Source organism: Chitinophaga filiformis (genome assembly GCF_021646545.1).
GTDB lineage: Bacteria > Bacteroidota > Bacteroidia > Chitinophagales > Chitinophagaceae > Chitinophaga > Chitinophaga filiformis_A.
Map to the genome: position 1 here is coordinate 346029 of NZ_JAKIRP010000005.1, position 57671 is coordinate 403699.

48 protein-coding genes (2 of these 48 cut by a window edge) are annotated in these 57671 nt (G+C 45.7%); 18 read left to right on the top strand and 30 right to left on the bottom strand.

Annotated features, from left to right (window positions below; all coding sequences use genetic code 11):
* Together L3C95_RS15945 and L3C95_RS15950 are read right to left on the bottom strand one after the other, a co-directional pair.
* Positions 1-765 carry the 5' portion of an NAD(P)/FAD-dependent oxidoreductase gene (locus L3C95_RS15945; RefSeq protein WP_236389030.1) on the bottom strand. Its footprint begins 483 nt before the window's first position, so only the first 765 of its 1248 coding nucleotides appear in the window; its start codon is at positions 763-765; the stop codon falls past the left edge of the window.
* Positions 766-773: 8 nt separating this feature from the next.
* Positions 774-1775 carry a 4-hydroxyproline epimerase gene (locus L3C95_RS15950; protein WP_236389031.1) on the bottom strand — a complete coding sequence of 334 codons (1002 nt, stop codon included), beginning with the start codon at positions 1773-1775 and terminating at the stop codon, positions 774-776.
* A 247-nt stretch (positions 1776-2022) separates the two neighbouring features.
* Here L3C95_RS15950 and L3C95_RS15955 point away from each other — a divergent pair, with 247 nt between their 5' ends.
* Complete coding sequence (locus L3C95_RS15955; RefSeq protein ID WP_236389032.1) at positions 2023-5637, top strand: PAS domain S-box protein; 3615 nt, start codon at positions 2023-2025, stop codon at positions 5635-5637.
* Here L3C95_RS15955 and L3C95_RS15960 read toward each other — a convergent pair.
* The 14 genes from L3C95_RS15960 to L3C95_RS16025 form a co-directional block, all read right to left on the bottom strand.
* A complete protein-coding gene (locus tag L3C95_RS15960) occupies positions 5623-8046 on the bottom strand; it encodes an ABC transporter permease (protein ID WP_236389033.1) in 2424 nt (807 codons plus the stop codon). The genes L3C95_RS15955 and L3C95_RS15960 overlap by 15 nt on opposite strands.
* Before the next feature lie 105 nt (positions 8047-8151).
* Complete coding sequence (locus L3C95_RS15965; RefSeq protein ID WP_236389034.1) at positions 8152-8583, bottom strand: nucleoside deaminase; 432 nt, start codon at positions 8581-8583, stop codon at positions 8152-8154.
* A 36-nt stretch (positions 8584-8619) separates the two neighbouring features.
* Positions 8620-8880, bottom strand: coding sequence for a hypothetical protein (locus L3C95_RS15970; RefSeq protein WP_236389035.1), 261 nt, complete (start codon positions 8878-8880; stop codon positions 8620-8622).
* 54 nt (positions 8881-8934) lie between these two features.
* The gene (locus L3C95_RS15975) at positions 8935-9132 is read right to left on the bottom strand and encodes a hypothetical protein (protein WP_236389036.1); all 198 of its coding nucleotides are present in this window, start codon (positions 9130-9132) and stop codon (positions 8935-8937) included.
* 26 nt (positions 9133-9158) lie between these two features.
* Positions 9159-9893 (bottom strand): hypothetical protein, encoded by a 735-nt coding sequence (locus tag L3C95_RS15980; protein ID WP_236389037.1) that lies wholly within the window; start codon positions 9891-9893, stop codon positions 9159-9161.
* Between the two features lie 484 nt (positions 9894-10377).
* Positions 10378-10758, bottom strand: coding sequence for a hypothetical protein (locus tag L3C95_RS15985; protein WP_236389038.1), 381 nt, complete (start codon positions 10756-10758; stop codon positions 10378-10380).
* Between the two features lie 17 nt (positions 10759-10775).
* Positions 10776-11156, bottom strand: a complete 381-nt coding sequence (locus L3C95_RS15990) for a hypothetical protein (protein WP_236389039.1) — start codon at positions 11154-11156, stop codon at positions 10776-10778.
* A 72-nt stretch (positions 11157-11228) separates the two neighbouring features.
* Entirely contained in the window at positions 11229-11513 is a 285-nt protein-coding gene (locus L3C95_RS15995; protein WP_236389040.1) for a hypothetical protein, read from the bottom strand.
* 449 nt (positions 11514-11962) lie between these two features.
* Entirely contained in the window at positions 11963-12523 is a 561-nt protein-coding gene (locus L3C95_RS16000) for a hypothetical protein (protein WP_236389041.1), read from the bottom strand.
* Between the two features lie 1220 nt (positions 12524-13743).
* On the bottom strand, positions 13744-14955 hold the full coding sequence (locus L3C95_RS16005) for a WG repeat-containing protein (protein ID WP_236389042.1): 1212 nt from the start codon (positions 14953-14955) through the stop codon (positions 13744-13746).
* Between the two features lie 369 nt (positions 14956-15324).
* A complete protein-coding gene (locus tag L3C95_RS16010; RefSeq protein ID WP_236389044.1) occupies positions 15325-15822 on the bottom strand; it encodes a hypothetical protein in 498 nt (165 codons plus the stop codon).
* Positions 15823-17754: 1932 nt separating this feature from the next.
* Positions 17755-17952 carry a hypothetical protein gene (locus L3C95_RS16015; RefSeq protein WP_236389047.1) on the bottom strand — a complete coding sequence of 66 codons (198 nt, stop codon included), beginning with the start codon at positions 17950-17952 and terminating at the stop codon, positions 17755-17757.
* A gap of 168 nt (positions 17953-18120) precedes the next feature.
* Entirely contained in the window at positions 18121-20292 is a 2172-nt protein-coding gene (locus tag L3C95_RS16020) for a DUF6055 domain-containing protein (protein ID WP_236389048.1), read from the bottom strand.
* 249 nt (positions 20293-20541) lie between these two features.
* Positions 20542-22923: a TonB-dependent receptor gene (locus L3C95_RS16025; RefSeq protein ID WP_236389049.1), complete on the bottom strand. Its 2382-nt coding sequence runs from the start codon at positions 22921-22923 to the stop codon at positions 20542-20544.
* A gap of 269 nt (positions 22924-23192) precedes the next feature.
* On the opposite strand from L3C95_RS16025, the gene L3C95_RS16030 reads away from it, so the two are divergent.
* The 4 genes from L3C95_RS16030 (at position 23193) to L3C95_RS16045 (ending at position 27418) form a co-directional block, all read left to right on the top strand.
* Positions 23193-23867 carry a response regulator transcription factor gene (locus L3C95_RS16030; RefSeq protein WP_236389050.1) on the top strand — a complete coding sequence of 225 codons (675 nt, stop codon included), beginning with the start codon at positions 23193-23195 and terminating at the stop codon, positions 23865-23867.
* Between the two features lie 206 nt (positions 23868-24073).
* Positions 24074-25519, top strand: a complete 1446-nt coding sequence (locus L3C95_RS16035) for a circularly permuted type 2 ATP-grasp protein (protein ID WP_236389051.1) — start codon at positions 24074-24076, stop codon at positions 25517-25519.
* A 22-nt stretch (positions 25520-25541) separates the two neighbouring features.
* A complete protein-coding gene (locus L3C95_RS16040; protein WP_236389052.1) occupies positions 25542-26483 on the top strand; it encodes an alpha-E domain-containing protein in 942 nt (313 codons plus the stop codon).
* An 8-nt stretch (positions 26484-26491) separates the two neighbouring features.
* Positions 26492-27418: a transglutaminase family protein gene (locus L3C95_RS16045; RefSeq protein WP_236389053.1), complete on the top strand. Its 927-nt coding sequence runs from the start codon at positions 26492-26494 to the stop codon at positions 27416-27418.
* 1 nt (position 27419) lies between these two features.
* Here L3C95_RS16045 and L3C95_RS16050 read toward each other — a convergent pair whose 3' ends face one another.
* From L3C95_RS16050 to L3C95_RS16060, 3 genes are read right to left on the bottom strand one after another with little or no spacing between them, the layout of a single operon-like run.
* Entirely contained in the window at positions 27420-28826 is a 1407-nt protein-coding gene (locus L3C95_RS16050) for an APC family permease (RefSeq protein ID WP_236389054.1), read from the bottom strand.
* 16 nt (positions 28827-28842) lie between these two features.
* Positions 28843-30291, bottom strand: a complete 1449-nt coding sequence (locus L3C95_RS16055) for an aldehyde dehydrogenase (NADP(+)) (RefSeq protein ID WP_236389055.1) — start codon at positions 30289-30291, stop codon at positions 28843-28845.
* Between the two features lie 20 nt (positions 30292-30311).
* Entirely contained in the window at positions 30312-31226 is a 915-nt protein-coding gene (locus tag L3C95_RS16060; protein ID WP_236389056.1) for a dihydrodipicolinate synthase family protein, read from the bottom strand.
* 337 nt (positions 31227-31563) lie between these two features.
* Between L3C95_RS16060 and L3C95_RS16065 the strand changes: the two genes are divergently transcribed.
* Together L3C95_RS16065 and mgrA are read left to right on the top strand one after the other, a co-directional pair.
* On the top strand, positions 31564-32439 hold the full coding sequence (locus L3C95_RS16065) for an AraC family transcriptional regulator (protein WP_236389058.1): 876 nt from the start codon (positions 31564-31566) through the stop codon (positions 32437-32439).
* A 130-nt stretch (positions 32440-32569) separates the two neighbouring features.
* Positions 32570-33565: an L-glyceraldehyde 3-phosphate reductase gene (gene mgrA, locus L3C95_RS16070; protein WP_236389059.1), complete on the top strand. Its 996-nt coding sequence runs from the start codon at positions 32570-32572 to the stop codon at positions 33563-33565.
* Positions 33566-33910: 345 nt separating this feature from the next.
* Here mgrA and L3C95_RS16075 read toward each other — a convergent pair whose 3' ends face one another.
* Positions 33911-34684 (bottom strand): phosphosulfolactate synthase, encoded by a 774-nt coding sequence (locus L3C95_RS16075; protein ID WP_236389062.1) that lies wholly within the window; start codon positions 34682-34684, stop codon positions 33911-33913.
* 70 nt (positions 34685-34754) lie between these two features.
* Positions 34755-35696, bottom strand: a complete 942-nt coding sequence (locus L3C95_RS16080) for an EamA family transporter (RefSeq protein WP_236389064.1) — start codon at positions 35694-35696, stop codon at positions 34755-34757.
* A 116-nt stretch (positions 35697-35812) separates the two neighbouring features.
* On the opposite strand from L3C95_RS16080, the gene L3C95_RS16085 reads away from it, so the two are divergent.
* On the top strand, positions 35813-36442 hold the full coding sequence (locus tag L3C95_RS16085) for a CGNR zinc finger domain-containing protein (RefSeq protein WP_236389065.1): 630 nt from the start codon (positions 35813-35815) through the stop codon (positions 36440-36442).
* 157 nt (positions 36443-36599) lie between these two features.
* Here L3C95_RS16085 and L3C95_RS16090 read toward each other — a convergent pair whose 3' ends face one another.
* The 5 genes from L3C95_RS16090 to L3C95_RS16110 form a co-directional block, all read right to left on the bottom strand.
* Positions 36600-37466: an aldose 1-epimerase family protein gene (locus tag L3C95_RS16090; RefSeq protein WP_236389066.1), complete on the bottom strand. Its 867-nt coding sequence runs from the start codon at positions 37464-37466 to the stop codon at positions 36600-36602.
* A 45-nt stretch (positions 37467-37511) separates the two neighbouring features.
* The gene (locus L3C95_RS16095) at positions 37512-37721 is read right to left on the bottom strand and encodes a hypothetical protein (RefSeq protein WP_236389067.1); all 210 of its coding nucleotides are present in this window, start codon (positions 37719-37721) and stop codon (positions 37512-37514) included.
* Between the two features lie 48 nt (positions 37722-37769).
* A complete protein-coding gene (locus L3C95_RS16100; RefSeq protein ID WP_236389069.1) occupies positions 37770-39185 on the bottom strand; it encodes an MBL fold metallo-hydrolase in 1416 nt (471 codons plus the stop codon).
* A gap of 150 nt (positions 39186-39335) precedes the next feature.
* Positions 39336-39743, bottom strand: a complete 408-nt coding sequence (locus tag L3C95_RS16105; protein WP_236389071.1) for a response regulator — start codon at positions 39741-39743, stop codon at positions 39336-39338.
* Positions 39736-40467 (bottom strand): sensor histidine kinase, encoded by a 732-nt coding sequence (locus L3C95_RS16110; protein ID WP_236389072.1) that lies wholly within the window; start codon positions 40465-40467, stop codon positions 39736-39738. Before L3C95_RS16110 ends, L3C95_RS16105 begins: the two co-directional genes overlap by 8 nt.
* 219 nt (positions 40468-40686) lie before the next feature.
* Between L3C95_RS16110 and L3C95_RS16115 the strand changes: the two genes are divergently transcribed.
* The 3 genes from L3C95_RS16115 to L3C95_RS16125 all read left to right on the top strand — a co-directional run bounded on the left by L3C95_RS16115 (position 40687) and on the right by L3C95_RS16125 (position 45189).
* Positions 40687-41745: a sensor histidine kinase gene (locus L3C95_RS16115; RefSeq protein WP_236389073.1), complete on the top strand. Its 1059-nt coding sequence runs from the start codon at positions 40687-40689 to the stop codon at positions 41743-41745.
* Between the two features lie 8 nt (positions 41746-41753).
* Positions 41754-42467, top strand: coding sequence for a LytR/AlgR family response regulator transcription factor (locus L3C95_RS16120; RefSeq protein ID WP_236389074.1), 714 nt, complete (start codon positions 41754-41756; stop codon positions 42465-42467).
* A 136-nt stretch (positions 42468-42603) separates the two neighbouring features.
* Positions 42604-45189, top strand: coding sequence for an outer membrane beta-barrel family protein (locus tag L3C95_RS16125; protein ID WP_236389075.1), 2586 nt, complete (start codon positions 42604-42606; stop codon positions 45187-45189).
* Between the two features lie 102 nt (positions 45190-45291).
* On the opposite strand, the gene L3C95_RS16130 is transcribed toward L3C95_RS16125, so the two are convergent.
* Both L3C95_RS16130 and L3C95_RS16135 read right to left on the bottom strand, forming a co-directional pair.
* On the bottom strand, positions 45292-45693 hold the full coding sequence (locus L3C95_RS16130; protein WP_236389076.1) for a hypothetical protein: 402 nt from the start codon (positions 45691-45693) through the stop codon (positions 45292-45294).
* 123 nt (positions 45694-45816) lie between these two features.
* On the bottom strand, positions 45817-46236 hold the full coding sequence (locus L3C95_RS16135) for a Dabb family protein (protein WP_236389077.1): 420 nt from the start codon (positions 46234-46236) through the stop codon (positions 45817-45819).
* A 223-nt stretch (positions 46237-46459) separates the two neighbouring features.
* Here L3C95_RS16135 and L3C95_RS16140 point away from each other — a divergent pair, with 223 nt between their 5' ends.
* Genes L3C95_RS16140 through L3C95_RS16150 form a run of 3 tightly spaced genes read left to right on the top strand, consistent with a single transcriptional unit; the run spans position 46460 to position 49796 of the window.
* Positions 46460-47656, top strand: a complete 1197-nt coding sequence (locus L3C95_RS16140) for a glycosyltransferase (protein ID WP_236389078.1) — start codon at positions 46460-46462, stop codon at positions 47654-47656.
* A gap of 34 nt (positions 47657-47690) precedes the next feature.
* Positions 47691-48785, top strand: a complete 1095-nt coding sequence (locus tag L3C95_RS16145; RefSeq protein ID WP_236389079.1) for a glycosyltransferase — start codon at positions 47691-47693, stop codon at positions 48783-48785.
* Positions 48786-49796, top strand: a complete 1011-nt coding sequence (locus tag L3C95_RS16150) for a glycosyltransferase family 4 protein (RefSeq protein WP_236389080.1) — start codon at positions 48786-48788, stop codon at positions 49794-49796.
* On the opposite strand, the gene L3C95_RS16155 is transcribed toward L3C95_RS16150, so the two are convergent.
* Positions 49797-51239, bottom strand: a complete 1443-nt coding sequence (locus tag L3C95_RS16155) for a glycoside hydrolase family 130 protein (protein ID WP_236389081.1) — start codon at positions 51237-51239, stop codon at positions 49797-49799.
* A gap of 225 nt (positions 51240-51464) precedes the next feature.
* Between L3C95_RS16155 and L3C95_RS16160 the strand changes: the two genes are divergently transcribed.
* From L3C95_RS16160 to L3C95_RS16170, 3 genes are all read left to right on the top strand, one after another.
* Positions 51465-52259 carry a helix-turn-helix domain-containing protein gene (locus tag L3C95_RS16160; protein ID WP_236389082.1) on the top strand — a complete coding sequence of 265 codons (795 nt, stop codon included), beginning with the start codon at positions 51465-51467 and terminating at the stop codon, positions 52257-52259.
* Positions 52260-52336: 77 nt separating this feature from the next.
* Positions 52337-53176 carry an AraC family transcriptional regulator gene (locus L3C95_RS16165; RefSeq protein ID WP_236389084.1) on the top strand — a complete coding sequence of 280 codons (840 nt, stop codon included), beginning with the start codon at positions 52337-52339 and terminating at the stop codon, positions 53174-53176.
* An 82-nt stretch (positions 53177-53258) separates the two neighbouring features.
* Positions 53259-54629 (top strand): glycoside hydrolase family 47 protein, encoded by a 1371-nt coding sequence (locus tag L3C95_RS16170; RefSeq protein WP_236389086.1) that lies wholly within the window; start codon positions 53259-53261, stop codon positions 54627-54629.
* Positions 54630-54747: 118 nt separating this feature from the next.
* On the opposite strand, the gene L3C95_RS16175 is transcribed toward L3C95_RS16170, so the two are convergent.
* The gene (locus tag L3C95_RS16175) at positions 54748-57174 is read right to left on the bottom strand and encodes a CshA/CshB family fibrillar adhesin-related protein (RefSeq protein ID WP_236389088.1); all 2427 of its coding nucleotides are present in this window, start codon (positions 57172-57174) and stop codon (positions 54748-54750) included.
* A 306-nt stretch (positions 57175-57480) separates the two neighbouring features.
* On the opposite strand from L3C95_RS16175, the gene L3C95_RS16180 reads away from it, so the two are divergent.
* Positions 57481-57671, top strand: the beginning of a protein-coding gene (locus tag L3C95_RS16180) for a DUF3592 domain-containing protein (protein WP_236389090.1). 808 nt of this gene lie beyond the right edge of the window; 191 of the gene's 999 nt are visible here — the first part of the coding sequence; the start codon lies at positions 57481-57483; its stop codon lies beyond the right edge, outside the window.

A 57671-nucleotide genomic window follows, 5' to 3' on the forward strand; every position in this document is an offset into this window, starting at 1 on the left:
TTCACGGCTCCATACTCCGGCGGCCAGCACAACATGGTCGGCAGTATGAAAACCGGTCGTTGTTTTAATACCCTGCACTTTATTCCCTTCTGTAATAAATGCCGTCACCTCTTCATTGCCAATAAAGCGTACACCCTGTTGCCGCAGGTATTTTATCAGGTTTTGCATCAGCTGATTAGGATACAGCTGGGCATCTCCGGGGAAGTAGATCGCTCCCAATGCCTTAATGGGGGTATCCGGCTCCATCTGCTGTAGGGTCTGGTGATCTATCAGCCGGGCATCTATTCCCAGGGCAAGGGCGTCTTTTACTGTATGTTCCGCGTGATGTGCGTTTTCTTCTGTGTTGAACAGCTCCAGCATTCCTTTAGGGTCGTAGGAGAAGTCCAGTCCGGGAATACGGCTCCACTCCTCATACAGCTGTTTACTCAGCAGCGCAATATCCCTCAGGGGAACGGCTGAGCGTTCCACGTGCGATTTTGTAGCGCTTTTCATAAACTGCCATCCCCAGCTGATCATACTGCTGCTCAGGCTGGGCTTGATATAGAAGGGGCTTTTCGGGTCCATCATCCATTTCAATCCCTGCCTGACGATGCCAGGCGTAGCCAGCGGTACAAAGTGACTGGGGCAGATATAACCTGCGTTACCATAAGAACAGCCCTGCTGCATATCTGTCCTGTCTATTACTGTTACGGTATACCCTGCCTGCTGCAGATAAAAAGCGCTGCTTAAGCCTATAATACCTCCGCCTATAATGATTACTTCCATATCGTTGTTTAAATCACCTGTAGTCCATATGCATATGGATCGTCTTCAGGGTCTATTGTGATCGTATTGTATCCGTATATCCTTGCCCAGCCTTCAATACCCGGACGTATGGCAGGTACGCCCGCTACGGTGGTCTCCTCTTCTATTGTACCAATAAAACGGGACCCGATGATGCTTTCGTGGATGAAGGAATCGCCTTTTTTGAGCTTTCCTTTGGCATACCATTGGGCCATCCTGGCCGAGGTGCCGGTACCGCAGGGAGAGCGGTCGATGGCTTTATCGCCGTAAAACACCGCATTACGTGCGGTAGAGCTCTTATCCATGACAGCCCCGGTCCACAACACATGAGAGCATCCATTGATATGAGGATTGTCAGGGTGTACGAAGGTGTGTTTCTCATTGATACGTTTACGCAATTCCCTCGCCCAGCCGATCAGCTGAGAGGCGGTGTAGTGTTCGAGGCCCGGGAAGTTGTCCTGGACATCTACAATAGCATAGTAATTTCCGCCGTAAGAAACATCTACTTTCAGCGGCCCCAGATCAGGGCATTCCACTATCAGATCAGTTGCAGCGAGGTAGGATGCTACATTGGTGAGCTTAACGCTCTTTACCTTGCGGCCTTCCTGTTTATATTCGATCAGCACCAGTCCTGCGGGTGCTTCCATCCGTACAATACCGGGTGTTTTAGGTGTGATGAGCCCTTCTTCGATCGCGATAGTGATGGTACCGATCGTACCATGTCCACACATGGGCAGACAGCCGCTGGTTTCGATGAACAGTACGGCCACGTCGTTTGCAGGGTCGTGGGGCGGGTAAAGTATACTTCCACTCATCATATCATGGCCTCTGGGTTCAAACATCAGTCCAGTTCTGATCCAGTCATATTCCTTCAGGAAATGGTTCCGTTTTTCGCTCATATTGTTGCCCTGCAGTACTGGTCCGCCGCCGGCTACCAGCCTGACAGGGTTACCGCAGGTGTGTGCGTCTATGCAAAAGAATGTTTTCTTCACGTTTCCTTATTCAGTTTAAAAAGACATTGGTTGATCAATTCTTTCAAAAATACCGGTTGAGGGCGAACGGGATATTGCAGGTTTTGACCAATGGTATGCAGAAATTAACATAAATAAGCCAGATGTTATAACAAGGGGTAAAAAATGAGTAATCCGGGAACAAAGGTCTCTGCCTGGCTCTGCCTTTTTAACTGAAAATCAATATGTATTGATTATCTAATTAAATTGCAGTATAGTTCCATGTCATATGAATGAAAACGCCGCCCCAAAAAATGAGAAGGCTAGGCTACGAGCGCTCAAGGAATACGGGCTGCTGCAGTTGACTCCGCAACCCGCCCTCGATCAGTTCACCGAACTGGTGACCCTCAGTTGTCATTTCCCTTACGCTGTCATAGCAATTGCCGGGGATGAAAAGCAGCTGATCATTTCGTCTACTACCATACCGGGTGTACAGGAAACCACCACCGACTGGGGCTTCATGCAATTAATAATGGAAGCACAGGACTTCACCGCTGTTGAAGATACCCTATCTGATCCTCTAACGCGCAACAATAAAGCGGTGACGGCCGCACCACATATCCGGGCTTTTGCCGGTTATCCGCTGATCGATGTGCATGGATTTATATTGGGTGCACTCTATGTAATGAGCCACGAGCCCGGCAGGATCAGCGATGCCGAACAAAGGGCACTAAGTATCATTACCCATCATGCCATTGAAGCAATACGGGCGGAGCGACAGAAAGAGGAAACCCGTTATTATGCAAAGCTGTTCAATCTTTCAGAAGGACTGGTATGTGTAGGGTCATTTTCCGGCAGATTGAAAAGGGTCAATAAAGCGTTCACCACTTTACTGGGCTGGGAGGAGCATGAACTAACGCCTGTTTCTGTGCTGGAACTTGTACATCCGGATGATGTCGAAAATACCACCCGGGAACTGGAGAGCCTCCAATCGGGCCTGTCAACCATTAACTTCTCCAACCGTTTCAGGACGAAAAACGGGGATTACAGATACATCCAATGGATAGCTACTCCAGAGCCACATACCGGCAATATCTTTGCCATAGGCAGGGACATTACCAGTGAAAAGATCAAAGAACAGGAACTGATAGACAGTGAGATCAGCGCCCGTACGTTCTTTGAGAATTCGTTGGGGATGATGTGTAAACATGACCTGCAAGGGAAACTGACGTATGTCAACAAAGCCAGTGCAGACAGTGTGGGCTATAGTATTGAGGAACTCATGACGATGAGTTTATACGATATAATTCCCCGGGAGTATCATAGCGATCTTGACCAATATCTGGCCAAGATCCGTATGAAAGGTAAGGTGACCGGCATCATGCATACCCGGCACAAGCTAGGCAATATCCGCATCTGGCTGTTCAATAATATACTGTTCAATGATACGAAAGGCACTCCTTATGTGATAGGCAATGCGGTTGATATCACGGAAAGGCATGAGCTGGAGATAGACCTCAAGCGTACCAAGGAGATGCTGGAGCGCACCAACCAGGTAGCGCGGATAGGCGGGTGGGAATTTGATCTTGTTAAACAGGAGGTTTTCTGGTCGACCGTTACCTGCGAGATCCATGAGGTACCGCCCGACTTCAGGCCTAGCACAGAAAATACCATGGTTTTCTACACGGGCGAATACCGGCAGCAGCTGGATGCGGTGATTGACCATGCTATCCGTACGGGTACCCCCTGGCAGCTGGAGTTACAGATCACGACTGCCAAAGGGCATAAACTCTGGGTACGCTCGATAGGTCATGCTGCTTTTGAGAATGGCGTCTGTACAAGGCTGTTCGGCACTTTCCAGGACATCAACGAGCGAAAGAAAGCCACCGTAGCTATTCAGCAATCACGCAAGTTGCTCGAGGACGTGTTGCAGTCTGCTTCGGAGGTCAGTATTATTGCCACAGATCACGAAGGGATTATTACCCTCTTCAATAAGGGGGCGGAAAAGCTGCTGGGATATAGTGCGGCAGAGCTTACGGGGAAGTATACCTGGGAGCTGCTTCACTCGCCCGATGAAGTAGCGGCCAGGGGGAAAGAGTTGTCGGAGTTGTATAAGACGCCCATTGAAGGCTTCCGTGTTTTCACCCAGATCCCGGAATTAGAAGGGTCTGAAGGGCGCGAGTGGATCTATGTAAAAAAAGACGGCACAGCAACTATCGTCTCTATGGTGGTGACGCCCATACGGGATAATACCGTCATTACCGGTTACCTGGGTATCGCTACAGATATTTCGAAGAGAAAGAAGGCCGAAAAGGAGCTGAAAGAGGCCAAGTTACAAGCGGAGTATGCCAGTAAAGCGAAATCGGAGTTCCTGGCTAATATGAGCCATGAAATACGTACGCCACTGAACGGTGTGATCGGATTCACAGACCTGCTGATGAAGACCGCGCTGAATGAAACGCAGCAACAATATGTATCTATCGTCAACCAGTCGGGCAATTCCCTGCTGAGCATCATCAATGACATCCTGGATTTCTCCAAGATAGAAGCCGGGAAGATAGAGCTGGACATCAGCAAGTGCGATCTACTGGAGTTCAGCAGCCAGGCCAGTGACATCCTGAGTTTCCAGGCGCAACAGAAAGGGATTGAAATGTTGCTGAACGTTTCTACGGACCTCCCCCGTTTTATGTGGGCAGATGTAGTACGGCTGAAACAGATCCTCCTTAATTTGCTAAGCAATGCGGTAAAATTCACTGATCAGGGGGAAATAGAACTGGAGATCAGGCCTGTAGCGCATCCAAAAGAAGGGATGACCACTATCCGCTTCCAGGTAAGGGATACGGGTATTGGTATTCAAAAGAGCAAGCAGCAGAAGATATTTGAGGCATTCTTACAGGAAGATATTTCTACAACAAAGAGATATGGCGGTACTGGTCTGGGTTTGAGTATTTCCAACAAACTGCTGGCACTCATGGGTAGTCAGCTGCAACTGGAAAGCTCTCCCGGGAAAGGTAGTACGTTCTTTTTCGAAATAACGGTAAAAACAGAAGACGGCGCTCCTATTGCATGGGAGAATATCGATCTTGTCAAAAATGTGCTGATCGTTGACGATAATGAGCATAACCGGACCATCCTGAGAAGGATGCTGCAGATGAAGGGCATCAACTCTGACGAGGCATCGAATGGCATCGAAGCTTTTCAGTTCCTGATGACGAAGCAGCAGTATGATGTGATCATGATGGATTATCACATGCCTTTCATGGATGGACTGGAAACGATCAGGAAGATCAGGACAAACTTCGAGGAGCTGGAAAAGGAGCCTGCTATCATCTTACTGCACAGTTCTGCAGATGATGAGAAGATCATGAGGGCATGTGAGGAGCTGCACGTCAATCAGCGTCTGTTAAAACCTATTAAGATACAGGAAATGTACCATGCCCTATCCCATTTGTTTATCAAAGACACAGCTGAGAAAACGCGGGCAGAAAGCCGCGAACACAAGAAGATCAAGGCCAATATCAACATTCTGATTGCGGAAGATAATCCGATCAACATGCTACTGGCGAGTACCATTATCCGGAAGATCGCCCCTGCTGCACATATTATTGAAGCGAAGAACGGTAAGGAGGCGGTGGAAAACTGCAGGCAGCAATTGCCGGATATCATCTTTATGGACATCCAGATGCCTATTGTCAATGGCTATGAGGCCACGCAATTGATCCGGGAGATCAGCCCGCATATTCACATCCCGATCATAGCGCTGACTGCGGGAAATGTAAAGGGAGAAAAAGAAAAATGTATAGCGGCGGGTATGGATGATTTTATTACCAAGCCGTTTGTTGAGAATAACCTTATTGCTGTATTTGAGAAGTGGCTGACGTGGAAGTCGTCAGTCAATGCTTAAGCTTTTCAGCGGATTAGCCAGTGCGGCCCTGACGGACTGCACACTGATGGTGAGCAATGCTATCAGTAAAGCGCCGGCTCCTGCTGCTGCGAAGATCCACCAGCTTAGTTCTACTCTGAAGGCAAAATCCTGCAGCCAGCGGTGCATGATCCATCCTGCCAGGGGCGCCCCTGTAACAAAAGCGATAGCCACCAGTTTCATGAAGTCTTTGGATAACAGCTGTACGATGCCGGAGGTGCTGGCACCAAGTACCTTGCGGATGCCTATTTCTTTCGTGCGTTGCTCTGCGATGAAGGTGGCCAGTCCGAAGATGCCCATGCAAGCGATGATAATTGCCAGTATAGAGAATGCCATAGCGATCTGTCCGACCTGTTGTTCCGAGCGGTACATGGCATCAAAAGACTGGTCCATGAAAGAATAAGTGAAAGGCATATCAGGAGCGGTAGCTCTCCATTTTTCCTTTACCTGTGCAAGGACTGTATTAATATCGGCGGTGTTTACTTTGAAGGAGATGAGTCCGGAGCCCGGTCCGTTGAACAGGCATAAGGGGCCTATATCCTGCCGCAGGCTTTCGTAGTTAAAGTCTTTCACCAGTCCGATGATAGTAAAGGCGGTTGTCTGACCGGGGCCTGTCCACAGGTAACATTGTTTCCCTACGGGATCATCATATCCCAGCATTTTCGCGGTTGCTTCGTTGATGATGACGGATCTGTCGTCGGTAAAGTTCTTCGAAAAATTTCTTCCTTTCAACAGTTGCAAGCCAATGGTCGGTACATAATTTTCATCCACTGCCCATGCCTGCGCGTTAAAGCTACTGTTGGCATCTACTACTTCCTGTTTTGAAATATTGTTACTACTGCGGGCGGTATTGCCTACAGGCAGAAAGGGGCTGATAGTACCGCTTCTGATACCGGTCAACTGGGTCACTTCATTTTTAAAAGCCTGTTCTTTCGTGCCCAGTGCACTTGTATTTTCAATGATCAGTACCTGGTCTTTGTTATATCCCAGGTTCTTTTTCCTGATAAAATCCAGTTGTCGGTACACGACGAGCGTACCGATGATCAGTATGATGGAGGTAGCAAACTGGAAGACCACCAGGATACTTCTCAGGCTGATATCTCCTTTACCTGGCACTAGTCTACCTTTCAGTACCTGTACGGGTTTGAAAGCAGACAGGAAGAAGGCCGGGTAACTGCCAGCCAGTACACCAACAATTAAAGGCAGGATCATTAGCACTAGCACTGCCCGTATAGACAAAAACTGGTCGGGTTGTAAGGTCTTACCGGCGATCTGGTTAAACAGGGGTAATGCGAGGAATACCATCGCGATAGCCAGTAGCAATGACAGGAATACCAGCAGAACGGATTCTGTCAGGAACTGCAGGACCAGTTCTTTTCTGGCGGTGCCCAATGCTTTCCTCACTCCCACTTCTCTAGCCCTGCCGGCGGAACGAGCGGTGGTCAGGTTCATAAAATTGATGCAGGCGATCAGGAGGATGAAGAGGGCAACAGCGGAGAAGACGTATACGTATTGGATGCTGCCGGGCGTGCCCAGTTCTTTAGGCAGATGGGAGTACAGGTGAATCTTTGTGAGCGGCATCAGTGTGTATACGGCATGGTTGCCGGCCTTTTCAAACTCGTCTTTCGTTTTCAGGTGCATCCGTTCCATGATATGCGGCAGGAGATACCTGCTGACATAATCAGGCAGCTGCGCTTCCAGGTGTTTATAATCGGCTCCTTTCTTCAGGAGCAGGTAAGTGTAGAAGTTATGATTGCCGATGTCTCCCCATTTGTAGTTGAGATTTTTCATGGAGAAGAGCATGTCGTAGTGGAAGTGCATATTCTCCGGCATGTCTTTTATGACCGCGTTGACTTTGTACAGGCCATTGTCCTGTACTTCCAGCGTTTTACCCAGTGCCTGAGTAGTGCCGAAGTATTTTAAGGCGGTGCTGGCGGAGATGACTACGGAGTTTGGTTCGTTAAGGGCTGTCTGTACATCGCCCTGAACAGCCGGGAAGCTGAAGACTTTAAAGAATGAGCTGTCGACGTAGGCGGTATGCGCTTCGCGGACGAATTCATTGCCTTTCCTGACCAGGCCTGGCATGGTGCTGTTATCGAAGATGCGGGTGAATTCTTCCACCTGCGGATAGTCTTTTTTCAGCAACTCTCCCATCGGGTCGGGCGTCAGCGGTTTCTCTGACTCCATGCCCCCCATTTTAGCATTGAGATGTATGCGGTAGATGCGATCAGCGTTAACGTTCTGGTGGTCATAACTCAGCTCGTTCAGGACGTACATTACGATGAGCAGGAAACAGCATAGTCCGATGGCTAGTCCGCCGATATTGATAACCGTAAAGACCTTGTTGCGAAACAGGTTTCTGAATGCCAGGGTGAAGTAATGCTTGATCATGGTAGTCAAACGTTAATAAACGTGCCAATCAGATAAGTGGCTGATAATTAATTACATCTTTGTATAAAATGTCCGGTTTTGATACAGTTGGCTGTCCGGAAAGGATCAATGGTGTAGTGCTTTGCATTCTTCTTCCAGGATGCCGGTGATGAGTTGTGGCGGGGCGCCCCATTTTTCGATACCGGTGTCTTTGAGGAGAGGGTATTCTGAGCTGGCGCCGCCGATGTTGCCGGTGGTCAGGCCGATAACGATAGTGGGGATGCGCGTGTGGCGGATGATGTAGGCGCACATGATACAGGGCTCGTGGGTGGTATACATGGTGCAGTCGGACAGGTCCTGGGTGTTGAGTAAAGCGGTTGCTTCGCGGATGGCTTCTATTTCGGCGTGGTAAGTGATGTCTTTGTGGGTTTTACCGCCTTCGATGCCACGGGCGATGATTTCGCCGTTACGGACGAGGATGGAGCCGCAGGGGCTGTCGCCGCGTTGTTTGGCGAGGAGGGCGAGGGACAGGCATTCGCGCATGAAGTATTCGTGCATTGGTGTGTGTTTAGATAGGTGGGCAAAGGTAAGGGTTTACGCATTTTTCTTCACTTCAACATATTGTTTCAATACCTTGACTAAAGCTACTTTTAGTGTTGATTCATCTGCCCGGATGATATCTGATTTTGACTCCGGCGTTGAAATAAAAACGGTGTAGTGGTCAGTTGTTCTCGCACCGTCGAACTTAATGAACCCAATATCGCCATTGTCCTTGACGCTTTCGAAACACTGAATCAGCTCTTCGATAGAGATCTCTTCGAAATATTTACTTATAACACTTTTGATCGTCTGCATGGTTGCAAAGGTATATTTTAAATATACAGGATCCCTGGCATGCAATAGACTAAACTATACTGTAAACATGAAGTAACCATGGAGCAGACGTGGAGATGATCCGGTGTTGATCTCTTCTTGTGTGATTGCGGTAAAATTTAACGGAGGATCGGTAACGGTCGGATTGGGCAACGGCAGGACTGCTGCAGAGCTATACTGCAGTTGTTCAAAGGTATGGGGGTTGGTTGTTACATTCAATGGATGTTTACTCATCAAAACAATCGCTGAGGCAGCGAGGACTATTCCCGCTGGATGATAGTTTGACAGGTGTGTGCGGGTGTGAGGTTTAGAACAGTTTCCTGCCGCAGATAAGTGGGTTTGTTATCCGGTATCCGGGGCGTGGCAACGGCGATAATATCGGCGGCAAGGTAGAGCCGGTTAGAAGACGGGCGGTCTTTGTGCATGCCCCGCACTTGTAAGGTGATTACAAGGGTGCCTTTACCCGGTACGTTCAGCGCGATGTCGGTTCCTTCGAAAGGCTTCCGAGGGTCGATTGTCAGCATGGCCGTGTCTATACCGGTGACTTCACGGGTCTGGAAATCGATACGTGCGGCGATCACTTTTACTTCCAGTGCGGTGATGTCTTTGTGGTAGGCCAGCGTTTGCTTTGGGATATGTAATGTTTCGTTCCTGAAAAGCCTGGGGGCTATAGAAAAGAAACGGTCGATACCTGCATGCTGGTTGAGCCGGAAACCGGTTATGGCGGTGTTATTATCGCCTGCGGCGATGAATGCCTTGTTCAGGCGATTGATATGACCGCTATCGCAGCGAATATCCAGGTCAGGGTAGAAAGTATGCCGGATAAGGGCGCCTTTACTACTGGCTATACCGAAGCGCTGCGCCGCGCGACGGGTGGCAGCATTCTGCCGGACGAATTCAGGCATACTGCGCAGGTAGTATTGGCCATTGCGCTCGTAGCCTATGACATTACCCAGTTTACGGGTAAATGGAAAAAGAGAAGTTTGTTTTGCCATCAGAGATTGTTTTGAGATGCATAAATTTAACGTAATCTGCTGGCAGGTAGTGGGTTAGATGGGTGGAGATTATCCACAGGTATGGGGTGGTGATGTGGATAATTGTGAAATGTTTTAGTCTAATATGTAGGGCAAATAGTCATAATGTATGTCTTTCAATTCGTACCCCTGGAAGGCATACCCGTAGAAGTAAATGAATAAAATAACACCAGTGATCAGTTGCGTCAAGCCTATGGTTAACAAGTACACAAATAGCGTAAATCTCTTTTTTCTAAAAAAGAGGCAGACGGCTAGATAAAGGAGAGAGCAATATATGAGTGCCAGGGCGAAAAAATCGTAGTAGAATGGTATTTCGTCCAACAATGAATAGGCATTCACACATGCTATAAAAACCGGAATGCAAAACAGCGTTGTTATGGTGAAAAGCTTCTTTATTATCTTTTTTTGAGTTTCCGAAAACATTTGGTCATTATTTTATCTGATTTTACGCGGGCCTTTTTAGCTCAGACAATTTAAAAAATCCTGTTTCTTCGGGAACCTGATACACAGTACCTTTTCTGCCATCCTTAGTAATTAAAATCCAGGAATAAGGATTGATGTCATTGTCGCTTATCAATACCGATGTAGCAAAGTGACTGCATATAAAGATTGAAAGTTCGTCAATATCGAATGTATGTCTGGAATAAATGCAAAGGTCAAGGCGAACATCGCCTTTCAGTGGTGATGACTCTAACAGCACGTTCTCGGTTTGGATGGCTGATGTGTCTAAGTTTGCGACTGATAGGTTCATCTTTCCGAAAAAGACAGATAAACCTGATAATAAGTCGTCCTGGCTAATACCATCTTTGATAATTAAGCCTTGCATTGTGTTACTGGCAATCTTCAGATGTTCAACAATTGCTCATCATACCAAACATCCTCATATTGGTTATCATCAAATAAAAAACGCCATCCAGGAGGCAAACCCAAATATAGTAAGGCCTGGGGACAGAACTCCAATAAATGGTAAATATGCATAGGTTTAAAGAAATCATCTGCTTCAGAATAATCTCCTGCCCAAATGTACCAATTAGCTGATGTCTCTGACTCGATAGGATGTCTTAAACCATTTATAGGCATCACATTCTTCTCTTTAAAACTCTCAATGGCTACACCAATCATTTTATCGAAAGGTGCTGGAAAATACAAAGCTCCATATTGTTTACATATTGCCTTTTGTACTATAACAAATTCTTCTTCTGTCTTACTTAATTTGTTCTTCATTGGGTATCGTTTGATGCCGCTTTTTCGAATAGAGCTTATTATTTTAACATTTGGGATACTTTCGTTACTCGATCAAGGAGTGGACCAAACGTCATATTTACCTTCTCTTATCTGAAATTCATATCCAGGAGGTAATGCTAAAAATTGTATTAAATCTTTTCTTTTTGGTAGAAAAGAAAAAAGATCAATTACTTTCAAATTGGCAATGTTTCCATCATAGCTATCTGAGGTGACGTACCACCCACTCATGTGCTCAGGCGCCTCATATCTTATACCGTAAACTTCCTCTCCCGCCAAGGCACCATCGTCCACAGCGATTTTTTGATTTAACGACGGCATCGAAGATTGTACGTCCATTTCTATGCAAACCATTCTTTGAAGTTCCAGATAATATGTCGCGCTCTTCGCCCCTATAACCCAATCAGAAAAACCTCAATTAAATTCAAAAATGCAAAGGAACTCCTCGTGCCGTACAAGCTTTAAACACCATAACCCATATGCGATTGTCTCTTCTTCTTTGATTATAGCTCGTTCATCCAGAATGTAATCTAATAAAAAGTATATCAGATTCAAATCCGCTTCTAAATTATCAGACCGCTTTAAAAACAACTCCTTTTGATTAACTCTTTCAAGGTTTTTGGTAAAAAGCTTACTATCATGTATTTCAATTTCTATTTCCCGATACTCCATAAAATTGTTGATTCCCTTTTAATGAGAAATGCGATTACTGGCTCAAAAACTCTAAAAGTTGTTTTAACATGCTCGATAAAGTATCTGCTTGATTTGCCTCCCCAGTTAAATGCTATTCAACAATCTAACTTCTGCCAGGCATGTTGTACACGCTGATTGTAAAAGCTCACCTTCTCGACAATGTCCTCAGGTAAATCTACATTTAAGGTCTTTAATGCAACTAAATAAAAAGCGTTCCTATCATAATTTTTAACCGTAAAGACAGCTTTTCTTAACTTCTCGATAATGAGTTTCTCGGTATTAACAGCTTTTCTTCGCACTAAAATATTTAGTCCTATGATCTCGTTATCATCTTCGTTATTAGCTACATGATTAAAAATGCTAAGAATAAAATCTTCATTTTGATCAAACATCACTAATAGGGAATTTAACCAAAAACGTAAATCATTATCGCTCCCGTCGCGCTTCTGGTACATATCGTCTATGGCACACTTGGATCTATCGATTAATTTATAAATCCTTTCAGCAATAAATGGTCTCCATTCAACATTCTTTTCTAATGAATATAAAGACCGGCTAACAAAAAAAAGCAACTCGTTAACCATTATGTCCATCATAGAAATTACCTCTTCAATATTATCGCTCTCTAATCGCCTGGCTATCTCATTTCCTTCCATACTAGTAGTTTTTCGAAATTTTTAAATACTCTACTTTTTATGTTGCAGCATCTTAGTAAAATTAATGGCCTCCTAGAACAACAACCAATTTAAAGAAATACCGGCAGTTAGTTTACTAAGTATTCAAGATAATTTTAAATTTATTGATGTCTCAATTCCTTCTCCATTTCTCTAATTATTGCAGAAGACGCTGACTTCTCGCCTGAATAAGAACAATGATAAATATGATAACTTCCCTTCTTTCGAAAACAAAACAATAAGTACTCTTCGTTTTTAGTAAACCTGGGATCGCAGTTACCGTCTCTTTTGAAAGTAAATCGCCGTTTTACTTTAATTTTACCTTTGAAAACTCTTGTCACCTCCAACATAGCATCCTTATTCTCCGGATAAAGCTCACTGCTATCTGAAACCGTTTCGATTACTTTTACAATAATTATATACCTGGATTTTTTCACGTAATAATTCACAGGATACATTACGCAGTCGCATGCCTTTACCTTGGCAGGCATAAGAAAAAATGTCAAAGTAACCAGAACATATCTAATTGATGTTAAGTTCTTAAGGACGGCTTTCATTTTCTTGGATCGTTAATATTCCAGGTAAGGATAAAATTACATCTCCTTTTTATTAGGATTATGTCTAATAAATTTACACATATCTTCAATATTCGCAGTTACAAAATGGTATTTATTACTTACTATAAAAGACTCTACCATTCCAAACATACTCTGGCCCCCTAAGTAGTGTAAACTCCAATGTAACATAACCAATAAACAATGCAATCACACACACAAACATAGATTCCACTACTAAACTTTTTTTTCTTTTCAAAACCTTATACCTTAGTAAGGAAACAAGAATAAAAAAAGTAATTACATAAAACGCATAAAAAACATCTCCGATACCATGACCGAATGTTATAAATCCAGGAACAAATAGTAAGATGAAAATTGAAACCCAACCGACAACTAGCCAATAAGCATATCTTACCATTCTTTATTTTTTTTACGTTTCATGACAAAAAAAATTATAGTCAATCCGTGTATTATATAAGCAATAGAGTTAGCCAGATTTCATCCGAACTAAGTTCCGTTCATCTTCGTGTGAGCGTGGTCTTGTTTTCGTTTTCAGCACAATTCCATGTCCTTGGCAATAGCACGCAAAGTGTCAATTTTCACACGATAGAAGATTGCTGCTGAGGCGTACAGTCCCGCCCACCGTTATCTATCCACTCCTGGAATATATATCTTACCGCTATGCATATCCATGTAGCCTTTTTTACCATCTAGCATTTCTACAAGATAGGCTTCCGCTTCGTAGTTAGCATAATACACATGTTTAAGAACGGGCTTGCTCAGCACCTTCCAGTCTGGTTTAACTAACCCTTCTTTGCCATCTTTCCGGGGAACATAGAAGCCGCCTTCATTTCGGATGCTATCATAGATGCATGGCAGTATAACCTCCCCTTCGGGGGCTATCAAACCAGTTTTACCGTTTCGCACCGCCTTCAGCAGGGCTTTCGGTTGCTTGGTTTCGTCATAGTAAAACTTTTCAACGCTGGTATAACCAGTCAAGTGAAATTCTTTGACAGGGGTTACCGGTGAATTAGCATAAATTCGTTTTTCATAAGTCGCCTTCCAATCGTTGTCTTTGCCTTTATATACATACAAGCTCATATAGCCAAGATAGGAATCGTCAGACCTGGGTGCGTCGAAGGACACAGCAGCGGATGATGCCGATTGGTGTTGCGTTAATGCGCCGGCATTGCCTGGCCTTGACTTGCCATCAGCAGTGTAAGACAGCACTTTATCTCCTTCAATGGCGTCAAAAGCTCCCTGGCTTTTGTACACCAGGTGATCGTATAGGATGGGCGCAATCAGGGTGCCGGTGGTAAGATTTAATACACCGTACTTACCGTCTTTCTGCACCACACCTTCATAATAACCAGTGGTAACAAATCCGACACCATCATAACCTTCCTTATTGATCAGCTGACCGGTGACCATATTCATGAAATACCATTTAGTCCCAATTTCCACTGGCAGTATGGCTGGATTATCATGCTTACGCTCTCCCCATTTGCTAAATACAACTTCAGAAAGCTCTTTACCCGTACTTACATCTACCAGACGGAACTTACCTTTCAACCCGACGGCAGCAGTGAAACCTTTGATAATGGAAATGGAATCATACCGGCAGGGTATTATCGTTGTACCATCAACCCCTATCGAACCATATAAGCCTCGCTGTTGCACGATGGCGATCTTTTCTCTAAAGATCCAGAACTCCGAATCATACTTCGGCTGAATCACTACCTGATTGCTATCGTTAACAAGGCCCCATTTATGGCCATCGTAATAAGGATATTTACGGGATTGCGCAAAGCTTTGAACGGTAAGGAGAATAAGTAGTAAGTGAAAAACTTGCTTCATAGGTTGGATTTATTGGAATGTAATTTATTTATGTACTGGCACTTAGATAACGTTCCATCAATTTGAGAGAGTCAAATTTTCATTAACAATTATTAAATTTATTCAAATTTCCCTGCCACGCTGTACGAATCCAGTATTGACCTGCTGCCTTCTAAGCAGCTGCTCTATGGAGCTTGGCCTCAAATTGCTGATCAAAGATATATCCAATACCTATCCCATAACTACTATTAAACGACAAATACGGATTTTCCGACTTTGTAATAACTATATTCATCCACCCTGTCTGATTTTTTCACAGAGAATTCGAGCTTGGTGCCTGACCATAATTATTAGCCTCTATGTGTTTCTATATCAAAAAGTAAATAGTTCCTAAACGAGCATATGCTCATCACAGAATCTTAAAAATTCAGTGAACACTGATCGAAATATATCATTAGGTATCACATTTAGTTTTGATCCCTTGTTTGGAGGAGTATAGAAAAATAACACATGGTTGGGCTTAGCTAACAAAATGACATTGTACCCGTCAACCTGGATCCCCCAATTCAAACAAAGACTCTGTCTATGCTTAAATTCTTCTAAAGATTCAATTGAATTTGAATTTACAAGTTTAAATAAACCTTCAAAAAAGAAGTCCCTCAATTGTTCTGTATGAAATGGTTCCAATTGAGGCAAATAAAATTCTTCATTATGCTGATCAAATTGTTGAAATGATTTTTTTATGTTTTTTATTTCACCTACCCTGGTAAAATTACCCACTTTATTACCTGAGACCCAATAACACACTTTATTTTTATCTGGTTTAGATCCAGTTTCAATTTGAATGGCGAAAACTTCTTTATTTCCAGACAGAATAATATTTTTCATCTACAACTGCATATAATTGACTTCATCCTACATTAACATTCAATATTGTTTCTAAGCCAATTTACCCAACAATGTAATGCTTTGCCCACACGATTTTATATCATCAGAGCGTGAGTTACATATGTTCCCATTTAAGACAGACAATATTTGGTTAAATATAGATCATTCATACAAATTAAAGAAAATAACCATAATTTAAACCCCATTGTTTGTCAGTATTTTTACAAAATCAATACCTATCAGGCTTTTAACACCATAAATGCATCATCACGAATGAACGGGATAAGATGCAGCCCTCTATTGATATGGCCAGGAAGTTAGCCGAGGCCCTGGATACTACTATGTGATTCTTATTAGGGGAAGCTAATGATATTAATATTCTAAAGGATTTTAAGATGATGAAGCGACTCAATGAGATTAACCAACTTCCTGAGAAGGATAAAGAATGCGTCAATTCGGTACTGGATGCTGTCCTCGCTAAGTCTAAACTACAAGCAATACTTAAATAAAAATACCCGGTAAGCACGGGGCATTTTTATCTAGGTATTGCCTAAGTTATCAAAAACAGGACAAAAATACTCCACCATGTATTCGGTGCCGTGATCAATGATGCAAATCCTAATATTATACAAGTCTTGCTCTTTCTATCCTTTAATTAATTCTCACGTTAACAGTATCCAATTTTTTGGGTCTAGACATAAATACAGTGTCACAAAATATTAGGCTCAAAGTCGTATCGTCTCTAAAACTGTAGCTTAAGATGGTGTCGCAAACTTCAAGATTTTTCAATACCTCTAATTTCCCATCTGATGACAATCTAGTGATTTGCATTACATCTTTAGAAGTTGCTCCTACAGCTACATAATCTACATTAATTACAACTCCTTTTTCTTCGATAGGAATATGCAATACAGTTCTCCGATCAACAGTATTGCAGCTACAATAGAAGACTAGACTCCATGCCAAACAACATGAAGTGAAATTAACTTTCATCATAAGCGCATTAACGAATTAATAATTTTCACTATCTCGATATTTTCTCATATACATTCGCTGCTCGATGCTTTCCTTGCTAAGTCTAAACTGCAAGCTATACTTAAATAACTTACTTGGGGGCAATACTTGAGCTTCTCTTTGATCAGGCTGATGCTTTTAAACGCCTGAACATGTTCCTCCGAGACGCTAAAGCAATACACGCTTATCATAAATAACAAAGTCCAGCTGGGCTGGACTTTGTTATTTATGATAACTATCACCTATATTAAGAGATCAATATTCTTCTTTGTATAAAATTCTATTCCTTCCTTATTCCGCTTAATAACCTTAGATAACTTAGACCCACAGAAAGGGCAATAGATTATTGCTTGTTGACCTACTGATAACTTTCCTTCTCTCACTTCAATATCCTGGTTTCTCGCCTGTAGAAATATTGTATAGGTATCATCTTCATATAATTTAGGAACAACTGAAAACCCTTTACTTCCAGCATTATAAAACCAAGAACTTAATTGGGAACAACAAAAATTAATCATATACTCATTTTATTTAACCAGATATTTATTCAGCTGCTCAGCAACTTTAGGATCAAACCTTACCTCTTCATCTACGACCCCTAAGCATGAAATGTCATGCTGTGACGACAGCAGCACCGGGCAAACAACAAACTCGTACCAATAAGTCCTTTAGGAATACTAATTCATAGATAACCAGGATTACGACTTCTATTAGTTGACTTTTAAACTGACTTAAAAATTGCACTTACGAACATTTGCGCGTCTTAACGTTTACAAGGTCCTCTCGATCCTGGACATTCAGAAGGGCAACAAATGTATTATTACTATAGTCTTGCTGAACGGTATAGGCTCTTCAGCAAGCTCAGTAATAGCAAACATACATCCTTAAAATAATATTTCAAACTTTTTCGTCGATGTTTTACCTCTCAACGAGCAACCAAATACCCAAACCCACCATAACCACTACGCTAATCACAACATTTGCAACCCCATCATCGTTTAATACTTCTTTAAACGGTTTCCTGAAACAATAAAAAGGCCATCTGACCAAGGCGCCGATCCATTTGAAAAACTTCACCAGAAAATGTTCGAAAATTGCCTCCAGGATAGTTTGCATAATTGATTTATTTGTTAACGACGTCCCAAATTAAAAAAAAGGCCCCTTCTCAGGAGCCTTTCTATATTAATTTACAACATCATTAACACAAAGCTCTGCAGGTGCAACCTTTAGTCATTGATTACCATCGTATAACAAGACGTCGCTTACTCTCAAGACTATCCGATCCTACCTCGTAATCACTATCTTCTTCGTAAACACACTCCTACCCACCACCTTCAACACGTATACGCCCGGTTTCAACCGTTCAGCCGCTGCATCGAGCGCAAAGTTCGGTGAAGCCTTTACTCTCTTATTCAGCACCACTTTCCCTTCTGCATCGTATAATGACAACACTACATCCTCATTCGCCGGGAAATTACGCATACTAACGTTGATCACGGTACTCGCAGGATTAGGATATACCAATACCTCAGGAGCCATTTCAGGAGCTTGCGCTACCGCCAGTATACCCGCTGCCGCCGGGCAGGTAATCGTTCCTGTAAAGGCCATCTGGGCATCCGTGAAACGGGTATAAGTAGCGTTGACATCTACATTTGAGGTATGGCTTGCCGGTCTGCCATCACATTCTGTGCGACCATTATTACCGTGCGGCACCTGCAGATATACACCGGCAGTACTACAGCTGCCTATTTCTGCATCACCACCCACCGTAACACCTGAGCCGCCGAAGGTTACCCCCCATTCCATGGCATTCCCTTTCACAACAGCATTGCCGGATACAGTACAGTTATTGAGGATAGCATTTTCACCAATATTAGCCGTTCCGGAATAGGTACCGTTCCATACATTGGCATTCCCCCCTATCACCACACTGTTCTGCACAGTCGCGTTCTCCACCCAGGCCGTGCCTTCTATCCGCACGTTGCCGGAGATATTCGCATTACCCCGCACCATCGCATTAGGGCCAACATAGGCAGTGGATGCTACTGTAGCTGAATTGGATACCCAGCCGCCACCATTGGAATGGGTATGCCCATTGGCTTTATAAGCAGCCCGGAAATTGCTCTGATATCCTTCAGGTACGGCATTGGCCACACGGATCTCATAAGGGTATCTTTTGATCTTAGGCCAGCCGGGCTCCCATATATAAGAAGTATGGGTAGTAGGAGCACCCATTACCACGAGGAATAACTGGGTTTCATTGCTGTTCATCTGGAAACTGATCTGCGCTTCGTTGGCGCTGTTTAAGGGGCCATAGCGCGAAATAGTACCATCTGCATTAGCAGCCACAAAACCATAACGCCAGCCGGCAGTGCTGTTCACTTCTGTATGTCCTTTGAACTTTACCGTCACATTGCGCGAACTACAGGTAGTATAGAGGGGGATAATGTTATAACCATAATCCTGCGGGGCAAAGGCATCCGGCACCACATAACGGCCGGTAGAAGCGCTGACCTGGGTCAGTACAGTATATAAACGCCAGATGTAATGCGGCTCGTTATTCATCAAAGCATTCCTTGCTGCCCGCATGATACTGCCAAAATTATTCACGGGGTAGTCGTATGTTACTTCCCGTTTGGCATAACCATAGAGGAAGTCGTTCAGCTGCCCCTGTGTCCACCCCTTTAACCTGCGATAGGTGATCAACGGATGCTCATTGGCTACAGACTCTTTCCATAACCTGTTCACCATATTGATACCTTCTGTTTCCTGGATGGTATACAACCATTTGAAAGTACCATAATGGTGCCGGGTAGAACTGAGGTGGAACATCTGCGTGCCCATCCAGCGAGGCAGATCATCGCCTGCAAAACGCGGATACATCTGTGTACGCATATAGTTGGCATGCGCCTCCCAGAAGAAACCGGCGGGTTCGTAGTTGATATAACCTCCACCTACTGTGTTCTCCTGTATAGAGATCATTCCCTGCAATGCGTGCGTCAGTTCATGACTGATCACGGCTCCATCGCGGGTAGCATTCGGATGTACCCACATGGCGCCGATGGTATTGCCATAAGTGCCTCCGAAGGCCCAGCCGGAAGGTCCATTGGTTCCCCAGGTGTCATTCATCACAATGATGATCTTGTATTTGCCCAGGTTCTTTGTGGGAGCATCTGAGCAAAACGCCAGCTCAGTGACGAACTTCGTATAGATCTTTTCGAGCGTATCGCAGACCGACTGCGGATTGAAACGCAGGTTAGGATCTGAATGACTGGCGGGGTTCGTACCGACTATATTGCCCCAGAAGACAATAAAGTTGGCGGACTGATAGGACTTGCTGTAAGACCAGGTGTTCAGTGGTGCGTTTGAAAATTCCGGTGGAATGTAAACAGTTTTCTGCGCGGAAAGAGTGCCCGTCAGCAACAGGCATAGCAATAGTAGTACACTTGTTTTCATGGATCGTGTTTTTTAATGTACAGTTAACAAATGAATTGTGGAGATGGGCTACAGGTACTTATTGCCTTTCATGAGAGTTTCAACACTTATAAAATTAACGGAAAAGCCTTCCGGGCCGCCAACAGATATTAACGTATATGGGCAGGATTTTAACTGAAAATGACAATCCGGACACGACGAGGCTGCAACAACAGGAAACGGGTGCTCCAGATATGGAGACACCCGCTTTCATTGTGTATGGTTTTAAGCTTAGAATCGATAAGACACGGTACCCACGAACTGGGTAGGTGGTATTGGGTTAATACTGTAGTTCTCGTGTACGTAATAGTTGTAGGTATTAGTAACGTTAGATACTTTAGCCAGTACAGAGAAGCGTTTGAAAGCGTAACCTGCGCTCAGATCCAGTGTAGAGAAACCCGGTACGGAGATGAGACGGTTATATTTCTGGCTCTGGTTGATGGTATTATTCCAGCCTCCGAACCGCTGACCGAGATAATAATAACCTACTCCAAACTTCAATCCTTTCAATGCTGATTGCTGTAAGGTATAGAACACGTTAGCATTAGCGGTATGGTTCGGATTACCCACCAGGCGTTCACCGGATACGGAACCACCGCTTACATTACTGCTGTTCTCAATGGTGATCTTGTTGTAGCTGTATCCGGCAATTACATCCAGACCTGGTAAAGGATGACCTGCTATATCCACTTCTACACCACGGCTTAAAGTCTCACCGATCAATGCTTTCAGGTTGGTGTTGTTGTTAGGCGTCACTCCATCTTTCTGGAACGGAGCCGTCTGTGAGTAATTATTGTTCTTAATGCGATATGCGGTAACATTCACTGACAATTTTCCTTTCAGGAAATCATTTTTTACACCTACTTCATACTGATCAATCACAGAGGGGTCCAGGGAAGTACTGTCAACACTCAGACCATTGTTAGGAGTAAAAGAGTTGGAGTAACTTGCGAATAACGCCATTGACTCTATTGGCTTGTACACAAGACCTACTCTTGGAGAGAATGCATGATCGTATTTAGCGGCTGCCAGTGTAGTCTGACCGGATTTGTAGTCGTAGGTAGCCGGCGCTTCATTCTGCAGATAAGAGAACCTGATACCTGCCAGTACATTCAACTTAGAAGTGATCCTGATCAGATCCTGTGCATACACACCCATACGGTTGATCGGAGTGGTTACACTTCTGATCCTTTCAGCAGCTGGTATATCGGTACGCTGTTTATACTGATCAGGGTTCAGGATGTTGATGGTATCATATGTGGTAGGCTGGTTGTAGGTATAAGCCTTGGTATAGTAGCGGTCAGCATCTACACCTACCAGCACATTGTGCTCTATGCTACCTGTTCTGAACTTACCATTCAGATCTACCTGCGCCAGGTAATAATCTTCACTGTTGAAAGTCCTGTTCAACGGACGAACCCATTTACCGGTAGAATCGGCCTGGATCCTTTCAATAGAATAATAATCGCGGCTGTATCGCTGATAGGTGAACATACCATTCAAAGTCCAGGTATTATTCAGCTTATGCCTGATAGAAGCACCTGCAGATGCTTGTTGTGTATGTGCATACTGCCATGGTGTGCCGAAGAAGCTGTTGCGTGGTACATTCGCTATCCTGGTATTGTTCAGGGAACCGATACCAAAATCAGGAGTGAAGTCATGTTTCAGATAATCGCCCTGTACCAGCAATTCAGTACGGTCGCTCAACTTAAACAGCATAGAAGGATTTACATAATAGCGCTTTGAATGCACTTTATCGCGGTAGCTGTCTGTTGTTTCAAATGTACCGTTGATTCTGTACGCTACTTTTGAAGAAAACGGACCATAGACGTCAAATGAAGGCTTCAGCAGACCATAGCTGCCTGCCCGTACATTCACTTCACCGCCAAAATTAAATTTAGGCTGTTTGGTCACCATGTTCATCACTGCACCAGGTGCTACGTTACCATACAGGATGGCAGCGCTTCCTTTCAGGATCTCTACTTTTTCCAGAGAGCTCATTTCCGGCATTACACCTGAATTGACACGTGCACCATTCTTAAACATATTAGTGCTGGAAAAAGCATATCCTCTTGCGTTGAAAGCCTCCTGCGTGCTGGCACGGGAAGAGGCCATGTACACACCGTTCACATTCTTCACTACATCGCTCATGCGCTGTACCTGCTGTTCTTCCAGTACTTCATGTCCGATTACAGCAACACCCTGTGGCAGATCTATCGCTGCAACAGGGATCTTGCCTATGTTAACAGGGGTTTTGTTGATCGTTCTTGTTTTGGTACCCGCTACTACTATTTCATTCAGTTGTGCAGCAGTTGCTTCCAGCGCCTGTGTTACATCAGTGGTTTGGTCGGCAGTAACGGTGACTGGCTTATGTATTGTTTTAGTACCGGTGTAAGATATGACCAGTACATAGTCACCTTGTTTGACGTTTTTGAGTATAAACTGTCCTTCTTCATTAGTCACTGCTCCCTTCTTCGTATCCTTCAAACCCACAGTTACAAATGCGGCTGGCTTGCCATCGGCAGAATTGATCGTTCCTTTGATAGTACCGGTTTGCGCGAAAGCGGTAATGCTGATCAGGACGAAACTGAGAATAAAGTATAGATGTTTCAACTACAGTAAATTTTATGCAAAGAAAGACCACTCATCAGTAGTAACCGACTCGGATCAGGAAAAAATAAGCCGCTATGGAAAGGAATAGTAAGGGCCATGGGATGGATGTTACAAGGCATCTGACAGATCCACCAAACTCCCTACAGTATTGATTCTCATTAATCATCCGGGCATTGAATGATATACGATAAAAAGTTATATATCTATCTCCTCGTCACCACACTGTTAGCATTCAGAATTTATTCAGAATTGGGAAATAATATTGTGACATGAAACTATTGATCATCGATAGCGATCTGGCACTATCGCAGGTTTTGATCTCCTATTTATCTGACGGGAATTATATATGTGAATATGCGAATAATTATCAGCGGGCACTGTCGAAAATAGAGATGTATGAGTATGATTGCATCCTGATGGACCTTGCACTGCCGGACGGAGATGGCAGTAAGCTACTGGAAGCAATAAAGGCATATAATAAACTGGTGGGCATCATTGTCATTTCTGCTAATACTGCATATGAGGACAAGATCTCTGCGTTGGAAAAGGGAGCGGATGACTATGTCACCAAACCATTTCATTTACCGGAGCTGGCAGCCCGTATCTTTTCCGTGATCAGAAGGAGGAAATATGAGAACTGCAATATTATCCGGCAGGAAGAACTGACTATCGATCTGCTGGCCAAAACAGTACAGATCAATAATACCCCCATTACACTTACCAGGAAAGAATTTGATCTTCTTTTATACTTCCTGGGCAATAAAAACAAGGTTATCTCAAAACACGAACTGGCAGAGCAGCTTTCTGGTGATATTGCCGGCCTCCGGGAAGATAACAATGTCATTTATGCGCATATCAAAAACCTCAAAAAGAAACTCCACGAAGCGGGTGCAGGCAGCTACCTGAAAACTATCTACGCAACAGGATATAAATGGGAAATCTAAAGACCGCATTCCCGGGAATGAGTATTAAGCACAAAATATATTATAAATAATACAATATATCATTATTCCAACCACAAACCCCGCATTTTTCAGAATTCCCTGCTGAAATTTGAACTATTTTTGAATACACTGCAGTTATTTCTCCTCTTAAAACATTAAATTGTAGCTGGGCGCCCAAAAACTTACTTACCCACTAAACCACTGATATGAGCTTGCCAACATTACTGGAACAATACGACTATGCCACCGGCATCTGGGATGAGATGTGCGACCGGCAGCAGATCAGAGAGCAATACAGCAAAGTCATTGCCACTCTTAAGCAGTTCGATATCACTGATCTGCAACAGAAAGACAGACTGGCCGGCGAGCTTTTTATGAACCAGGGCATCACCTTTACCGTCTATAGCGAGGATGCCGGTATCGAACGCATTTTTCCCTTTGACATTATTCCCCGCATTATTACCGGCCGGGAATGGGACCATATAGAAGCGGGTATCAAACAGCGTCTGAAAGCGCTCAATCTGTTCCTGAAGGACATTTATAACGAACAGCAGATCCTGAAAGATAAGATCGTACCGGCCTCCCTGATTGCTTCCTGCCCCCATTATACCCGCGAGGTATTTGGCATTAAGGTGCCTCATGATGTGTATGTACATATTTCCGGGATAGACCTGATCCGTGGGGAAGATGGTCTCTTTTATGTACTGGAAGACAACCTCCGTACCCCCTCAGGCGTCAGTTATATGCTGGAGAACCGGGAAGTAACCAAAAGGATCTTTCCTGAACTGCTGGCGGCCAGCCATGTGAGACGGGTCAGCAACTATCCCCTCCTGCTGCATGAAATACTCCTGCAGATGGGCCCCGGGCAGCTGTCTAATCCGCTGGTGGTATTATTGACACCCGGTATCTATAATTCAGCCTACTACGAACATACTTTCCTTGCCCGGCAGATGGGCATTCCCCTCGTAGAGGGAAGGGACCTGGTGGTGAACAACCATAAGGTGTATATGAAAACGACCAATGGCCTGGAGCAGGTGCATGTGATCTACCGCCGTATTGATGACGAATTCCTGGATCCGCTGATGTTCCGCCCGGATAGTGCACTGGGCATTCCCGGCCTGATGAGCGCTTACCGTATGGGCAATGTAGCCATTGTGAACGCGGTGGGTAATGGTGTTGCAGATGATAAAGCCGTTTATGCCTATGTTCCGGCAATGATCCGCTATTACCTCAATGAAGAGCCGATCCTTCCCAATGTACCTACCTATGAGATGAGCGATCCGGATGCCCGGCAATATGTTTTTGACAACTACACACAGATGGTCATCAAAAGGACCAACCAGTCAGGAGGATATGGTATGGTGATGGGCAATAAGGTGGCCCCTGAAGAGTGGGCAAAGGCGAAGGCTGCGATTGAGGCCGACCCCCGCAGCTTTATCGCGCAGCCTATCATTAAGCTTTCTACCGTTCCCTGTTTCATAGACGGTACTTTCCAGGCAAGGCACGTGGACCTCCGTCCTTATGCACTTTGCGGTCCACAGGGCGTACAGATCGTACCGGGCGGACTTACCAGAGTTGCGCTCCGCAAAGACTCCCTGATCGTCAATTCCTCACAGGGAGGAGGTAGTAAAGATACCTGGGTTATAGATTGATTCACCAAACGCAATTTTATTCATGCTAAGCAGGATCGCAGATTCACTATTCTGGCTGGCCCGTTATATGGAGCGGGCAGAAGGACTATTACGTGTTACGGCTACCCACAACCTTTTATCGCTCGACAAAGATGTGAATGGCCCCCTTACCTGGCGGCCCGTTCTGCAGACCTTTACCAGCGCAAACGAAGAAGAGATCAATACCATTGAAGGAAATACCGGCGCGGCGCTAAAGAAACTCCTCACAGACACTGCAAACAATAACTCCCTTAAATGCATCATTGGCAAGGCCAGGGAAAATGCCCGCGGTATACAGGACTATATCACGAAGGAAGTATGGGAAGAGGTTAACTCCTTCTACCACCTGATCAATCAGCCGGCACTGGACAATCGTCTGTCCAATTATGAAGCTGCCGATATCCTGGACATTTTCACCAGGCATTCTGTGCTGTATACAGGCATCACTGATATCACCATGGCCCGGGGTATTGGCTGGGGATTTATGAACCTGGGGAAATATATCGAACGCTGCCTGGAAACCATTGTACTGACCGACAAGCAGTATGCTATCAATCAGTACAGAGTGGATGAGATCAAAGACATCATGCAGTGGCGGCATCTGTTGATGTCTCTCTCGGGTTATGAGCTTCATCTTAAAACTTACCGGTCGTATCAATATACCCACGATGTACTGCATCAGGTATTATTCAATGAAGATTTTCCTCATTCCGTTATATATTCGCTGGGCAGAATTGACAGGCACCTGCAGGATGTGACCAAAGGACACATCTCTGAAGAGAATGCAGCGCTGATCAGGAACTTTGGAAGGCTGTACAGTAAAGTGAAACACCTGGAAATAGATCATCTCAACAACCAGACGTTAAAACCTTTCCTGGAAGATCTTCGCCATGATCTGCTATATTTTACCAACCTGTTGAGTCAAAAATTTTTCTCCTACGCATAACTTAGCATATGGCCATTTTCAGAATACATCATGTTACCAGGTACGAGTACGACAGACCGGTTAAAGAAAGCGTAAATGAGATCAAGATCTTCCCGTTCAAATGTCCGGAGCAGGAAATACTCCAGCATGACCTGCTGATCACTGGTCAGCCTGATATACAGACCTTTACTGACTACTGGGGGAATAAATCAGGCAACTTCAATCTGCTGCCTCCGCATAAAGTGCTCACCATAGAAAGTAAGCTGCTGGTACGTACTACAGCCTCTTCACAGTTGCAGATCAACTTCCATTCTACTTTCGAGCAGCTGCAGGAAGAGATGGAAGGCCAGCTGCTGTTACTGGAACTGGCTCAACCCGATGTAATAAAGACGCAGAGCGCGATCAACAATATCATTACGGTAATAAAGCAGCCAGGCAAGAGCGTGGCTGCTGTTACTGAACATTGCAGTGAATATATCTTTAAGAATTTCAAGTACCTGAAAGGGATCACCAATATCGAGACAACGGTAGATGAGATATTGCAACACCGGGCAGGTGTTTGCCAGGACTTTGCGCATATTATGCTACATATACTCCGTTCCTGCCGCATTCCCTGCCGTTATGTAAGCGGGTATATCTGTCCCAATAAGGATGGTATGCGTGGTGAAGGCGCCACCCATGCCTGGGTGGAAGCCTGGATACCCGGATATGGCTGGGCAGGCATTGACCCGACCAACAATATCTGGGTCACCAACAAACATGTGAAACTGTCTGTGGGAAGACACTTCAATGATTGCAGTCCCGTGAAAGGCACCTTCAAAGGGCCCGCGAAACAAAAGCTGTCTGTATTCGTAGCGGTAGGCTATGAAGATGGCAATGTATTCGAAGAAACCAATGATGTATATCTCCACGGGGAGGTAGCAACAATGGACGACAATTCCGAAGGACAGCAATAAGTCACGACTTATTCCGCCATACAAAATAGTAGACCGGTATTCCCAATAATACGATGCCCAATCCGGGCCACGTATACATAGGTTTATAGACCAATAGCGCCAGGCAAATAGTGGCGGCGGATACTATGTACAATAAAGGCAATAGAGGGTATCCAAACGCCTTATATGGCCTTGGCAGATCGGGCCTTGTGCGACGTAACCTGAAGATGCCTGCAATAGTCAGAATATAAAAGATGAGCACTACAAAGATCACATAGTCGAGCAGCTGACCGTATTTGCCGCTGAGACACAGGATAGATGCCCAAATGCATTGTATCCACAGCGCTTTTCCCGGAACAGCGTTTTTGTTCAATGTGGCCAGTTGTTTGAAGAATACGCCATCCTTCGCCATGGTATAACATACGCGGGCGCCGGACAGTATAAGTCCGTTGTTACAGCCGAAAGTGGACACCATCAGCAGGCCAGCAATGATATAAGTACCCCTGGTACCGAATATCTTTACAGCCGCTGCCACTCCTACCCTTTCATTCTCTGCAAAGGCAATTTCCTTCAGTGGTAATACACCCAGGTACACCAGGTTGGTAGCTACATAAATGACAGTTACGATGAGCGTACCGAGGAAGAGGCTTCTGCCGATGTTGCGTTCGGGATTCTTGATCTCGCCCGCGATGAAGGTGACGTTATTCCAGGAATCGCTGCTGAAAAGACTCCCCACCATACTTCCTGCAATAGCGCCAAACGCGGCCAGGCCAAGGTACGGCGCCAATGTATCTGCCTGTTCGGTCATTTTACCGAGATTAAAACCTGTCTGCCAGTTGGCATCCCACACACCTTTATCAGCCGCAAAACAGCCGAATAAGATCAATGCCAGCAGCGCAGCTATCTTGGCTAAGGTAAATCCTGTCTGTATCAGCTTTCCTTCCTTTACGCCCAGAGTATTAATAAAAGTGAGTAATACGATGAGAAGGATGGATGTGATCTGTGCTGCGGATATCTGTATGAATGACAGATCAAGCACAATATTCTTTTCACTCAGCACCGGAAAGAGATAGGCGGAGAACTTAGCGAAAGCTACTCCCACGGCGGCGATGGAGCCAGCCTGTATCACCGTGAAGAAACTCCACCCAAAGAGGAAACCGGTCAGCCGGTTAAAAGCTTCCCTGAGATAAACGTATTGTCCTCCGGCCTGCGGGAACATAGCGCTTAGTTCTCCATAGCTCAATGCGGCGGTCAGTGTTAGAACACCGGTGATGATCCATATCAGTATCAGCCAGCCGGCAGAGCCGACATTACGGGTGATGTCTGCACTTACCAGGAAGATGCCGGAACCTATCATGGAGCCGGCTACAATCATTGTAGCATCCAGGAGTCCGAAGGACCGCTGGAAAGATTTTGGTTGATCTGACATAGTAGGGTATGATGGTTTATCTCATAAACTGATTGTCTATCTGCCGCCATATCCCTAATGGGTTTGCGGCCTTCAGCGCATCGGGTAACATGTCGTCAGGGAAGTTCTGATAGCATACGGGTCTTACCCAACGACGGATAGCGCCTGTGCCCACGGAAGTAAAACGCTGGTCTGTAGTGGCCGGGAATGGTCCGCCGTGTACCATGGCAGCACATACTTCCACACCGGTAGGCGGATTGTTTAGAATAACGCGACCTGCCAGGGTGGATTGTACCGCGATCACATCTTTCCATTGAGCGGTATCTGTAGCAGTACCTACGATGGTGGTAGTCAGCTGTCCGTGGAGGCTTTTCAATACAGCCAGCAGTTCGGCTTTATCTTCGCACACTACCAGCAGTGAAAAGGGACCGAACAACTCTTCCTTCAGGTGTGGATTGCTCAGAAACGTTCTCGCCGTAGTGCGGGCCAGGGATGGCCAGGCTTCCATGTCTGCGGGAGCGGCAGATTGATTAACCACTACTACATCCTGTTGGGCAAGCATATGTGTACGGCCTTTGCCGTATGCCTCACAGATGCCTTTGTGCAACATCTTTTGCGGAGCAACAGCGGCAATTGCATTACCCAGCAGGCTGGTGAAGTTGTCCAGGACAGCGCTTTTCAAACCGATCAGCAGACCGGGATTGGTGCAGAACTGTCCCATGCCCAGCGTAACAGAACCTGCAAAGGTCTGCGCCAGTTGTTCTGCCTGGGTAGCCAGCGCATCCGGATAAAAAACAACCGGATTAATGCTGCTCATTTCTGCGAATACCGGGATAGGTACTTCACGTTCCGCAGCATAGCCAAGTAAAGCTTTTCCACCTTGTAAAGAGCCGGTGAAACCAACGCCCGTAGTAAGCGGATGCACTACCAGCGCTTTACCGACAGCATTGCCTTCGCCGGTAACATGTTGCACGGTAAACTCCGGCATACCACTTTTACTGATGGCCTTTTGCATTGCCTCAAATACCAGCAGGGAAGTACGCGGATGTGCAGGATGCCCTTTCACGACAACCGTAGCCCCGGCAGCCAGTGCGCTGGCCGTATCGCCACCGGCAGTAGAGAAAGCAAAAGGGAAATTGCTGGCGCCGAATACCACTACTGGTCCTGCGGGTACCAACATTCTGCGGAGGTCGGGCTTTGCTGGTGTTGCATCCGGTTTTGCGGTATCAATAACAGCCTCCACCCAGCTGCCTTCTTTTATGAGATTGGCAAAAAGCTGTAACTGGCTGGTAGTACGGGTGATCTCACCATTGAGCCTTGCAGCAGGCAGATTGGTCTCTGCCTGCGCTGCTTCTACCAGCGTATCCCTTACTAATCCTATTTCAGAAGCGATCGTTTCCAGGAATGCAGCGCGTACTGAAGGAGCTACCTCTTTGTACTGCGCAAAAGCCTGTGCTGACCGCTGCATGATATCATCTATCTGCATGGTGCTGTTAAGTCTTGTAGTTATAGTGAATGATAATCAGGTAATGCAGGTCTGCTGGCAATAGCCGAGTCTATCACCTTTAAGATTCTTTCCCTCTCTTCACCTACCAGTTTAAGACGGGGTGCTCTTACTGTTTCACTACCCAGTCCTGCCTGTTGTTCTGCCAGTTTGATGTACTGTACCAGCTTCGGATGCAGGTCCAGTTCCAGCAGTGGCAGGAACCAGCGGTAAATTGCCAGTGCTTCTGCAATGCGTCCTGCTTTTGTCAGTTTATAGATAGCCACTGTTTCTTCCGGGAAAGCACATACCAGTCCGCCAACCCAACCATTTGCACCCAGGATCATCTCTTCCATAGCCAGTGTATCTACACCGCACAGAATGCTGAAGCGATCGCCAAAGCGGCTGATCATACGGGTCACGTTAGATACGTCCCGGGTAGATTCTTTTACCGCCTGTACATTGCTGTATTGCTGTAACTGATCGAAGATATCCAGTGTAACTTCCACCTTATAGTCCACCGGATTGTTATAGATCATGATGGGTAATTCTGTGGATGCGGCTATTGTTTTGAAGTATTCCGCTGTTTCGCGTTCATCGCTTTTATAACGCATAGGAGGCAATAACATCAGTCCTTTTGCGCCCCATGATGCTGCCAGCTTTGCCTGTCTGATAGCTTCACCGGTAGAGCCTTCTGCGATGTTCATGACAACCGGGATCTTTCCCGCAACCTGTTCCACTGCATATTTTGTGAGTGTTTCTTTTTCAGCAGTAGTAATGACACTGGCTTCGCCGAGAGAGCCGCCTAAGATAACCCCATCAATACCAGCCTTTATCTGGGCTTGCAGGTTCTTCCCGAACAACGGCAGGTCCAGTTCATCAGCGGCTGTAAATTTCGTAGTAAATGCAGGAAATATTCCTTTCCATTCAATAGCCATAGAAGAACAATTTTTTTTCAAAAGTATCAGAAACAGGGAAAGGGACCCTACCTGATAGTAATCAATTATTAGCCGATATTAACCTGTTTTATATCCTTAGCAGCATCATACAGATACAGTTAACCTTTTTTTCACCGGCAATTTTATTTTTTTGCTGAATCCGGGTTAAAATTTGTAATATTGAGTCATCAGTGAAATAATTGTACGATTCACACTCATTAGTGTCAGGACAATCAACCAATATAAATTGTAATTGCCGCATAGAAGAATTTAATCACCTGTAATCACATTCCTGCAAGCGCCAACAACTTGCTATACTTTAAAAAAATGCTAACAGATGAAAGTGCTACAGTTTACCATACCTGTTCCGCTGGACAAGTCCATCATTGTGCAGAAAGACGTACTGCCCTATTTCTATCCTCATCTGCACAGGCACCAGGAAATTCAGTTGACCTGGATACAGCAGGGAGAAGGCACACTCGTTGCTGACAACAACATGCATGCTTTCCGAGCGAACGAGATCTTCTGGCTGGGCGCCAATCAACCACATATCTTCAAAAGTGAAGCATCTTATTTTCAGCCCAAGAGCCGCAAGAAGATCGTGGCCCTGGTTATTTTCTTTAATCCGGATGGCGAGCTGGCAGGCTTCTTCAACCTGCCGGAGATCAAAGTGCTGAAGAACTTTATTCAGCAGCACCAGTCGGGGTTTAAGGTACCGCAGGAACATGCTACGGAAATATCCAGCCGTATGCTGAAAGTGACGAACAGTTCAGGTACTGAACAACTGCTGCAGTTCGTTGAGCTATTAAAGCAATTGTCTACCTACCAGGACTTGGCGCCGCTGGCCTCCGGTCAGAAGACGCAGCATGTCAGTGAGCATGAAGGTATCCGTATCGGCCACATTTACAACTACATCATGCACAACTATGATCAGCCCATCACGCTGGAAGACGCTGCCAAACAGGCCCATATGACACCGCAGGCATTCTGCAGGTTCTTTAAGAAACATACGCTGCATACTTTTGTGTCTTTCCTGAATGAGGTACGTATCAATGAGGCATGTAAAAAACTCACGGACGGCACCTATGATAATATTGCCACTGTGGCATATACCTGTGGGTTTAACAGTATTACCAATTTTAACAGGGTATTTAAAACGGTGACTAATAAATCGCCCAGTGAATATATGAACAGTTATTTCCAGAGCGTTTAGCAGGCAGCACTCCCCTGCTGATCGTTTTTGCTTGCTCTCTAATTAAATAGTATTGGCCCGGCAGCCGGCTGGATTTATAATTTATTAGTAATAACTGCTATCTTGGCTATCCAAAAAAAATAAATTCCATATGAGTGCTTATGTACCTGCCGGCGATCGATATGATTCAATGCTCTATAACCGCTGTGGTAAAAGCGGGATCCGTCTCCCTGCTGTTTCACTCGGTCTATGGCATAATTTCGGTTCCATAGATAATTTTGAGAATGGCCGTCAGATAGTACGTCGTGCCTTTGACAAGGGGATCACCCATTTCGACCTTGCCAACAATTATGGCCCGCTGCCTGGTTCTGCTGAAGAGAACTTTGGCGCGATCCTTCAGAAAGATTTTACAGGTTACCTGCGCGATGAGCTGATCATCTCTACCAAAGCCGGCTACCTTATGTGGCCTGGCCCATACGGCGAATGGGGTTCCCGCAAATACGTGCTGTCCAGCCTCGATCAGAGCCTGCGCCGTATGAAGCTGGATTATGTTGATATCTTCTACTCCCACCGTCCTGACCCGGACACGCCTATTGAAGAAACAATGGGCGCACTGGATACTGCTGTTCGTCAGGGTAAAGCATTATATGTAGGATTGTCTAACTATTCTGCAGAGCAAACTAAAGCAGCACTGGCTGTTTTAAAGTCCCTCGGTACTCCCTGCCTGATCCATCAGCCTAAATACTCCATGTTCGAAAGATGGGTGGAAGGCGGACTGCTGGACGTACTGGGCGACAATGGTGTAGGATGTATCCCATTCTCGCCGCTGGCACAGGGCCTGCTGACAGACCGTTACCTGAAAGGCATTCCGGAAGGCTCCAGGGCCAGCAAACCAAGTGGATTCCTGAAAGCTGACCAGATCACCCCTGAGAAGCTGGATAAGATCCAGCGCCTGCACGCTATTGCGCAGAGAAGAGGTCAGTCGCTCGCCCAGATGGCACTTGCCTGGTTGCTGAAAGACAAACGTATCACTTCCGTTCTGATAGGCGCCAGCTCTGTAGGGCAGCTGGATAATAACCTGGGGGCATTGGACAAGGTACAGTTTGACGCAGCTGAACTGCAGGAGATAGAGGGAATTTTAAAATAATAATGGTTATAAAAAAGGAAGCCGTCCGCCACAGCAGGACGGCTTCCTTTTTTTATGGTCCCCGGGGTTGACAACCCCACGCTACAAACACACGGCATCTACGGAGCCGATTGACGGTTTGTTGCCCGGTTTGTTGCCGGGTTTTACCATGCATATAAGGTGGATATGACAAGGAACAAACAATGCTTCTCCTATGCTCATCTTGCGTTCATCTTACGTTCAAAGACGTAAGATGAACGCAAGATGAGCATAGGAGAAGCATTGTTAATTCCTGATCTGATGCACAACAAAAGCGGGGCTGACCCAGGAAAAGGTCAGCCCCGCTTATATGATATTGTAAAAACCTTATTTGCCTCCGTCAAGGTAGAAATGGAAGCTGTCGCCACGCAGGCCTACGCGCATTGCTTCCAGGGAAATCACCTCGTGGGATGCTATGTTACCCAGGTTGGCGTTGCAGCCGATCAGGTCCAGGAAATACAATTGCTGGTCCTTCCGGGGTGCTTCCCAGATGATCTTTTCACCCGGTATCTGTGTCAGGATCTCCTGTACCAGGCCTTCACGTACTTCTCCCGAGTCACGGTACAAACCTACGGTACCATTTTCCCTTGCTTCCGCGATAATGTATTGGGAACCAGCAGAAAGTTCTGCCTTCATCAGTTCTATCCATTTATAGGGAGGGGTGATATGCTCACGGTCTTTATCCTTGGAACCAATTTCGCTCAATACCGTACCCAGTTTGGCCAGTTTCTCGATATAACCGCATTTTTCAGCATGCGGGATGGAAAGAGAACCATCGGAAACCTCGAAGTAATTGATACCGTATTTTTTACTGACTTCTATATAATCATCAAACTGATTGCGGATGATAAAAGCTTCCAGTAAGAGTCCGCCGAAATACACGGGAATGTTAAATGACTGGTATACTTTGATCTTCTCGTCCAGGTTAGGCGTCACATAGGCGGTACCGAAAGCCAGCTTCACCATATCGACATGCGGGGCGGATACAGACAGGAAGTCTTTCGTATCCTGCAGGCTCAGACCTTTATCGGTCACCATTGTAATACCGAATGAACGTGGCTGCTGTGTACGATCGGGAATTTTGTCCAGATTAAAATTCATTTTACCTAAAGTTTTGTACTGCGATTTACTTCCTTGAATTAAACTTCCGGACAAAGGTATTCAAAAAAAATCAGGCGCGTTGCTGATTAAAAGATAGTTTATAAGAAGGGAAATTTGTTAACAGTACTCCCAGCAAAATCACCACCATCGCCACCAATTGCATCCAGCTTAGTTGCTCATTTACGAAAACCCAGCCCACCAGCACCGCCACTACGGGATTAACGTAGGTGTGGGTGCTGACCAATGCCGGCGGACGCACTGTTATGAGCCAGGTAAATGCCATATAGGCTATCAGGGAGCCGAAAATAACCAGGTAAAACAATCCTGCCCAGGCTTCAGCAGGAACTTCATTAAAACGGAACCTGCCCCATTCACCGAAAATACCGCTTAAAAGACTGCTGCATATTCCTGCGGCAAACAGCTGGATACAGGAACTGACAATGTTAGAAATGCCTTTCTCCATACGTCCTTCTGCGTGCAGCGCGCCGCCTACCCAGAAAACGGTGCCGATCAATACGGCCACATATCCCATCCATTCTGTTGTAACATTTCCTGCGGATGCCGATGTAGCATCACTGCCACCAAAGAACAACAGGATACCCGTAAAACCGATCAATAAGCCTATAATAATGAACCAGCTGGAAAAGTACTCCTTCCACCGTTTCCGGTCTGCCAGCAGGAAGAAAAAGGGCTCGGCAGCGATAACAATGGCTGCCTGTCCGGAGGTAATATATTGTTCGGCCCAGGCTACCATGCCACTACCACCTACCAGCATGAACAATCCGCTGATGGAACAGGTACGTATCGCCTGCCAGCCGGGCCACTTCTCTTTCTTAATAAAACACCATCCCAGCAACAGCAGAGCTGCCATCAGGTAGCGTAGCGCAGAGAGCATAAAAGGAGGAAATCCCCTCAATCCATAGATCACGGCCAGGTAGGTAGTGCCCCATACGATATAAACAGCCATAAATGCCAGTACTATCAACCATTGTGGAGCTTTCTGCTGAGCCATTGCCATCCTTTTTTACTTGTTAAAGTATATTCGCTGGTATAAAATTAGCAAACTTTTACCACCAGCAAAATATTTTTTGATAGTGATAATCGAATTACTTTACCTTTGGTATACGGATGAGCAAAGAGAGATCTATAGCAACTTTATCGCTGGATGGCGGTGCACTCTGTTTTCATTTTATCAATACGGTAAATGCATGGAGAGGTCCCAATCTGCATGAGTACCTGGGCAGCTATGAAGAGCTGATAGACTGGTGCAGGAAAGTCAACATCCTCGATGAAGCGCAGCGAATGGCTTTACTGCGATACGCCACATCGGATGAACCGGCGGCAGCAACCGCACTGCAGAAGTTAAAGCGCACCCGGGAAACCCTGTATCATTTCTTCTCCGCCATTGCAGAAAACGATGGTATTACACTCGCACCCGCCGTACTGGAAAAATTCAATAAAGCGCTTGCCAGTGCCCTGTCCCGCCTGCAGTTTGAAAAGACCGCAACAGGTGTTCAAGCCACCCTGCAAAGGGATGATACCGATCTGATGGCGCCACTGTGGATGGTGATGAAGTCGGCCTATGACGTACTTACCAATGAAGAGCATGTGCGGATCAAAGAATGTGAAACCTGCGGATGGATCTTCCTGGATCATACCAAGAACAATAAGAAGCGCTGGTGCAGCCCGCTGACGTGCGGAACAACCGATAAGTCGAAACGGTATTATCAGAAGAAAAAAGAAAAAGCAGGCGAATAAAAAATAAAGGACTCCGTTAGACGCTGTTTGTAGCCGAGGGAACGTGGTATTACAACAAATAATCATTAACAAAACATAATAGGACTCCGCTAGGAGTCCTGTGTTTGTAGCCCGGGGTGCAACCCCGGGAACATGTGATTTTTCAAACCCCTGGGAATTAATACAGCGTCACCGTCCAGCTTCTCTCAAAATGTTTACCCGCATCCAGGATGTGGATCCCTTCTTTACCGGTAATTTCTCCGGAAGCATTTACACTGTCAGCAATACCATTCCATGGCTCTATACATACAAAGTCAGCATCTTTCGCCGCCCATATGCCCATATACGGGAAACCATCATATTGCAGTTTCAGTCCACGGGGCGACTTATCACTTTTCAGCTCAATGATGTTGGAGGCAAGTGTCTTGAAAACCAGGGCATCGTTATAGAACAGTGAATGTTTCAATGCCAGCTTATGTGTCTTTACGAGAAATGGCTCCGGTGTGAGTTCGATCAATCCATCTGCTGACAATGGCCATACGCCGTCGTTCTCTTCTTCGTTAAAAGACAGGTAATAATCTTCATACGCGGTTCCTTCAGTCAGCGGCACCTTAAAAGCAGGATGAGCTCCTACTGAAAAGTACATGGTATTTTTCCCTGTGTTCTCTACGAGATAAGTCACTTTCAGTGACGTATCGTGCAGCGTGTATACGACCTGGAAAGTAAAATGGAAAGGATATACCTGACGGGTATCTTCAGTATCCTTTAATGTAAAAGTAAGCTGATGATCGGTCTGTGCCGTCAGGGTAAATACCTTGTCACGGGCAAAGCCATGCCTGCCCAGTGTGTAGCTTTTACCTTTATATGTGTAACTGTTATTTTTAAGGGTACCCACTATCGGGAACAAAACGGGACTTTTCTTAGCCCATTCCGGTCCCGCATGCCACAGATATTCCTGATCTAAGTCCGTGCGGACGATGTTTTGTAACTCGGCTCCTTTTTCGGCAACAACTACCCGTAGTTTATCATTCTTTAATTCAGGCATACGAAACTTTTTGCCTCAAAAATAACCATTCGGGTCTTATATGCCTTATTTTTTCCTGTCGCTTAATACCAGCACCAATCCTATTACGGCTACAATACCGCCAGCATAAGTAGGCCAGCCTACCCAGCGGTTTTCCGTTTTATTGACTTCCAGGGGCCCAAGGTCCGCTACTTTCTTTTCTGTCTTTACAGAGAAGCCGCGTATCACGATCATGGCGATACCGGCAATAATCAGGATGATGCCAAGTGTTTTCATGTGTTGCAGGTTTAATATGCCAATCAACACAATACACATGCCAGCTGATCATAAAAGCGGGAAAGGGCTCAGATAATCTGTCAATTGAAAACGCCCGCTTTCTTTCAAAGCTTTCAGACCTCCCCGGATATCCACCAGGTTATGATACCCCCGCATACGCATAATGGAGATAAAGATCACGGAACGGTATCCACCGGCGCAATGTACATAGTATAGCTGCTTCTTGTCCAGCGTTTGTACGCTGTCATTGATATAATCCAGGGGAATATTGATGGCATTCTCTACATGCTCACTACCATATTCACTTCTTCTGCGTATATCCAGGATGTTTACCGGTACCCACAACATTCGGTCAGCCAGTTCATCGGGCGTAATCGCGGTGATATTGTCTGTTGGCCGGCCATCTGCTTTCCAGGCATCAAAGCCTCCTTCCAGGTAGCCGATGGTATTATCATACCCTATCCGGGCCAGTCGGGTGACCACTTCTTTCTCCCGTCCCGGGTCTGCAACAAAAAGGATGGGTTGTTCCACGCCGGGAATGAGCGTACCTGCCCAGGGGGCGAAATTACCATCTACACCGATATTGAAAGAACCGGGAATAAATCCATTTACGAATGTTTCCGGACCACGGGTATCCAGTATCACGGCATCGGTTTCATTGGCGGCAGCTTCAAAAGCGGCCGGTGAAAGCGGACGCATACCTTGTTTGATGATATCTTCCATATGCCCGTAACCCTGTTTATTCATGCTTACATTCATAGGAAAATAAGCAGGCGGGGGTGTTAGTCCTTCGGTTACCTCCTGTATGAATTCATCTCTTGTCATATCCTTCCGCAAGGCATAGTTGACCGCCAGCTGATGAGCAAGTGTATCTGTGGTCTGATCGCTCATGTTCTTACCACAGGCGCTACCGGCGCCATGCGCAGGATATATCGTGATATGTCCGGGCAAAGGCATTACCTTATTATGCAGGGAGTCGAACAGGGTACCGGCCAGTTCTTCTTTCGTTTTTCCGGAAGCCTGTTGTGCCAGATCGGGACGGCCTACATCGCCGATAAAAAGAGTATCGCCCGAGAAGAGTGCAGTCTCCTCTCCTGCTTCGTTGAGCAGTAAAAAACAGGCGCTTTCCATGGTATGTCCGGGTGTATGTAAAACTTTGAGCTTTACTGCACCCAGGGTCAGGATCTCACCATCTGTAGCAATATGAGCAGGGAACGCCGGTTGTGCTCCCGGGCCATAAACGATTGTAGCGCCGGTGGCTGCTGCCAGCTCGAGGTGTCCCGAAACGAAATCAGCATGGAAATGGGTCTCTAATACGTACTTTATAACAGCGTTATCCTGCTGTGCTTTTCTGATATAGGATGCGACATCGCGCAAGGGATCAATAATCGCTGCTGCTCCGTTACTTTCAATGTAATAGGCGCCATGAGCCAGGCAACCGGTGTAAAGTTGTTCGATTTTCATGTTTAACCGTACTTATATTGCAAAGGTCCGGTAAACGGTTAAATGGGGAGATGACGGTCATCACGGGGAGAGATGATACTGATGCAGTGATACAGGCAATGCTGCACGGGCATTGTTTCCTTAGAATAATAACCAGGTATGATGTAAATACTAATGTTGCTCTGCTCCTGTCAGCAGTTCGCGGATAATGTTCTTGCCGATGGGTTTAACAAGGTATCCGGCCAGGGTGGGAAATTCTCTCGCCCGCTGCAGATCGCTTTCATGTGTGGAACTGGTAAGAATGTATACTCTGATCTGTTTATTTTCCGGGAGGGACAATTGCACAAATTCGCGCATAAACTGCCAGCCGTCCATAAATGGCATGTTAACGTCCAGGAGGATCAGATCCGGTAATTCATCCGGTGTATCGAGATGAGATTTAATATAATTCAGGGCCTGTTCTCCATCGGTGAATTTATGGATACGTTCTACAAGCTCCAGCCGCTCAAAGTGCTGCCGCATTACAAACTGGAATAATTCATCATCATCGACAATGCAAACATGCTTTACTTTATTCATCTTGCTGTAAGGTGTGTACGCGGTTATTAAAATAAACATAGAAACTGCTGCCCATGCCCGATTCATTTGTGACTTCAATATTGCACCCGAATGTCCTGATCTGGTCCCTGATCATAAAAAGGCCAATACCATTGCTACCGTAACCGCGATGAAACCTCCTCCTGTAACGAAACAGTTGTTCCTCGTGCTTTTCAAGGTCAATCGTTGTGCCATTGTCATGTACCATTAACACTATGTTATCTTCTTCTTTGCATGTTTCTATACTGATCTCAGGAATCACACCGGGGCGGGTATATGTTATTGCGTTATTAATCAGGTTAAATAAAATATTTTCCAAATATACTTTCAGGTCGTTTATAACGGGTACGATCAAATTGAGCGACAAATGTGCATCTTTTTCCGCAATCTGCGGACTCAATAATTTCCACAGCCGTCTGATCATTGGTTTCAGCTTGCAACTGGTAAAGAAATGCTGCACATACACCGGTAAGCCGGCAGATTCGATCTGGGTTGCCGCCCTTTTCTGAGCTATCTGTGCCAAGGGGAGCATCCGGGCTGTCTCAGGACAGTCAGGGGCTGCTGTTTGTGTTTGAGATATCCGGGGAGCGGCTAACGTGGATTTATTGTAACCTATGGTCGTATCCTGCTCATTAATGGCAAAATATCCTTCCTCAATAGCCGCGGCTATTGCTGGTAACCAACTGTTCGCATAATCGATCTTCATCAATTTATCAGTTATTTTGACAACGAGCCCAATACTATTGGATTAATTTAAGCTCTTACCGGGGCTTAGGATATGATTATAAACGAATTATCTGCTAACAGACAGCAATATAAAAGAAAACTGCAAGTTTGCCGCCAAAAAAGCGGCATTCATCTCATTTTTTTTACATAATATAGATTTTTGGGGTTCTTTTGGGTTATTTAACTGTTACACGCGGTAATGACTACAATTACTACTGATAAGAAGCAGGCCTGGTATTCGGGAAGATGGGCGCAGATATTCCTGCATGTGATTGCCTGGGTGACACTATTTTCCCTTCCTTACCTGTTACGTCCTTCGCCCGATCAGCGGCATGCGCCTGATCCGGATGAACATTTATGGCAGATACATTATATCGCTAACGCTTTTGTACTGACCCTCTTTTTTTATCTGAATGCCGGTGTTCTTATCCCTAAACTTATTTACCGGAAAAAATATCTCCAGTTCAGCGGCATACTATTGTTCTTCTTTGCTGCGCTGGTATATTCCCGCCGCTTGTTCATCCATGGGTTCATTGCACATAAGCAGTTTGAATTAAGGCCTACCATCCTTTTCACTTTCTTCACCCTGTTGTTTATCCTGGCCTGTAGTACGGCCTGGAAAATGATCCGGGATAAGATGAATGCAGACAAGCTGGCCAGTGAAAAGGAAAATGAAAATCTTAAAACGGAGCTTTCCCTGTTACGTTCTCAGGTCAGTCCCCACTTTATGTTCAATGTACTGAACAACATGGTGGCGCTGGCCAGAAAGCAGTCAGACCAGCTGGAACCATCGCTGATCAAGCTTTCGTCCCTTATGCGTTATATGTTGTATGAGGCGGATGAAGACAAGGTACCGCTGGACAAGGAAACCGATTATCTCCAGAGTTATATTGACCTGCAGCAGCAACGCTTTGGCGCCAAAGTACAGGTGAATGTTGTGATGGATCTGCCGGAGCAGGGATATGAAATAGAGCCCATGCTGCTGATCCCTTTTGTGGAGAATGCCTTCAAACATGGGACGGGTCTTATACCTGATGCGCGTATTGACATAGAACTGCGTGCCCGGCAGGGATTACTGCAGTTTACCGTGATGAATAAGTACAATGCTGAGTACACGGAAATAAAGGACAAGACCTCCGGTATCGGGCTTACAAATGTGAAAAGAAGACTTAACCTCCTTTACAAGGACAATCATCAGCTGCTGATCAGTAAAAAAGAAGGATGGTTTGTTGTGTCTTTGCAGTTACATTTACATTAAATTGAGTTATGACCTTACGTTGTATAGCTGTTGACGATGAACCATTAGCTTTGGATTTGCTGGAAGATAACATCCGCCAGGTGCCCTACCTTGAGCTGGTAGCCAAATGTGCAGACGCATTTGAGGCTATTAAGGTATTGCAGGAAAAAGAAGTGGACCTGATCTTCCTTGATATACAGATGCCCGGATTGACAGGACTACAGTTTATACAGAGCCTGGCTCATAAACCGATGATCATCCTTATTACCGCTTATGAAAAATATGCGCTGGAAGGATTTGAACTCGACGTGACAGATTACCTGGTAAAACCCGTAGCACTACCCCGTTTCATCAAAGCCTGTAATAAAGCGAGAGAGCTTTACCAGCTGAAACATCAGCCTGCAACATCTTCCAGTGCCAGCACACCGGAATTCTTTTTTGTCAATTCCGACTACAGCCTGTTGAAAATCAATGTTGCTGACATCATCTGGATTGAGGCGTTAAAGGATTATATCAGAATTCACCTTACCGGAACAACCAAACCCGTTGTGACACGTATGCCATTAAAGCAAGTAGAAGAACAACTGGCACCCGCCAGATTCATCCGTATTCACAAATCATATATTATTGCCGTGGCGCATATCACCGCCATCAGAAAAAACAGTGTGTTTATCGGCGCCATGGAACTACCCGTGGGCGACAATTACCGGGAAGCAGTAGCCGCTCTTACAGGCATCAAATAAGCCTTTACCAGCTTATCATGTGAAGCCTGCCAACGCTATTTTCCGGCTATTTCGTCGCATTATTTCCAGACGTTGTCTCATTTGCTATGTATAATGGAAATACGCTATTAGTTTTGTCTCTATAAGAATGTTACTTATGCAAAGAATTCTCTGGCTTTTCGCCATGCTAACTTTCTCCCTCCAATTATCCGCCCAGCAGAAGCCGGGAGGTTTTGCCGGCGGCAAACCACCCAGCATAGGACGCCTTTACGGTAAAATACTGGATAACGAAGGGAAACCCATGCCCTATACCTCGGTAATCGTATTTCAGAATCGTTTCGACTCCGCCACAAAAACAAAAAAGGACGTACTGATAAAGGGTGTTATTACCCAGAATAATGGTGAATTCAACCTGGAAGAACTGCCTATTATGGGGCCGTTAATCCTGAAGATTTCCGCCACCGGCTTCAAGCCTTATTCCCAGGTAGTATCTCTCATGACAAAGAAACCGGCTCCGGGCACAATGCCATCTTTCGACAAAGACCTGGGCAATATCAAACTGACCAGCGATATCAGTCAGCTGCAGGGTGTAACCGTGACCGCCTCCAAACCACTCATGAAAGTGGATATGGATAAAAAGGTGTTCAATGTAGAAAAGAACATTTCCAGCGCCGGCGGTACCGCTATGGATGTTATGAAGAATGTGCCTTCTGTCAATGTGGACATCGACGGTAACATGACCATGCGTAACGCAGCTCCGCAGTTGTACATTGACGGCCGCCCTACTACCCTTACCCTCGACCAGATCCCTGCTGACGCTATCGAAAGCGTGGAAGTAATGACCGCCCCCAGCGCCAAATATGACGCTTCCGGCGGTGGTGCAGGTATTGTGAACATCGTGCTGAAGAAGAACCGTAAAACGGGTTATAACGGCAACCTCCGTGCGGGTGTGGATAAACGTGGCGGTTTCAATGGCGGTGCCGATTTCAACCTGCGCCAGGGCAAGCTGAACCTGACAGCCAGCGGTATGATCAACCAGATGCGTGACCGTACTACGGGTAAAACAGACCGTTACGACATTTCCAGCGAACCGAATATCCATACGCTGCAGGAAAACACTTCCAAAAGCAATGGTGGTTTTATGTTCGGTCGTCTGGGCGCTGATTATTTCGCTACTAACCGTACCACTTTATCTATTTCCGGTATCAGGGTACATGGTAGTTTCAAACCTTCCAGCATCCTCGACATCAACACAGACACGCTGTTCAGTGGCGGTCCTATGACGGCTTTCAGCCGCAGGGTAACATCTGGTAAACGTGTATTCAATGGTACCGGTTTAGTGTTGGGTATGAAACATCTCTTCCCGCATGAAGGAGAAGAATTGACGGTAGATGCGAACTATTTTGGTGGTAACGCTACCAATAGTTCCAACTATAACACAGACTTCTATAATGTCAAAGGTGGTGCTGTTACCAGCAACCAACTGGAAAAGATCTCCGGCAACGGTAAAATGCGGAACATTACCGCGCAAACAGACTATGTAAAGCCATTGGGTAAAAGCAAACTGGAGGCTGGTCTGAGAGCGAATTTCCGTCATATCGAAAACGCCAACTATAACTACCTGTTCAATGAGGCTACCCAGGAATACGATCTCACATCAGGTAATACCAGCAATTACAAGAACAATGAGAGCGTATATGCTGCTTATGTAACCTTCAGCAGCAGCATTCATAATTTCAGCTACAAACTGGGATTACGTGGGGAAAGTTCAAAATACACCGGGGAACTCGTCCAGACAGGACAGCAATTCAGCAACAGCTATCCTACCAGTCTGTTCCCTACTATCTTCCTGAGCCAGAAGTTCAAACACGACCAGGAAGTACAGCTGAGCGCTACGCGTCGTATCAATCGTCCGAACTTCTTCCAGCTGATACCTTTTGCTGACTCGACGGACAAGCTGAACATCACAAAAGGTAATCCGGGTCTGGTACCGGAGTTCACACAATCGCTGGAGTTGTCTTACCTGAAAACATTTAAAGGTAATCACACATTCCTGGGTTCTGTATACTATAAATACACTGATAATACCATTACCAGTTATATAGATCGTCAGACAGACCCGACTACCGGTAGTACAGCCCTGATCAACACCTTCATCAACGCCAAAGGCAGTTATACTACCGGTGCGGAGATTACGGTACAGAACTATTTCACAAAGTGGTGGGATATGTCTACCAACATCAATATGTACAATTCCAAGGTAGACGCCGGCCAGACAGCAGTAGCCAATCAGAAAGCGTTATGGAGCGTGTTCGGTAAGCTGAACAGTAATTTCAAATTACCTGCCACCATGGAACTGCAACTGACAGCTACCTATCAGTCGAAGACCAATCTGCCGATCAATACGAACAACGGTTTTGGTGGTGGTCCTCCCGGTATGGAAGCACAAAGCTCTTCACAGGGTTATATCCGTTCTTTCTACGGTATAGACCTGGCACTGAAGAAAAGCTTCCTGAAGAGCAAAGCCCTGAGTGCGACGATAGGTATAAGTGATATCTTCCGTACCAGGAAGACAGACCAGTACTCATACAGTGCTTATTTTACCCAGAATTATACCCGTTTAAGGAACCCGCAGATGATCAGGCTGAACCTGGCCTACCGCTTCGGGAAAATAGACGCGTCCCTGTTCAAACGTAAGAGTTCAGGAGCAGGCAACCAGGGCATGATGGATGGTATGCAATAATATCATATACAGGAACAACAAATAACAAAAAACGAATGGTCAGACAGCCATTCGTTTTTTGTTTTTATGCGCATAGCGTTCTTCAGGGAACACCCCTTCTGATTATGCATTCATGAAGTCCAGGTCGAAGTAATATTCCCGGTAGTCAGCGGGATTCAGGTAAATGGAGATCTGCTTGTGTTTCTCCAGCAGAAAATTGACTGTTACCCGGTCTTTGTAAATGTAGGGACTAAGTAATTGAATATACATGTTATTCTCTGCCTGGTAGGCGCAGGAGAGATAACATATTTCCTGCTCGCGTACATGGTCTGTCTGATGGCCGATCAGGCCATCCAGCATGCGAACTTCCAGGTTGTCGGTACTAACCGCCTCCTCATAGTAATTGGATGTGAAAACGGTAAAATCTTCTGCGTTCACTGTAATTCTGTTCCCGGTCATTTTCAGACCGGCATTAGGATCTTGTCGCGTTGGGGGAAAGAGCAGTCCAATGAGTCGTTTCAGCATAATTAATCACTTTAATGATGACGATCAGGCTGGCATTGGTTGTTGTAATGGTAAAATCCTGGCTGATAGGATGTCAGTCCGCCGCTGGCGGACTGACTATTGATTCAAATATACAAAGTATCATTAAATATCTTCGGAATCGTATACGATCACCTTTTTCCACACGGAAGAACATTCTTCAATAAACTTCAGGTGAGCGGGATCTGTCTGATAAATGTCCTGGTCTGCTTTATTTTTAAAGAAGAGCAACCAGGAAACCTGGTAAGAGCGGTCTATCACATCGCGGTTGGTTGTAGAGGGCATGCCGATATGGTGCTGTTTGATAGTTTTAGCCCCTTTGGCCAGCTTTTGCAATCCGGCAACAAGTTTGGCCTTGTCTTCCTGGCTGTCCGGATTATGCAGCCAGAAATAAACATGGTGTACAAATACCTTCTCTGCCGGTGGCACCGCCATGGCCACTCCGCCGGTCATTGTAGCTACGCCCGCCACAGCAGCCGTTTTACCTGCTGCTGAAAGGAACTGTCGTCTGGTTTGTTTCGACATAGGGTTATTTTTTTTGTCAAGAAAAATAGGAAATTATCCCGATATCCCTGCATTGGCATCCAATCTTTCTCGCGGGCGTGCCAGTTCAACTGGTTCACTTTTTGTAATTCTATCCATAGGATACTAACTAAGACACATAACAGCTTTGAACCCCCGGCCGGTTTATTCCACACTGGCCGATTTTGGTGAACCTATTTGCTACTACTTCGTTAAAAACTTTGATATGGATACATTTGACATGAAGCCTGAGATTCTCTTTGTGAGTACTTACTCGCCCCGCAAATGCGGTATTGCCACCTTTACCGCCGACCTCACCAAAGAACTAACCCATCTGTTGAAGCATGAGTTTGAGATCAGTATATGTGCCCTAGACAAAAGGGCCAATACGGAGCTGTATGCAGCACCTGTCACAATGGTCATGGACGGTTGCCGGCTGAATTCCTGTATTGCAGGTGCGGAAGCCATCAACCAGAATCCTGCGGTGAAAATGGTTTGTGTAGAGCATGAATTCGGGCTTTTCGGCGGTAATATGGGGGAATATGTACTGGCCTTCCTTTCCCTGCTGAGCAAGCCTTTTATTATCCGTTTCCATACAGTGTTACCTCACCCTGACAGTGAAAGGCTGAAGCTGGTACGAAGCATCTGCCTGCTGGCCGACAAGGTGATCATCATGACCCAGCATTCACACAAACTACTGGTGGAAGATTATGACATTGAGCCGGAAAAACTGTTGATCATTCCTCATGGTACCCATCCTATTCCGCCGGCCAACAGAGTGGAACTGCGGAACAGGTTCAACCTGCAGAACAGGAAGATACTGACCACTTTCGGACTGCTTAGTCCCAACAAGGGGATTGAGCTGGGTATTAAAGCGATGGTAAAGATTGCTGCGGAATTTCCGGAAGCTGTTTACGTCATACTGGGGAATACTCACCCCAATTTAGTGGAGACTGAGGGCGAAACTTACCGCGAAAGTCTCCAGCGACTGATCGAAGAAAATAATCTTACACAAAATGTAAAACTTGTCAATGAATTTATTCCAACAGATCAACTGCTGAAATATCTGGCGCTTACAGATATTTATCTCTTTACTTCCAAAGACCCCAACCAGGCAATGAGCGGTACATTCATGTATGCGATGAGCGCCGGTTGTGCGATCATATCCAATGCCTTTGTGCTGGCAAATGAAATGCTGGATGAAGACACAGGTGTTATTATTCAATCAGGCGATGAAAACGCATTGGCTGATAACGCTATTAACCTGCTACGTAATGAAGCGCAACGACAGGAGATGGGTAAGAAGGCATTCATGAGGACCAGGAATACCCTTTGGGGCACCGTGGCCCGTAAACATGCGATGTTGTTCTATGAACTCATGAGAAAACAATCACCTACCTACAATAATATTGTAGCGCTATAACCGACGTGGCCCATTGTTCACCAAAAAAAATAACATGCATCCGCATTTACAGACAACGAAAACCACTAAGAGAAAAGAAACCGTATCCGGCAAAATAACTTTGCCAGCCTTTAATCCGGATCACGTACTGAATATGACAGATGGCACGGGCATCATACAGCATGCCCTGCGTAATATACCCAACAGGAAAGAAGGCTATTGTACAGACGATAATTCCCGGGCGCTGTTGTTAACCGTGCTGGCGTGGAAACAGAACAGGCACCCTGAGATGCTGAAGTTGATGTCTGTTTATCTGAGCTTTATTCATTATATGCAGATGGAGGATGGTTATTTCCACAACTTCATGCTATACAATAAGCACATCGTCATAGATGGCAGTTCGGAAGATGCTTATGGCCGGACGATCATGGCGCTGGGATATCTGATAGCCGACGGGCCATCGCCGCTTACCATCAAAACAGCGGAAGATATTTTCCTGAAAGCCGCGCCTCATATGGACAATCTGATCTCGCTCAGGGGTATCGCCAATAGCCTGATCGGGTTATGTATGTTTATCGGATCACAACATCCGCTGGATGGGCACATGAACAGGGCCGTACAGCTGGCGGATAAACTCGTACATGAATATCGCAGATATTCAGATAAACATTGGTGTTGGTTTGAGGAAGTATTGACGTATGATAACGCTATGATACCACTGGCCCTCCTGCATGCCTATGGACTGGCCAGGCAGGAAGAATACCTGCAGATTGCATTGGAGTCTATCAGTTTCCTGGAATCGAAGGTGTTTGTTGACGGAGTATTACATCCTGTAGGCAATAATGGCTGGTGCAGCAAAGGCGGTACTACCGCTTTATTTGATCAGCAGCCGCTGGATGCCATGGCCATGGTATTGTTTTACCAGCAGGCATTCTATATTACGGGAGATAAAAAATTCCTTACAAGGGGAATACGTTCCTGGCAGTGGTTCATGGGTGACAATGCATTGAAGCTGCCACTATATGACAAAGATACCGGTGGCTGTTCTGATGGTTTGCAGCCTGACAGGGTAAATGAAAACCAGGGCGCTGAAAGCACTATCGCGTTCTGGATCGCCTATTTTGCCGTTTCTGAAATGTTAGACAGATAAATGAAAATAGCAGTTCTCTCTCCTATCGTCTGGCGTACCCCTCCACGCCAATACGGCCCATGGGAACAGGTGACCTCTGTACTTACCGAGGGTCTTGTAAAAAAAGGAATCGATGTAACACTTTTTGCCACGGGCGATTCTGTCACCCGTGCAAAACTTGCATCCGTATGCGATCATCCGCTGGGAGAAAAACCAGCAGACTTCAAGGTATGGGAGTGCCTTCATATATCGGCGCTGATGGAAAGGGCCGGTGAATTTGACCTGATACACAATCATTATGATTTCCTGCCCCTCACCTATTCCCGGCTGATTCCCACACCGATGCTGACGACCATTCACGGCTTCTCATCACCGGACATTATACCGGTATACAAGAAGTACAATGATACGGGGCATTATGTATCTATCAGCAACAGTGACCGCAGCAGGGAATTAAGGTATATCGCTACTGTATATAATGGCATCGATGAATCACTATTCTCTTTCCGGGAAACACCGGAAGAGTACCTGTTGAGTTTTGGGAGAATACATCCTGAAAAAGGTACACATCTGGCGATAGAGATTGCCCGGAAGCTGAACATGCAACTGATCATCTGTGGCCTGATACAGGATGCACGTTACTTTAAGGAGCAAGTGGAACCTTTTATCAATGGCGACACTGTTGTTTATAAAGGGAATGTTGGTCCGGCGGAACGCTGCCTGCTGCTGGGCAACGCAGCAGCATTACTACATCCAGTGATGTTTGAAGAACCGTTTGGGTTAAGCATAGCAGAAGCGATGATGTGTGGTACGCCTGTGATTGCATTTAACAGGGGCGCTATGAAGGAATTGATAAAAGACGGAACCACGGGGTTCCTCGTCAATACGGTAGAAGAAGCAGTAGCTGCTGTCGGCGATATACCGCATATTCACCGGTATAATTGCCACCTGCATGCGATGGCCAACTTCAGCCAGGAGCAGATGGTAAACCGTTATATTGAAGTATACAAAAGGATAGTCAGTACAGCCTGACTATCCACCTTTTAATAAAGCTTTCAGTAATTTATCCAGCGGTACGCTGGCAAATGAAGACGCATAATCTGACACTGCATAGGGAATGAAGACCAGTCCTTCATGGATCATGGCGCCACAGGAATAAACCACATTAGGTACATAACCATCCCGTTCATCTTCTTTAGGCATCAGCAGAGGATATCTCAGGCGGCCCAGTTCTTTTGTAGGATCTTCCAGATCGAAGAGCGCCGCTCCCAGGCAATATTTCCGCATAGGTCCCACACCATGGGAGATGATCAGCCAACCTTTGTCGGTGAGCAATGGCGAACCGGCATTACCTATCTGCACAAACTCCCAGGGATATTTAGGCTGCTGTAACAGGATGGGGTCCTCCCATTCATACAGATCGTCAGAGAACATAATATAGTTGTTCACACCATCTACTCTGGACAGCATGGCATATTTTCCATTGATCTTTCTGGGAAAAAGCGCCAGGTTCTTATTCACCGCTCCCTTTCCATATAAAGGCGACACCTCGAAATGCTGGAAGTCGCAGGTTTTGATCAGTTTTGGCAGGATGAAAGAACCATCATATGCGGTATATGTAGCATAATAGGTGCAGGAACCTTCTTCCTCTACAAATCTCACAAAACGGGCATCTTCAATGCCATTCTTTTCCGTGTAGGTTACCGGAAAGATGACACGTTCAGACAGACCTGTATAGTCGGGGAAATGCAGCTCGTAGCTAGCATCTACTAATTCGAGTACATGCTGCTTCATATTCTGCTGGTCCGAGGGATCTTTGATCCCTCTCAGCAGGGTGCGCAGCACGACGTCTATTTCCGAGTAAGTGAAATCTCCTGTGAGCTGGTGTAATATCCCCACGTGAATATCTTCCGGGAGGCGTAGCTGTGACAGCTGCTGGGCAAAATGCTCTTTATCGTTCAGCTTTTCACCGGTCAGTTTGCCCTCTGTCAGGAATCTGGCCGGGGGATCAAGGTGGATATTACAATCCTTGTCCAGCACTCCCTCCCGGAACTCAATAGAAGAAATATGACTTTCTCCTGTAGCCCGGAAACTGACTATTACCCGCTTTTCTCCCGGTTTCAGCCCTGACTGGTCGGGCGCTTCCACTACTGAAGGATTAAAAAGGGCAGCCGCTTCCAGGGAGTACTCCATGGTAAAATATGCTCCCAGTAAATGTTGCCGTTCTTTGGTCACCATCAATCCGGCTGGCACCAGGTGACTGATCCTCGCATAATGCATCTCAAAGATCACATTAATATCTTTGTATCTGCAGGAAAATTCTCTCAATACATTATCCAATACTTCACATACGGTATCTTCCGGCATTTCCACGACCTTGCTAATGATCTGAAGAGCGCGTTCGTTTCCTGAATTAAAAAAGCGTGGAATCACTCTCTTAAAATCGGGGGTAATCCTGATGTTTTTTCTCGTCATGCTTAACATATGCAACAATCTACTGGGTTAAGAAAAGATATATACCTATAAAGTTAACTCTTTTAGCGTTAAGGTTTTGTGATGCCACGTAGCGGCGTCACCGTTCGATTCGTATAGCTGAATGAGTTGACCACACTCTTTGAGCTTTTCAGCAAACAATATTTGAGCCAACGAACAAAGTATGGAATAGCCTGAAGACGTACCTTTGCTAAAAAGCTGATAATCATGGCTAATCCGGAGTCGCTCATACCATATTTCTTGTATTCCTGTTATACGGACAGACACTATGAGGCAGAACAATTTGTACCGGAGCATGTGCTGACACAGGTAATAGCTGGCAGCCTGGTATTCTATTCTTCTGAGGGACGGCATGAACTAAAGTCCGGAGAGGTGATCTTTGCAAAAAAGAACCAGCTCACCAGAGCCCTGAAATATCCCGGTCCCGAAGGAGAAATGAAGTCTGTCAGCGTCTTCTTTGACCAGGCATTTCTGCGCGATTATAGTGCCGAAAATAGCCCGGTTGATATCATTCCCTACTCTGGGCCCTCTTTTATACAATTCCCGTCGGAAACACTGTTAAAAAACTATTTTGAGTCGCTTAGCCCCTACCATCATTTGCAAACCAATAAACCACTGGCTGTTCTAAAGCAGCGGGAGGCATTACTGCTATTACTGCACCTGGCGCCGGATCTGAAAAATGTGCTCTTTGACTTCAGCGAACCGGGGAAAATTGATCTTGAGGAATTTATGAACAAACACTTCAGGTTTAATGTGGACCTCAGGCGTTTCGCCTATCTAACCGGCAGAAGCCTGGCAACCTTCAAAAGAGATTTTGAAAAGGCGTTCCATGAGTCCCCGAGTCGCTGGTTACAGCAGAAAAGACTGCAGGAAGCCTATTTCCAGATCAAGGAAAAAAGGAGAAAGCCGTCAGATGTCTACCTGGAAGTAGGATTCGAAGATCTTTCCCATTTTTCATTTGCCTTCAAAAAGACCTATGGAGTAGCCCCCTCCCTGGTATAAATATTATTTTAGACCGGCATTTCCAGCAGGCACATCTGCATGAAAAATCATTATCTTTAAGCAGCTGGGAACAGGGTATGAAAGTCACTAAGTTTCAACTACGCCATTTTATTACCAAAGGTGAAATATTCCATCTTGCCCGGGTGAAGATCCTTTCACGCGATGATATATCCCTGCATAACCATGACTATGCCGAGATATTCTGGATAGAGCATGGTGGGGGTACACACCTTATTAATGGAAAAAAAGTCCCCCTGAATGCGGGCGATCTTGTCATGATACGCGCGGAAGATCAGCACACATTTGCCTCCAGCCGGCAGGGCATTACGATGATGAACCTGGCCTTTCCCCTGAAAACGGTACAATATTTCCGCAAAAGGTACTTTACTGGGGTGGATGATTTCTTCTGGAAAAAGGGTTCCCTTCCCTACCAGACCAACCTGGACGTGAATATGCTCCGTAATGTGAGTCACCAGGCGGAAAAGATCTGGAAACATCAGAGCTCTTCGATCCATCTGGACAGTTTCCTCTTATTACTTTTCAGGCTACTACTTCCGAATGAAAATCAGGCTGATAATCAGGGCGTTCCTGCCTGGCTGAATAATGCCGTTCAGCAGTTCCCCGTCCAGCCGGACTTGTTCCGCCTGGGTGCCCGTGGCTTCGCCTCCATCTGCGGTCGCAACATGGATCATGTGAACAGGACAGTCCGTAAATGTTATAATAAAACCCTTTCTGCCCTGGTGGCAGAGTTACGTATGCAGTTCGCCGCCAGGCAATTAGCCATTACCAATGCCCCTATCAAGAGTATCTGCCACGACTGTGGATTCAACAACCTGGGCCACTTCTACAAACAGTTTCAGGGCATGTATAAACAAACACCCTCACAGTACCGCGATCAGCATCAACGCCTCTCATAGATCGTTATAACGTAAAAAATATATTTGTTAGCGCAATAGTATGAGCGCTTTATTAGTTTTGCAGACTATAATTTAGCATCTGATGAAAAAATGCATCCTGGCTGCCGCAGCCATGATCAGCTACCTACCTATGAAAGCCCAGACAGCGGAGTTATCGGCCAGTGTAAAACAGGAATTTATTAAAGCCTGGGATACCTACAAACGATACGCATGGGGCCATGACGTGCTGTTGCCGTTAACGAAACAGTATACAGACTGGTATGAAGAGCCGTTACGGGTCTCTCCTGTTGACGCATACAGTACCATGAAAGTGATGGGCCTTCAGAAGCAGGCCAGAGAGATCGAGAAATACGTTACAGACAGCTGCAGGTTTGATACGGACGTATATGTGAAGACCTTCGATATGAATAAACGTGTGCTGGGAGGATTGCTTGCCATGTACTCGTATACACACAATCCGAAGGTACTGGAGCAGACAAAAGACCTGGGTGACCGTTTGTTGCAGGCCTTCAAATCACCTACAGGTATACCCTATTACTGGGTGAATCTGAAGACCGGTAAGGCCAGGGGAGAAAAAGTCAATACCGCTGAAGCAGCAGCGTATACTTTGGAGATGGGCATCCTGAGTTACTATACAAAAGATCCGAAATATTACCAGGCGGCCAGGAAGGCAACACTGGCAGTTTATGGAAGAAGATCTGCGATCAACCTTGTAGGCAATGTGATCAACAATGAGACAGGCGAATGGCTGGAAACGGTCAGTTTTATCGGCGCCGGCGGAGACGTCTTCTATGAATACCTGCTGAAGACCTGGCTGCTGTTTAAGGATCCGGAGATCAAAAATATCTGGGAACAGACTATTACAGCTGTTCACAGGTACGATGCAGAAGAAAATGATACGACACTCTGGTACAGGAAAACAGATATGTATTCGGGTGAAATGAAGAACAGCGCAGTGACGCTTTATGATGCATTCTTCCCTGCATTATTATGCATTGATGATGATGCAGAAAGGGCTGCTAAACTTCAATCCACCTGGAATGGCGTGTGGAGGAAATATGGATTGGAACCGATGATCTATGATTATCGCAAACAGCTGCCTGCTTCTCCCTCCTACGAACTGAATGCTGAGATCATAGAGTCTGCCTGGTATCTGTATGATTATACAAAAGATACCACCTATTTACAGATGGGAAAGCAGTACTACAACGATATCATGAAATACTGTAAAACGCCAAATGCTTTTTCATCAGTAGCGGATGTACGGACGAAGAAGCAACAGAACGGATTGCCGACATATTTCTTTGCAGAAACGATGAAGTATTTATATCTGTTGTTTACGCCGGAGGCAGGATTGAATACAGCGGAATATGTATTTAATACGGAAGCCCATCCTTTCAGAATAGCAGATTTTAAAGCGGCTGAAATAGGAAGACGGCTAGGCATCAATTAGTAAGTTAACCAGCGCTATATACAGGATGAGAGGGTGTCTCTATGGAGGCACCCTTCTTTGTATCATATCGATTTTCAGGACAAGGTGCCTCATTTTGCTGAGACACCTCCCCTACTTTTTAGCGGGCCAATACTACGGTACCTCTCCTTAGTACATCGCCGCAGATCGTTTTTGCTTTAATCATGTATATGTAGGAACCTGCTGGCTGCATCATACCTTTAAACGTACCATCCCAGCAATCGCCGGGATAATGTGTGTTAAACACCAGGTTCCCTACCCGGTTGTATACGCAGAATTCGAATGTATTCGTCTCGCCCCAGAACTTTAATCCGAAGCAATCATTTTTTCCATCGCCGTTGGGCGTAAAAGCTGTGGGAATGGGAGCCCGCGTAAATGCCAGTGCAATGTCGACATTCACTGTGACTGTTTCCACCTGCGTACAGCCATGCTCATCCATCACTGTCACTTCGTAGGTGGCTGTTTTCAGCGGAGACACTACAGGATTTGCGACCGTGTTATTGGCCATACCATTGGCAGGCTGCCAGTTGTAATAAATACCACCGGTGGCCTCCAGCACCACTTCCGGATGCGCACAGTCAATATCGCCTGATTTCGTAACAGCAGTAACCGGCAGGTCGTACACCTTTACCGGCACGAGGAACGTGTCTGCTACTGCGCAGGTACGCTGTTCCATATAGATCTTGAATGTAGAATCATAGGTAGGCGCCACAGCGATCAGCGAGTTGGTGGTGAGCAGTGAATCTGTATCCGTATACCACTCATACACATCTGCACCTCTTGCCTGGATCTCCACTGACTGTCCGAGGCAGACTACCGGTGTATCGGGCATTACTCTCATATCCGGAGCGGGATTTACCGTGATATTGATGGAAGATTTACTGGTACAACCATATATCGTAGTGGCTGTAACGGTATAGCTGGTGGTGGTCAGCGGCGTAGCAACGGGATTAGGAATAACGCTGTTGCTCAGGGAAGAATCTGGCCACCAGCTGTATGTAGCAGGGATATCGGAAACTGCGGAAAGCTGCAGGCTATTCCCTGCGCAGATAGCAGTATCGCTCCTTTTGGTGAATACAGGAGAAGGATTGACATAGATGGTAAGCGTAGCTGAACCCGGGCAACCGGAAGCATCCACGCCGCTTACCTTGTAGGTGGTTGTAACCATTGGTGTTGCCACCGGATCCGGAATGGAATCGGCGGACAATCCCGTGGCGGGCGTCCATTTATAACTGATACAGCCGGTAGCGTTTAACTGCGCAGGTTTACCGGCACAGAGCACCATGTTGGACAGTGTATTGATATTCGCAGAGCAGGGCGCTTTGATGCTGACAAGGTAATCTTCTGCCTCTCCATCCGGAGCAAAACCAGCAGGCGTTCTAAGCGCCTGCTGATCGGTTGACAGACGAAATCTGAACCCATACAGCGGCACTCTTCCGGCAATAAATCCACCAGGTAGCGCACTCCAGGTCAATGTGGCCACTGTTGCATTGGGCGCTACTGTTGCAGTAGCAGATTCATTGGTTTCGAAGGTACCGTTACGATTATAGTCAAACCAACCGGTGAGATAGGCTGTTTTTCCTGTGGTGTTACTCAGCGGAACAGTGACATCATACACGCCATTACCATTGTAGTCGCGGAAGGCTGTCACAGCTTCCTCATCCAGCCCCTGCTGATTATCGTCGGTCATACCAACAGCATCTGCATCACCGGCAATACTACCCAGTTTCAGGTTAGCGTCCCTTGTAGTCACAGGCAATGGCGCCTGATCATTACATGGCTGTTGCGTGGCGTATATCAGTTGATGCGTGGCATAACCATAACTGACAGGCAGATCACCTTCATCGACGGCAGCGATAATACCGAAAGCAACAGCGCTGCTACCATGCGTGGATCTTAAAAGGCGGACGTCCACCGTTACGTTTCCCGCTACCGGCACATCGGTAGCAACGATGGGTAATTGTCCGACGTTCGGTGTACCCGCATATGTCTCGGAAATACTGATCGATTGTGTACCGCATCCGGATGCGGGGTTATTTACCTGCGATGAGTTCCTGAAGAATTCCAGGGTACGCCAGTTACCTGCGGACGTAGTCATTGTCAGCGTCTCCAGTGAATTACTTGCTTCCGCATCGCTGGCTACCAATGTAAAAGCAACCGGTTTTCCCCGGCGGGAAGCGTTTAAGGTAATAGTGAACCGGCTGTTATTGAAATTGTTTGGAACAAAAATGGCCGGTTTGATAGCCGGGTCGGAGAAGTTATAGAGGTTTTTCAGCATAGCGCCATTCCAGGTATCCATAGTACTGGGCGCCAGCGGCGTTCCTGCAACTCCGGAGAAGGTGGCTGTAATGGTAAGACCATCAGCAGTAATAAATGTTTTGGTGGTTCCGTCTTCAATCTTCGCATCTGCCCAATCCAACCACCACACAAGGTTCTTCAAAGATCCGGCCCCTTTGTCGGCCAGTTGCGCAAATGACTGAGTATGAAACCATAACAGGAATGTGGATAGTAGTAAAAGTTTCGGCATCGAATTATATAATTATAGGGATCGTTTTTCAGGTATAGATATGCGTCTACGGCTAACTATTTCATTTTCATCACCTACAGCCAAAACAAGCTACTACAGAGGCTTTCAAGCGTACTCCTCCGTAAAATACATCAAAATAGTAAATAAAATAATAATTTAAAACGGGTAACCGCTCACTATCATATAACAAAAAATGTATATTTGCAGTTAGTTTAACATCAGCCTGGGACAAATCATTGACTGCGAATAGTTTATTACGACCGTTATAAATCTCTTACCTATTTTATACACTACAACCCTATACACATGAAAAGAAGAATTATCTGGGGCGCGCTGTTCCTACTTACATTCCTGACCTGGTATGCATGGATGCCGGCGGGTTTATATCTGAACATGCCGGTATTTCTGGCCATCATCGGGGGCATTTTAAGCTTCATCTTCCTGGCGCAGACATTTGCCGATTTTACAGACATGGATGAAATCACACAGTGGGACAG

What these genes read in the sequence shown, in the direction of transcription:
- L3C95_RS16065 (WP_236389058.1), top strand. Translation starts at nt 31,564, where the DNA reads ATGAAAGTGCTACAGTTTACCATACCTGTTCCGCTGGACAAGTCCATC.
- L3C95_RS16165 (WP_236389084.1), top strand. Translation starts at nt 52,337, where the DNA reads ATGAAAGTCACTAAGTTTCAACTACGCCATTTTATTACCAAAGGTGAA.
- L3C95_RS16120 (WP_236389074.1), top strand. Translation starts at nt 41,754, where the DNA reads ATGACCTTACGTTGTATAGCTGTTGACGATGAACCATTAGCTTTGGAT.
- L3C95_RS16085 (WP_236389065.1), top strand. Translation starts at nt 35,813, where the DNA reads ATGAGCAAAGAGAGATCTATAGCAACTTTATCGCTGGATGGCGGTGCA.
- L3C95_RS16140 (WP_236389078.1), top strand. Translation starts at nt 46,460, where the DNA reads ATGGATACATTTGACATGAAGCCTGAGATTCTCTTTGTGAGTACTTAC.
- L3C95_RS16060 (WP_236389056.1), bottom strand. Translation starts at nt 31,226, where the DNA reads ATGGCTATTGAATGGAAAGGAATATTTCCTGCATTTACTACGAAATTT.
- L3C95_RS16040 (WP_236389052.1), top strand. Translation starts at nt 25,542, where the DNA reads ATGCTAAGCAGGATCGCAGATTCACTATTCTGGCTGGCCCGTTATATG.
- L3C95_RS16175 (WP_236389088.1), bottom strand. Translation starts at nt 57,174, where the DNA reads ATGCCGAAACTTTTACTACTATCCACATTCCTGTTATGGTTTCATACT.
- L3C95_RS15960 (WP_236389033.1), bottom strand. Translation starts at nt 8,046, where the DNA reads ATGATCAAGCATTACTTCACCCTGGCATTCAGAAACCTGTTTCGCAAC.
- mgrA (WP_236389059.1), top strand. Translation starts at nt 32,570, where the DNA reads ATGAGTGCTTATGTACCTGCCGGCGATCGATATGATTCAATGCTCTAT.
- L3C95_RS16105 (WP_236389071.1), bottom strand. Translation starts at nt 39,743, where the DNA reads ATGAATAAAGTAAAGCATGTTTGCATTGTCGATGATGATGAATTATTC.
- L3C95_RS16000 (WP_236389041.1), bottom strand. Translation starts at nt 12,523, where the DNA reads ATGGAAGGAAATGAGATAGCCAGGCGATTAGAGAGCGATAATATTGAA.
- L3C95_RS15955 (WP_236389032.1), top strand. Translation starts at nt 2,023, where the DNA reads ATGAATGAAAACGCCGCCCCAAAAAATGAGAAGGCTAGGCTACGAGCG.
- L3C95_RS15980 (WP_236389037.1), bottom strand. Translation starts at nt 9,893, where the DNA reads ATGGCAAAACAAACTTCTCTTTTTCCATTTACCCGTAAACTGGGTAAT.
- L3C95_RS16095 (WP_236389067.1), bottom strand. Translation starts at nt 37,721, where the DNA reads ATGAAAACACTTGGCATCATCCTGATTATTGCCGGTATCGCCATGATC.
- L3C95_RS16150 (WP_236389080.1), top strand. Translation starts at nt 48,786, where the DNA reads ATGAAAATAGCAGTTCTCTCTCCTATCGTCTGGCGTACCCCTCCACGC.
- L3C95_RS16010 (WP_236389044.1), bottom strand. Translation starts at nt 15,822, where the DNA reads ATGAAAAATATTATTCTGTCTGGAAATAAAGAAGTTTTCGCCATTCAA.
- L3C95_RS16130 (WP_236389076.1), bottom strand. Translation starts at nt 45,693, where the DNA reads ATGCTGAAACGACTCATTGGACTGCTCTTTCCCCCAACGCGACAAGAT.
- L3C95_RS16090 (WP_236389066.1), bottom strand. Translation starts at nt 37,466, where the DNA reads ATGCCTGAATTAAAGAATGATAAACTACGGGTAGTTGTTGCCGAAAAA.
- L3C95_RS16100 (WP_236389069.1), bottom strand. Translation starts at nt 39,185, where the DNA reads ATGAAAATCGAACAACTTTACACCGGTTGCCTGGCTCATGGCGCCTAT.
- L3C95_RS16030 (WP_236389050.1), top strand. Translation starts at nt 23,193, where the DNA reads ATGAAACTATTGATCATCGATAGCGATCTGGCACTATCGCAGGTTTTG.
- L3C95_RS16020 (WP_236389048.1), bottom strand. Translation starts at nt 20,292, where the DNA reads ATGAAAACAAGTGTACTACTATTGCTATGCCTGTTGCTGACGGGCACT.
- L3C95_RS15985 (WP_236389038.1), bottom strand. Translation starts at nt 10,758, where the DNA reads ATGCAAGGCTTAATTATCAAAGATGGTATTAGCCAGGACGACTTATTA.
- L3C95_RS16145 (WP_236389079.1), top strand. Translation starts at nt 47,691, where the DNA reads ATGCATCCGCATTTACAGACAACGAAAACCACTAAGAGAAAAGAAACC.
- L3C95_RS16115 (WP_236389073.1), top strand. Translation starts at nt 40,687, where the DNA reads ATGACTACAATTACTACTGATAAGAAGCAGGCCTGGTATTCGGGAAGA.
- L3C95_RS15990 (WP_236389039.1), bottom strand. Translation starts at nt 11,156, where the DNA reads ATGAAGAACAAATTAAGTAAGACAGAAGAAGAATTTGTTATAGTACAA.
- L3C95_RS16035 (WP_236389051.1), top strand. Translation starts at nt 24,074, where the DNA reads ATGAGCTTGCCAACATTACTGGAACAATACGACTATGCCACCGGCATC.
- L3C95_RS16050 (WP_236389054.1), bottom strand. Translation starts at nt 28,826, where the DNA reads ATGTCAGATCAACCAAAATCTTTCCAGCGGTCCTTCGGACTCCTGGAT.
- L3C95_RS16055 (WP_236389055.1), bottom strand. Translation starts at nt 30,291, where the DNA reads ATGCAGATAGATGATATCATGCAGCGGTCAGCACAGGCTTTTGCGCAG.
- L3C95_RS16110 (WP_236389072.1), bottom strand. Translation starts at nt 40,467, where the DNA reads ATGAAGATCGATTATGCGAACAGTTGGTTACCAGCAATAGCCGCGGCT.
- L3C95_RS16160 (WP_236389082.1), top strand. Translation starts at nt 51,465, where the DNA reads ATGGCTAATCCGGAGTCGCTCATACCATATTTCTTGTATTCCTGTTAT.
- L3C95_RS15995 (WP_236389040.1), bottom strand. Translation starts at nt 11,513, where the DNA reads ATGGACGTACAATCTTCGATGCCGTCGTTAAATCAAAAAATCGCTGTG.
- L3C95_RS15965 (WP_236389034.1), bottom strand. Translation starts at nt 8,583, where the DNA reads ATGCACGAATACTTCATGCGCGAATGCCTGTCCCTCGCCCTCCTCGCC.
- L3C95_RS16125 (WP_236389075.1), top strand. Translation starts at nt 42,604, where the DNA reads ATGCAAAGAATTCTCTGGCTTTTCGCCATGCTAACTTTCTCCCTCCAA.
- L3C95_RS16005 (WP_236389042.1), bottom strand. Translation starts at nt 14,955, where the DNA reads ATGAAGCAAGTTTTTCACTTACTACTTATTCTCCTTACCGTTCAAAGC.
- L3C95_RS15975 (WP_236389036.1), bottom strand. Translation starts at nt 9,132, where the DNA reads ATGAGTAAACATCCATTGAATGTAACAACCAACCCCCATACCTTTGAA.
- L3C95_RS16015 (WP_236389047.1), bottom strand. Translation starts at nt 17,952, where the DNA reads ATGCAAACTATCCTGGAGGCAATTTTCGAACATTTTCTGGTGAAGTTT.
- L3C95_RS16170 (WP_236389086.1), top strand. Translation starts at nt 53,259, where the DNA reads ATGAAAAAATGCATCCTGGCTGCCGCAGCCATGATCAGCTACCTACCT.
- L3C95_RS16080 (WP_236389064.1), bottom strand. Translation starts at nt 35,696, where the DNA reads ATGGCTCAGCAGAAAGCTCCACAATGGTTGATAGTACTGGCATTTATG.
- L3C95_RS16075 (WP_236389062.1), bottom strand. Translation starts at nt 34,684, where the DNA reads ATGAATTTTAATCTGGACAAAATTCCCGATCGTACACAGCAGCCACGT.
- L3C95_RS15970 (WP_236389035.1), bottom strand. Translation starts at nt 8,880, where the DNA reads ATGCAGACGATCAAAAGTGTTATAAGTAAATATTTCGAAGAGATCTCT.
- L3C95_RS16045 (WP_236389053.1), top strand. Translation starts at nt 26,492, where the DNA reads ATGGCCATTTTCAGAATACATCATGTTACCAGGTACGAGTACGACAGA.
- L3C95_RS16155 (WP_236389081.1), bottom strand. Translation starts at nt 51,239, where the DNA reads ATGACGAGAAAAAACATCAGGATTACCCCCGATTTTAAGAGAGTGATT.
- L3C95_RS16135 (WP_236389077.1), bottom strand. Translation starts at nt 46,236, where the DNA reads ATGTCGAAACAAACCAGACGACAGTTCCTTTCAGCAGCAGGTAAAACG.